Annotated in this window: 47 protein-coding genes, 4 tRNA genes, 1 pseudogene and 1 riboswitch (1 of these 53 running past the window's edge); of the genes and pseudogenes, 27 read left to right on the top strand and 25 right to left on the bottom strand. The window is 69.2% G+C overall.

Going from position 1 to position 57,671, the window contains the following annotated elements; all coding sequences use genetic code 11:
• A protein-coding gene (locus tag AB0L53_RS24475; protein WP_363997890.1) for an LLM class F420-dependent oxidoreductase crosses the window boundary here: on the top strand, window positions 1–560 show its 3' portion. 313 nt of this gene lie to the left of the window's left edge; only the last 560 of its 873 coding nucleotides appear in the window; the start codon falls outside the window, past its left edge; it ends in the stop codon at window positions 558–560.
• Window positions 561–642: 82 nt separating this feature from the next.
• Complete coding sequence (locus tag AB0L53_RS24470; protein ID WP_363997887.1) at window positions 643–996, top strand: VOC family protein; 354 nt, start codon at window positions 643–645, stop codon at window positions 994–996.
• Between the two features lie 347 nt (window positions 997–1,343).
• On the opposite strand, the gene AB0L53_RS24465 is transcribed toward AB0L53_RS24470, so the two are convergent.
• Window positions 1,344–2,159 (bottom strand): hypothetical protein, encoded by an 816-nt coding sequence (locus tag AB0L53_RS24465; protein ID WP_363997884.1) that lies wholly within the window; start codon window positions 2,157–2,159, stop codon window positions 1,344–1,346.
• A 305-nt stretch (window positions 2,160–2,464) separates the two neighbouring features.
• A complete protein-coding gene (locus tag AB0L53_RS24460) occupies window positions 2,465–3,139 on the bottom strand; it encodes a TetR/AcrR family transcriptional regulator (RefSeq protein WP_363997881.1) in 675 nt (224 codons plus the stop codon).
• A gap of 261 nt (window positions 3,140–3,400) precedes the next feature.
• Between AB0L53_RS24460 and AB0L53_RS24455 the strand changes: the two genes are divergently transcribed.
• A complete protein-coding gene (locus tag AB0L53_RS24455; protein WP_363997878.1) occupies window positions 3,401–4,474 on the top strand; it encodes a medium chain dehydrogenase/reductase family protein in 1,074 nt (357 codons plus the stop codon).
• A 304-nt stretch (window positions 4,475–4,778) separates the two neighbouring features.
• Here AB0L53_RS24455 and AB0L53_RS24450 read toward each other — a convergent pair.
• From AB0L53_RS24450 to AB0L53_RS24425, 6 genes are all read right to left on the bottom strand, one after another.
• Window positions 4,779–4,853, bottom strand: a tRNA-Val gene (locus tag AB0L53_RS24450).
• Window positions 4,854–4,875: 22 nt separating this feature from the next.
• Window positions 4,876–4,947, bottom strand: a tRNA-Gly gene (locus tag AB0L53_RS24445).
• Between the two features lie 54 nt (window positions 4,948–5,001).
• Window positions 5,002–5,072: transfer RNA gene (locus AB0L53_RS24440), tRNA-Cys, on the bottom strand.
• Window positions 5,073–5,088: 16 nt separating this feature from the next.
• Window positions 5,089–5,160, bottom strand: a tRNA-Gly gene (locus AB0L53_RS24435).
• Between the two features lie 134 nt (window positions 5,161–5,294).
• Window positions 5,295–7,871 (bottom strand): N-acetylmuramoyl-L-alanine amidase, encoded by a 2,577-nt coding sequence (locus AB0L53_RS24430; RefSeq protein ID WP_363997875.1) that lies wholly within the window; start codon window positions 7,869–7,871, stop codon window positions 5,295–5,297.
• Window positions 7,872–7,945: 74 nt separating this feature from the next.
• Window positions 7,946–8,560, bottom strand: coding sequence for a TetR/AcrR family transcriptional regulator (locus AB0L53_RS24425; RefSeq protein ID WP_363997872.1), 615 nt, complete (start codon window positions 8,558–8,560; stop codon window positions 7,946–7,948).
• A 57-nt stretch (window positions 8,561–8,617) separates the two neighbouring features.
• On the opposite strand from AB0L53_RS24425, the gene AB0L53_RS24420 reads away from it, so the two are divergent.
• The 9 genes from AB0L53_RS24420 to AB0L53_RS24380 all read left to right on the top strand — a co-directional run bounded on the left by AB0L53_RS24420 (window position 8,618) and on the right by AB0L53_RS24380 (window position 18,976).
• Window positions 8,618–9,424, top strand: a complete 807-nt coding sequence (locus tag AB0L53_RS24420) for an ABC transporter ATP-binding protein (protein ID WP_363997869.1) — start codon at window positions 8,618–8,620, stop codon at window positions 9,422–9,424.
• Window positions 9,414–10,154, top strand: coding sequence for an ABC transporter permease (locus tag AB0L53_RS24415; RefSeq protein ID WP_363997866.1), 741 nt, complete (start codon window positions 9,414–9,416; stop codon window positions 10,152–10,154). Before AB0L53_RS24420 ends, AB0L53_RS24415 begins: the two co-directional genes overlap by 11 nt.
• A 68-nt stretch (window positions 10,155–10,222) precedes the next feature.
• Entirely contained in the window at window positions 10,223–10,498 is a 276-nt protein-coding gene (locus AB0L53_RS24410) for a hypothetical protein (RefSeq protein WP_225289808.1), read from the top strand.
• A gap of 48 nt (window positions 10,499–10,546) precedes the next feature.
• On the top strand, window positions 10,547–12,367 hold the full coding sequence (gene glmS, locus AB0L53_RS24405) for a glutamine--fructose-6-phosphate transaminase (isomerizing) (protein ID WP_363997862.1): 1,821 nt from the start codon (window positions 10,547–10,549) through the stop codon (window positions 12,365–12,367).
• Window positions 12,368–12,404: 37 nt separating this feature from the next.
• Window positions 12,405–13,208 (top strand): SAM-dependent methyltransferase, encoded by an 804-nt coding sequence (locus AB0L53_RS24400; protein ID WP_363997859.1) that lies wholly within the window; start codon window positions 12,405–12,407, stop codon window positions 13,206–13,208.
• A 105-nt stretch (window positions 13,209–13,313) separates the two neighbouring features.
• Complete coding sequence (locus tag AB0L53_RS24395) at window positions 13,314–14,279, top strand: tripartite tricarboxylate transporter substrate-binding protein (RefSeq protein WP_363997856.1); 966 nt, start codon at window positions 13,314–13,316, stop codon at window positions 14,277–14,279.
• 4 nt (window positions 14,280–14,283) lie between these two features.
• Window positions 14,284–14,478, top strand: a riboswitch (cobalamin riboswitch).
• A gap of 126 nt (window positions 14,479–14,604) precedes the next feature.
• A complete protein-coding gene (locus AB0L53_RS24390; RefSeq protein ID WP_363997853.1) occupies window positions 14,605–16,842 on the top strand; it encodes a ribonucleoside-diphosphate reductase subunit alpha in 2,238 nt (745 codons plus the stop codon).
• A 40-nt stretch (window positions 16,843–16,882) separates the two neighbouring features.
• Entirely contained in the window at window positions 16,883–17,878 is a 996-nt protein-coding gene (locus tag AB0L53_RS24385) for a ribonucleotide-diphosphate reductase subunit beta (protein WP_363997851.1), read from the top strand.
• 12 nt (window positions 17,879–17,890) lie between these two features.
• On the top strand, window positions 17,891–18,976 hold the full coding sequence (locus AB0L53_RS24380; protein ID WP_363997848.1) for a mechanosensitive ion channel domain-containing protein: 1,086 nt from the start codon (window positions 17,891–17,893) through the stop codon (window positions 18,974–18,976).
• Window positions 18,977–18,998: 22 nt separating this feature from the next.
• Here the strand turns inward: AB0L53_RS24380 and AB0L53_RS24375 are convergent, their stop codons facing one another.
• Window positions 18,999–19,871, bottom strand: coding sequence for a DMT family transporter (locus AB0L53_RS24375; protein ID WP_363997845.1), 873 nt, complete (start codon window positions 19,869–19,871; stop codon window positions 18,999–19,001).
• Between the two features lie 84 nt (window positions 19,872–19,955).
• Here AB0L53_RS24375 and AB0L53_RS24370 point away from each other — a divergent pair, with 84 nt between their 5' ends.
• Complete coding sequence (locus AB0L53_RS24370; protein WP_363997842.1) at window positions 19,956–20,513, top strand: ABATE domain-containing protein; 558 nt, start codon at window positions 19,956–19,958, stop codon at window positions 20,511–20,513.
• 116 nt (window positions 20,514–20,629) lie between these two features.
• Entirely contained in the window at window positions 20,630–22,957 is a 2,328-nt protein-coding gene (locus AB0L53_RS24365; protein ID WP_363997839.1) for an FHA domain-containing protein, read from the top strand.
• Window positions 22,958–22,993: 36 nt separating this feature from the next.
• Here the strand turns inward: AB0L53_RS24365 and AB0L53_RS24360 are convergent, their stop codons facing one another.
• Genes AB0L53_RS24360 through AB0L53_RS24350 form a run of 3 tightly spaced genes read right to left on the bottom strand, consistent with a single transcriptional unit; the run spans window position 22,994 to window position 25,042 of the window.
• Window positions 22,994–23,806 (bottom strand): cytochrome c biogenesis CcdA family protein, encoded by an 813-nt coding sequence (locus tag AB0L53_RS24360; RefSeq protein ID WP_363997836.1) that lies wholly within the window; start codon window positions 23,804–23,806, stop codon window positions 22,994–22,996.
• On the bottom strand, window positions 23,803–24,624 hold the full coding sequence (locus AB0L53_RS24355; RefSeq protein WP_363997833.1) for a thioredoxin domain-containing protein: 822 nt from the start codon (window positions 24,622–24,624) through the stop codon (window positions 23,803–23,805). Before AB0L53_RS24355 ends, AB0L53_RS24360 begins: the two co-directional genes overlap by 4 nt.
• Before the next feature lie 46 nt (window positions 24,625–24,670).
• The gene (locus AB0L53_RS24350) at window positions 24,671–25,042 is read right to left on the bottom strand and encodes a YciI family protein (protein WP_363997830.1); all 372 of its coding nucleotides are present in this window, start codon (window positions 25,040–25,042) and stop codon (window positions 24,671–24,673) included.
• A 479-nt stretch (window positions 25,043–25,521) separates the two neighbouring features.
• On the opposite strand from AB0L53_RS24350, the gene AB0L53_RS24345 reads away from it, so the two are divergent.
• The 3 genes from AB0L53_RS24345 (at window position 25,522) to AB0L53_RS24335 (ending at window position 27,567) form a co-directional block, all read left to right on the top strand.
• Window positions 25,522–25,869: a hypothetical protein gene (locus AB0L53_RS24345; protein WP_363997827.1), complete on the top strand. Its 348-nt coding sequence runs from the start codon at window positions 25,522–25,524 to the stop codon at window positions 25,867–25,869.
• 973 nt (window positions 25,870–26,842) lie between these two features.
• Complete coding sequence (locus AB0L53_RS24340) at window positions 26,843–27,073, top strand: hypothetical protein (protein ID WP_363997824.1); 231 nt, start codon at window positions 26,843–26,845, stop codon at window positions 27,071–27,073.
• A complete protein-coding gene (locus AB0L53_RS24335; RefSeq protein WP_363997821.1) occupies window positions 27,070–27,567 on the top strand; it encodes a hypothetical protein in 498 nt (165 codons plus the stop codon). The genes AB0L53_RS24340 and AB0L53_RS24335 overlap by 4 nt, the downstream gene beginning before the upstream one ends.
• Here the strand turns inward: AB0L53_RS24335 and AB0L53_RS24330 are convergent.
• Window positions 27,556–28,455, bottom strand: coding sequence for a LysR family transcriptional regulator (locus tag AB0L53_RS24330; RefSeq protein ID WP_363998515.1), 900 nt, complete (start codon window positions 28,453–28,455; stop codon window positions 27,556–27,558). The genes AB0L53_RS24335 and AB0L53_RS24330 overlap by 12 nt on opposite strands.
• Window positions 28,456–28,549: 94 nt before the next feature.
• Between AB0L53_RS24330 and AB0L53_RS24325 the strand changes: the two genes are divergently transcribed.
• Entirely contained in the window at window positions 28,550–29,356 is an 807-nt protein-coding gene (locus tag AB0L53_RS24325) for a TIGR03619 family F420-dependent LLM class oxidoreductase (RefSeq protein ID WP_363997818.1), read from the top strand.
• An 841-nt stretch (window positions 29,357–30,197) separates the two neighbouring features.
• On the opposite strand, the gene AB0L53_RS24320 is transcribed toward AB0L53_RS24325, so the two are convergent.
• From AB0L53_RS24320 to AB0L53_RS24290, 7 genes are all read right to left on the bottom strand, one after another.
• Entirely contained in the window at window positions 30,198–32,936 is a 2,739-nt protein-coding gene (locus AB0L53_RS24320; protein WP_363997815.1) for a BTAD domain-containing putative transcriptional regulator, read from the bottom strand.
• Window positions 32,937–33,022: 86 nt separating this feature from the next.
• Window positions 33,023–34,543: a M4 family metallopeptidase gene (locus tag AB0L53_RS24315; protein ID WP_363997812.1), complete on the bottom strand. Its 1,521-nt coding sequence runs from the start codon at window positions 34,541–34,543 to the stop codon at window positions 33,023–33,025.
• The gene (locus AB0L53_RS24310; RefSeq protein WP_363997809.1) at window positions 34,521–36,566 is read right to left on the bottom strand and encodes a lycopene cyclase family protein; all 2,046 of its coding nucleotides are present in this window, start codon (window positions 36,564–36,566) and stop codon (window positions 34,521–34,523) included. The genes AB0L53_RS24315 and AB0L53_RS24310 overlap by 23 nt, the downstream gene beginning before the upstream one ends.
• A complete protein-coding gene (locus tag AB0L53_RS24305; RefSeq protein WP_357951359.1) occupies window positions 36,560–37,519 on the bottom strand; it encodes a polyprenyl synthetase family protein in 960 nt (319 codons plus the stop codon). Before AB0L53_RS24305 ends, AB0L53_RS24310 begins: the two co-directional genes overlap by 7 nt.
• Window positions 37,512–39,077, bottom strand: a complete 1,566-nt coding sequence (locus tag AB0L53_RS24300; protein ID WP_363997805.1) for a hypothetical protein — start codon at window positions 39,075–39,077, stop codon at window positions 37,512–37,514. The genes AB0L53_RS24305 and AB0L53_RS24300 overlap by 8 nt, the downstream gene beginning before the upstream one ends.
• On the bottom strand, window positions 39,074–39,562 hold the full coding sequence (locus tag AB0L53_RS24295) for a hypothetical protein (protein WP_357951363.1): 489 nt from the start codon (window positions 39,560–39,562) through the stop codon (window positions 39,074–39,076). Before AB0L53_RS24295 ends, AB0L53_RS24300 begins: the two co-directional genes overlap by 4 nt.
• Window positions 39,559–40,458, bottom strand: a complete 900-nt coding sequence (locus tag AB0L53_RS24290) for a cutinase family protein (RefSeq protein WP_358182890.1) — start codon at window positions 40,456–40,458, stop codon at window positions 39,559–39,561. Before AB0L53_RS24290 ends, AB0L53_RS24295 begins: the two co-directional genes overlap by 4 nt.
• A gap of 230 nt (window positions 40,459–40,688) precedes the next feature.
• Here AB0L53_RS24290 and AB0L53_RS24285 point away from each other — a divergent pair, with 230 nt between their 5' ends.
• Complete coding sequence (locus AB0L53_RS24285) at window positions 40,689–41,093, top strand: hypothetical protein (RefSeq protein ID WP_363997801.1); 405 nt, start codon at window positions 40,689–40,691, stop codon at window positions 41,091–41,093.
• 180 nt (window positions 41,094–41,273) lie between these two features.
• Here AB0L53_RS24285 and AB0L53_RS24280 read toward each other — a convergent pair whose 3' ends face one another.
• The gene (locus tag AB0L53_RS24280) at window positions 41,274–41,810 is read right to left on the bottom strand and encodes a hypothetical protein (protein WP_363997798.1); all 537 of its coding nucleotides are present in this window, start codon (window positions 41,808–41,810) and stop codon (window positions 41,274–41,276) included.
• Window positions 41,811–41,989: 179 nt separating this feature from the next.
• On the opposite strand from AB0L53_RS24280, the gene AB0L53_RS24275 reads away from it, so the two are divergent.
• On the top strand, window positions 41,990–44,239 hold the full coding sequence (locus tag AB0L53_RS24275; protein WP_363997795.1) for a carbohydrate-binding protein: 2,250 nt from the start codon (window positions 41,990–41,992) through the stop codon (window positions 44,237–44,239).
• 160 nt (window positions 44,240–44,399) lie between these two features.
• Window positions 44,400–44,807, top strand: a pseudogene (locus AB0L53_RS24270) (substrate-binding domain-containing protein); the annotation flags it as partial.
• Window positions 44,808–44,855: 48 nt separating this feature from the next.
• On the opposite strand, the gene AB0L53_RS24265 reads toward AB0L53_RS24270, so the two are convergent.
• The gene (locus tag AB0L53_RS24265) at window positions 44,856–45,875 is read right to left on the bottom strand and encodes a LacI family DNA-binding transcriptional regulator (protein WP_363997792.1); all 1,020 of its coding nucleotides are present in this window, start codon (window positions 45,873–45,875) and stop codon (window positions 44,856–44,858) included.
• 406 nt (window positions 45,876–46,281) lie between these two features.
• Between AB0L53_RS24265 and AB0L53_RS24260 the strand changes: the two genes are divergently transcribed.
• A complete protein-coding gene (locus AB0L53_RS24260; RefSeq protein WP_363997789.1) occupies window positions 46,282–46,710 on the top strand; it encodes a glycoside hydrolase family 30 beta sandwich domain-containing protein in 429 nt (142 codons plus the stop codon).
• Here the strand turns inward: AB0L53_RS24260 and AB0L53_RS24255 are convergent.
• Complete coding sequence (locus AB0L53_RS24255; protein ID WP_363997786.1) at window positions 46,667–48,280, bottom strand: PLP-dependent aminotransferase family protein; 1,614 nt, start codon at window positions 48,278–48,280, stop codon at window positions 46,667–46,669. The two genes, AB0L53_RS24260 and AB0L53_RS24255, sit on opposite strands and share 44 nt — an antisense overlap.
• Before the next feature lie 118 nt (window positions 48,281–48,398).
• Between AB0L53_RS24255 and AB0L53_RS24250 the strand changes: the two genes are divergently transcribed.
• The 3 genes from AB0L53_RS24250 (at window position 48,399) to AB0L53_RS24240 (ending at window position 51,303) form a co-directional block, all read left to right on the top strand.
• Window positions 48,399–49,382, top strand: a complete 984-nt coding sequence (locus AB0L53_RS24250) for an aldo/keto reductase (RefSeq protein WP_363997783.1) — start codon at window positions 48,399–48,401, stop codon at window positions 49,380–49,382.
• Window positions 49,383–49,787: 405 nt separating this feature from the next.
• The gene (locus AB0L53_RS24245; protein WP_363997780.1) at window positions 49,788–50,882 is read left to right on the top strand and encodes a glycoside hydrolase family 43 protein; all 1,095 of its coding nucleotides are present in this window, start codon (window positions 49,788–49,790) and stop codon (window positions 50,880–50,882) included.
• Window positions 50,883–51,156: 274 nt separating this feature from the next.
• Window positions 51,157–51,303 carry a hypothetical protein gene (locus tag AB0L53_RS24240; protein ID WP_363997777.1) on the top strand — a complete coding sequence of 49 codons (147 nt, stop codon included), beginning with the start codon at window positions 51,157–51,159 and terminating at the stop codon, window positions 51,301–51,303.
• Window positions 51,304–51,478: 175 nt separating this feature from the next.
• Here AB0L53_RS24240 and AB0L53_RS24235 read toward each other — a convergent pair whose 3' ends face one another.
• Window positions 51,479–52,681 carry an ROK family transcriptional regulator gene (locus AB0L53_RS24235; protein WP_363997774.1) on the bottom strand — a complete coding sequence of 401 codons (1,203 nt, stop codon included), beginning with the start codon at window positions 52,679–52,681 and terminating at the stop codon, window positions 51,479–51,481.
• A 158-nt stretch (window positions 52,682–52,839) separates the two neighbouring features.
• Between AB0L53_RS24235 and AB0L53_RS24230 the strand changes: the two genes are divergently transcribed.
• Both AB0L53_RS24230 and AB0L53_RS24225 read left to right on the top strand, forming a co-directional pair.
• Window positions 52,840–56,367, top strand: a complete 3,528-nt coding sequence (locus AB0L53_RS24230; protein WP_363997771.1) for an alpha-N-acetylglucosaminidase TIM-barrel domain-containing protein — start codon at window positions 52,840–52,842, stop codon at window positions 56,365–56,367.
• Between the two features lie 210 nt (window positions 56,368–56,577).
• The gene (locus AB0L53_RS24225; protein WP_363997768.1) at window positions 56,578–56,739 is read left to right on the top strand and encodes a hypothetical protein; all 162 of its coding nucleotides are present in this window, start codon (window positions 56,578–56,580) and stop codon (window positions 56,737–56,739) included.
• 46 nt (window positions 56,740–56,785) lie between these two features.
• Here the strand turns inward: AB0L53_RS24225 and AB0L53_RS24220 are convergent, their stop codons facing one another.
• Window positions 56,786–57,001, bottom strand: coding sequence for a hypothetical protein (locus AB0L53_RS24220; RefSeq protein WP_225301007.1), 216 nt, complete (start codon window positions 56,999–57,001; stop codon window positions 56,786–56,788).
• Window positions 57,002–57,671: the final 670 nt, after the last annotated feature.

The raw sequence follows: 57,671 nt of genomic DNA, 5'->3' as shown, positions 1-57,671 counted from the left end.
CCACCGGCCGGTTCCGGCTGGGCGTGGGACTGGGCTGGAACCAGGTGGAGTACGAAGCCCTCGGCCAGGACTTCAGCACCCGGGGCAAGCGCATCGACGAGCAGGTCGCGTTGTTGCGCCGGTTGTGGACCGAGTCGTCGCTCACGTTCGAGGGCACCTTCGACCGGGTGACCGGCGCGGGGCTGGCGCCCCTGCCAGTGCAGCGGCCGATCCCCGTCTGGTTCGGCGCGCAGTCACCCCCGGCGTACCGCCGCGCCGGACGCCTGGCCGACGGGTGGTTCCCGCAGATGTCCCCGGGGCCGAAACTCGATGAGGCCAAGGCCATGGTCGCGGAGGCCGCCACGCAGGCGGGCCGCGACCCCGCCACGCTCGGCATGGAAGGCCGGGTCAGCTGGACGGGCGACGCGGAGGAACTGCGCGAGGCCGCCCGGCGGTGGCAGGAGTCCGGAGCCACTCATGTCGCCATCAACACCATGCGGGCGGGACTCCGCTCGGTCGACGAGCACCTCGCCGCACTGGAGACAGCCGCTGACGCACTCGAGGTCCGGAAGGCCGACTAGAGCTCGGTAGAGCAGTTCGTCGCCACCGCTGGGTATCGGTGGTCGTAGCGCTTCGTCAGGTTAGGAGTGCGCCGGCGATCACGTGGGCCATGGCTTGTACGCCGCCGAACTGGAGCCCGAGAGCGCGTTCTGGCACCGGCTGCTGGGCGGCTCGATCGCCAAGACCGCAACTCACCACTTCCTGCGGGCCGACGGGTTCCCTATGTTCGTCATCCAACGGGCCCAGGGGCATGTCCCCCCGACGTGGCCACAGGGCAACTCGCAGCAGATACACGTCGATCTGACGACGGACGACCTCGTAACCACCGACAGGCTGGCGCTCGAGGCGGGTGCGCGCCGACTGCTGCCCACGGACGACGTCGACCCCGCATCCGAGAAAGGCGGCAGAGTCTACGCCAGCCCGGCCGGACACCCCTTTTGCCTACGGTCGGCCTGAGCTGCCGGTGACCCCCGAGCCGGTGCGGGAGCGGACTTGTCTCCGGCGCGCCCGCGGGCTGGCCGCTATGAAGAGCCTCTTCCTGATGCTCATGGGGCAGAATGGAGATCGGGGCCTTCCCGGCGGCAAGCCGCACTGGGGACCCGCAGGCCGGGCGGCACTGGATCGTGTTCTGAAGGGCGTTTGACGCACACTTCTTGAACTTGTTCTCGATCTTGGTTGACGGCCACGCGGCAGCCCACCTTCGCGAGTTTATCGATCACCACGCGTAGTGGGGATGCCAAGGCCCACGGCCGCATGCCGCCCGTGGCCCCTGAACTACGGGCTTCTGCTGGGCCCGCGCCACGTCAGCGAGGCCGTTGGCCGGCTGAGGGCTGCTCGACGCTTGGTCCGCCCGTGTGCGGCATCTGGACGTAGCCTTCGGCAGGCACGGGAAGCGCCTCGACGCATGTCGTCGAGCAGGCGTTGACCAGCAAGGGCAGAATGTCAGCGCCCGACGTCCATAGGGAGATCCAGACCTGGCGGAGGTTCACGCCTTCGATGTGCTGATCGCAAACGCTGCACGTACGGATCGCGGCGGCACCCCACACACCGGGGTCTAGGTCTTCGAGGCCAACGCCTTGGGTGCTGGCCGCTGCGGCTGACAACAGCGGAAAGGGCGGCCGCCGCTTGTAGTTGCCGTAGAGGGCGCGGGTGCTCACCGTGCTGCGCTGTAGGTTGGGGCACCGGGTGATCTCGTACGGGAACCAGTGCAGGCGGTAGGAGGTGTACGGGGTGAACTCCTCGAGGCTTCGCATAGCGCCGATCTCAGGCGGGATACGCACCAAATTGCTGCCGTAGAGCACGAGGTGCTTCACCGAGGTGAGTTCGGCGATGGTCGGCGGGAGCGTGACGACCTGGCGCCGCTGTTCCGCGGTGAGTTCGACCAGCGGCTTGAAGACCTCCCGTCTGTCGGCTGCTGCCTCTTCAATCAGTTCGAGAAGGCGGATCCATCCGGGCGCCGTGGTGTCCTGGTGTTCTCGGTGGAAGCGGGTCGTTCGCTGCGGCTTGGTGCTGGTCTGCTCGATGCACCCGCAGAGATCACGAGGCGAACCCTGGCCGCCGGAACCAACGGCGTCAGCCCAGCGATTCGAGAACACCTGCGGCGTCAACTCCTCATTCATCCGCTCACAGTAATGTCACCGCAGGCGAGTTGTATGTGCGATTTCAGTGCTCAATGATCTTTGCTCCTGGCGATCGGGCCAGTCTCGCAAACCCCTCGAGCTCGCGGACCTCGGCCATGACCGGAGCCAGGTGCTTTTGGGGGCGGGTGAGCATCCAGCCCAGGCCGGGACGGATGACATCGCCGCAGATCAGCATCAGCAGCCCGGAGCTCAGGTCAACGCGCTCATACGGCGGCGATGGCCCGCTCACCCCCAGTTCGCCGCTGCGAGACCGGTTCCAGTCCACCCCGTTGGGCCGCAGGCTCTTACGTTGGGGCCAGTTGCTGGAGGGCGCCGTCGATCTCGAGGCGGATCAGCCGCTGGGCGTCGAGGGGGTGGTTGTCGAGCATTCCGGTGAGTTCGAGGCTCACGATCCCGTGGACTCGGGTCCAGATGAGGATGGCGGCACTGGCGACGCGGGGACTGATGTCCGGCCGCCCCTGTATGCGGGCCCATGACCGTAGCTGCCCGTCCAGGGTTTGGTCGCCGCCGGCGCTCTCCGTCGGTGAGCTGCCCGACGTGGCGACCAGCAGGTCGATGAGCAGCGCCATAGCGTGATCCAGCGGGGTTCGGGTGCCGGCCTCGCCGGGCAGGTCGGCGGTCCGCTCGCCGAACAGCATCCCGTAGCGCCGTGGGTGTCGCAGCGCCCAGTCTCGGTATGCGGCGACCAGTAGCCGCACCCGCGTGTGTGGCGCCCGTCTGCCGCCGGCCACGGCCTGACTCATCGCCGCCAGCAGTTGCTCGTAGGCCAGGGTTGTCAGGTGCGCCATCAGCGCGTCGCGCGACGGGAAATAGCGGTAGACCGCAGGCGCGGACATCCCCATGCTTCGTGCCAGCGCGGCGATCGAGAGCGCGTGTATGCCGTCCGCGTCGATGATCTCGAACGAGGCGTCCCTGATCTCCTGGAGCGTCTGTGCTCGCAGTCGTTCACGCCGATTCATCGCCTGCGGCTCGTTACTCATCATCGCAGTGTAACGACCGTGCGATTACTGATGGATAGGCATGCTTGCAATGGAGAATAACGGACTTTACGCGTAGTCACGCCCGCTGCGGAGGTGCACGCGCCGGGCGGCGGCGGACGGTGGACGCGGCGGTTCGGACACGGCTACCTCAATAGTTATTGGTTGACGCAGTTCAACGCACAGGTGCATAGTTACGGTCATTAACTGTGCGATGCATGATTGCGAACCCAGGAGCCGACTATGACAGGGACGGACCCAGCCGCCGAGGCGACGGTGACCACTACCGAGGTGGTCCTGCCGGGCAAGGTCGAAGCGTCGGGTCTGCGGCTGGTTCAGCGGGCGCTGCCCCAGCCCGCCGCCGGTCAAGTCATGGTGCGCGTCGAGTCGACCGCCGTGTCGTTCGCCGAGAGCGCGATGCGCCGGGGCCGCTACTACGGCCAGCCCAAGTTCCCGTTCGTGCCCGGTTACGATCTCGTCGGCATCGTCGAATCCGCCGGGCCTGGCGTGGATCCCGCGCTGGTCGGCCGGCGGGTCGCCGCGCTGACCAAGACCGGCGCCTGGGCCACAGTTGTCCTGCTGGCGGCTGCCGAACTGGTCGAGGTGCCCGACGGTATCGCCGCCGACGAGGCCGAGACGCTGGTCGTCAACGGGATAACGGCCTACCAGATGTTGCATGGCCGGGCGAAGGTACGGGGTGGGCAGACGGTACTCGTGCTGGGTGCCAGCGGCGGTGTGGGCAGCATCCTGGTGCAACTCGCCCGGCAGGCGGGCGCTCGGGTGATCGGCACGGCCAGTCCGCGACATCACGAGGCGCTCAAGGCGCTGGGGGCGGAGCCGATCGACTATCGCGACCCCGACCTGGCGGCCAGAGTACGGAAGCTGGCCCCCGGCGGCGTGGACGCTGTGTTCGACCACCTCGGCGGCGCGAGCGTCGACCTTTCGTACCGGCTGCTCAGCCACACAGGGACGCTCGTCTCGTACAGCATCGCGAGCAAACTTGACGACAAGAGTCCCGTGTTGCTCAGCTTCCTGGTGCTGCTGAGCAAGCTCGCGTTCTGGAACTACCTGCCCACTGGCAGGCACGCGAGCTTTTACGACATCTGGGCGGGTGCCGGAAAGCCTGGCTCGGCCAAGCGCGAGGCGTTCCTGATACGCACGCGTACCGATCTCTCGCACGTCTTCGGGCTGCTGCGCGACGGCGGGCTCACCGCGAAGATCGCCGCTCGTTTCCCGCTCGCCGAGGTGGCCGCCGCCATGGAGCTGTCCGAGTCCGCCAACCGCACCGCACTCGGCAAGATCATCCTCGTTCCCTGAGCGTAGCTGGCAGCGGCGAAGGCTGCTCCGGCGGTGGTCGGCGCCGGCGGTTATCTTCTGCACGTCATCCAGCCACTGCTGCTCCGGCGATCCCCGGCGACCGGAGCAGATAGCGGCCAGTCCGAACCATCAGGGGGTCGGCGTCGATACCTGTGATCGAGTCTCACGCGTGGCCGACGGCACCCCGTCGCCGCCGGTGCTGATAGCAGCCATGGTCGCCCCGGAACGACAAGAAGCCCAAGATCCCGGCATGTGCCGTGATCTAGGGCTTTAACTCAAGTCGGGCCTGATCTGTTATGGAGCCTGGTGGACGATACTGGGATTGAACCAGTGACCTCTTCCGTGTCAGGGAAGCGCTCTCCCGCTGAGCTAATCGTCCTTATCGAGTTACTTGAACTCCGAGCGGAAGACGGGATTCGAACCCGCGACCCTCACCTTGGCAAGGTGATGCTCTACCACTGAGCCACTTCCGCGTGGTGCCACACTTAACTTTAGCGGACCCGGGAGGGTCCGCTGTCCAGCGACCGAGGTGGAGACGGGATTTGAACCCGTGTAGACGGCTTTGCAGGCCGCTGCCTCGCCTCTCGGCCACTCCACCAGGAGATTGAACTCCGAGCGGAAGACGGGATTCGAACCCGCGACCCTCACCTTGGCAAGGTGATGCTCTACCACTGAGCCACTTCCGCGTGTTTCCGGCGACGTACCGGCCACGGGAAAACCATATCGCCTTCGGGGAGTGCCCGTGTGCGGTGAGCGGGTGTGGGGGCGAGATTCAGCGGGTCACGTGACGGGTGGGGTTTGGTGGGTGAGGTCTGGTGGGTTATGTGGTGGGTGGAGGTCGGCGAGTTGCATGGGCGGGTGAGGGTCGGTGGGCTACGCGGGCGGGCGGGGGTCGGTGGGTCACGTGGATGGGTGGGGTTCGGTGGGTCACACGGACGTCCTTGGCCATGACGAACATGACGCGGTGGCCGAACTGGATCTGGTGGTAGCGGTCCTTGCCCGTGACGGTGACGTGGTTGGCCGGGTTGAAGGAGTTCGTCGCGTGGTACGAGCCGGGCAGTGTGAGGCCGAGCGAGTAGTACTGGCCGGGGTGCATGACGTAGTCGAGCGGGGTTGAGGGCTGGTAGGCGACGGTGCTGCGGTAGGCGGATTTTTCGGGGTATGCCCGGCCGTACACCCTGACGTGTTTCGTGCGGGGGGTGACGAGCGGGCCTCGCGCCGGGATGGCGGTGGGGGCGGTGGCGGGGTTGTAGAACCAGGCCTTGCTGCCCAGATACCAGATGGCCGTCCAGGCGCCCTTCCGGGCCGCCACCGCGTATCGCTGGCCGGTCGAGGCGCGGGCGCTGTGGTCGTAGACGCTGTACGTGCTGGGCTTGCCGACGCGTTTGCCGATGTCGTCCACGAGGGGGGCGTCCTCGCGCGGTTCTGTTCGCAGAAAGACCGCTGAGGCGCCGTGCGGGGGACAGGGCCCGGTGGTTTTGGCGGATTTGGTGGGCTTAGCGGACTTGACCGGCTCGGGGGGCTTGGCGGACTTGGCAGGTTCGGTGGGGTTGACAGACTTGGTGGGATTGGCGGGCTCTGCTGCCTCGTTGTTCTCGTTGTTCTCGTTGTCCTCGGTGGTTCCGGTGGGGCTGGTGGGCTTGGCGGTGCAGCCGGTGAAATGCGGTTGGTTGGTTTCGTAGGTGGGGCGGATGATGATTGATGTGCCCTTCTTGGCCTTTTTGAGTGGGCTGCCCATCAAGTCGAAATAGTGTGCCCAGTCCCAGTACGGTCCCGGGTCCTCGTGCATGGACGGGAGCGTTTCGGGGCTCGGGCCAGGGACGTTGTCGTGGCCGAGGATGTGGGCGCGGTCGAGGGGGATGTGGTGTTTGGCGGCCAGATATTTCACCAGTTTGGCTGACGAACGGTACATCGCCTCCGTGTACCAGGTGCCGCCGCTGGCCAGGTAGCCCTCGTGTTCGATGCCGATGGAGCGGGAGTTGATATCCCAGTTGCCCGCATGCCAGGCGATGTCCTTTGTACGTACGTGCTGGGCGACATGTCCGTCGCTGGAGCGGATCGTGTAGTGCCAGCTCACGTATTCCGGGTCGTTCACCATCGACGGGACGCCTTCGTAGGTGCCCTCGGTGTCGTGGATCACGATGTAGTCGATGCGTCTCGGCCCGTTCAGGGTGTCGTGGTTGCCGTAGTCGCCCTTGCCGGTGCGTTTGTAGGCGGCGGGCATCCACTCGCAGGCCAGTGAGGCGGGGCATTCGACGTTCGCCGTGTTCGGGGCTGGGAGTGCCGGATGGCTCGTGTTCGTTCCAGGTGCCGGCGGTTGGTCTCCTGGGGTCGCAGGTTGCGCCTGGTCGGCGACAGGTTGTGCCACGTTGGGCTGGGGTTGTGCCACGTCAGTCGTGGCCGGGGTCAGGGCCGGGGCCGGGAGCGGGATTGGGAATGGAGGTGGGTAGTGGGCGTCGGTGATTTCGGATGACGCCGAGGAGCCTCCAGTGGTCTTCGGTGAGGTTGAGGGGTGTCCGCCCGGCACACGTGCTGCTGCCACATGGGTTGCGCTGGGGCCGAGCGGGGTGAGACCCGATAGAGCGCTGAGGCGGGCCGCTGGGCGAAGGGGGGCTGCTGGGGTGAGTCGGGTTGCTGGGCCGAGGCGGGCTGGTGGGTGGAAGTGAGCGGCTGGGTGGAGATGAGTGGCTGGGCTGGGGCGGGTTGATGGGTGGTGCTTGGCCGCTGGGTGGAGGTCGGTTGCTGGGTGGAGGCGAGCAGTTGAGGTGAGGCGGCCCGGTGGGTGGAGATGGGTCGGTGGGCGGAGGGTGGGGATGGCTGCCAGCCGTACCGGCTGGCCGTCGTCTGTGCGGCGGGTGGCTCCGGCGCGGATCACCGCGAACATCTCGTCGGCGAAGGCGCGGGCCGCGTTCGGGTCGTGCGCGCCCGAGTAGCGGGCGACCGCGTCGTACCAGTCGGCGGGGTTCGCGCTGGGGCGTCGCTGGTAGGACGCGAGCAGGGCGGCACCGCCGCGGATGTTGGCGGCGGGATCGGCGCGCAGTCGCGCGGGCGCCAGCCCGGTGAGGCGCCCCGCGAGCCGCAGCGTCGCTTCCCGCGCGGACACCCCGTCATGCGCGCCTCCAGGTACGCCCGGCGCGTCCACGAGGTGCATGGGGCCGTAGCCGCCGGCCACGCTGGGTGCTCCGCTGTTCGCGTTCCACCTGGACTCCAGGTACGACACACCCAGTAGCACGCTCTCCGGCACCCCGAACTCCCGCGCCGCCGCCGCGAAATCGCCCTGGCGGCTCGCGTCAACCCGATGCCCCACGCCGCCCATGTCCGGCAGGTCCGGTAGTTCGGGCAGTCCGGGCATGGCGACGGTGGACGCGGTGAGACCGACGACGACCCACAGCAACATGAGGACCCCCACACGGCGGAACAGAACGCGACGGTGAAAACACCGAGCGTAACCATGTCACCGAAAGAGATGGGTCAGGCGGGGCGGATGACGCGGACGAGGTCTGCGAGGTCGGCGGCGAATTCCGCGTCCAGGTCGGCCGGCGCGTCGAGGTAGGGCATCAGTCGCTGATGCGCGGGGAAGTCGCCCCGGGCCCGGCGTGACCGGACGTCATGACCGGCCGCCGAGAAGCGCCCGTTCGCCTCGGACGTCGCGAAGCCGAGCACGAACGTGCTGACCATGCGCTCGATCCGCGGCACCTCGGCATCAGGCACTCCCGCGTCGATCAGCGCCTGGTAGATCCAGTCCACCACCCGTACCGCGTCGGGCGTGACCGACGGCCGGGCGAACAGCAGCGGGAAGACGCTGGGATGCTCCCGCGCCAGCCTCCTGGTGGCCCAGGCGAACGCGCTCAGCCGCTGGTCCCACGACTCGCCGGGCGAGCCTTCCGGGAGGGTCGTCAGCAGGCGCCCGACGAGCCCGTCCAGCAGTTCATCCTTGTTGCGGAAATATCCGTAAAGGGCCATGGGAGTCAGGCCGAGGCGTTCGGCGACCGCGCGCATGGTCAGGGCGTCGAGTCCGCGTTCGTCGGCGATCGCGAGGGCGGCGTCGAGGATCTCCGGTTGCCGCTCGGTCTTGAGTTTCCGCACCGCCTCAGTCTACAGTGTAGAGCAGTCTACAAGGTAGACCGGGGAGGGGCGGGGGACATGCTCAAGGCGATGGGACTGGTCAAGAGCTTCAATGGGGTGGCCGCGCTGGACGGCTTCTGCCTGGAGGTGGCGCCGGGAGAGATCGCGGGGCTGGTCGGGCACAACGGCGCCGGCAAGACGACCTTCTTCGAGATCGCCTCGGGCCTCATCACTCCCGAGTCGGGAAATGTGGTGATCGACGGCCGAGCGGGTGTCGCGCCGCAGCAGCTCGCGCTCTACCCGAGTGTCACCGTCCGCGAGACTCTGCGTTTCTTCGGCGGCCTGGCGGGGCTGCGCCGCCAGGCGCTCAAGCAGGCCATCGACCGGATCGCCGAGGAGATGCTGCTGACGAACGAGCTGGACCGGCGGGTGAGCGTCCTGTCCGGCGGTCAGCAGCGCCGTACCCAGGCCGCTACCGCGCTGGTCGCCGACCCCGCCGTTCTGCTGCTCGACGAGCCGACTGTGGGCGCCGACCCCGAGACGCGGGCCGCCCTTCTCGCGGCCGTCCGCAGCCGGGCCGAGAACGGCGCCACGGTCGTGTACGCCACCCACTACCTGCCCGAACTGACCGAGTTGGCCGCCACGATCGCGGTCGCGAAGAGCGGCAGGGTGATCGCCAGAGGCACCGGCGAGGAGCTGCTCAAGGGCCTGCCGGGTGAGGTACGGGTGGTTCTCGACGACGACGAGGAGCTGGCCGTCACCACGGCCGACCCGACGGCCACGCTCGCCGAGCTGCTGCGCGGCCTCGACCGGCCGGTACGCGGCATCGACATCCGCCAGCCGTCGCTCGACGACCTCTACAAGGAGTTGTCCCATGTCGCGTGACTCGCTCCATCGCATCGCGGTGCTGGTCGGGCACAACGTGCTGCTGCGCAGGCGCGACCCCGCTCACCTGGTCAGCTACCTGGTGATGCCGATGGTGCTCATGCTGGTCTTCAAGTCCATGATCGGCCAGCCGGCGCAGGTGGTGACCGGGCTGCTGGTGATGTTCTCGGTGCTGTCGATGGCCGATGTGGCGACCGCTGTGCTGACCGAGCGTGTCTGGCACACCTGGGATCGGATCAGGGCGACTCGGGCGCGCATGCCAGAGTTGATCATCGGCAAGACCCTGCCGGTCTTCGCCATCCTGGTCGTTCAGCAGGTCGTCCTGCTGGTCTATGGGGTCCTCGCGATGGGCATGCGGCCCGCAGGGCCGCTCTGGCCGCTCGGGCTGGCCGTCGCCGCTTGGTGCTTCGCCCTCCTCGGCGTGGGTACGGCGCTCGCCGCGGTGGTACGCAGCCATGGCGAGCTCAGCACGCTCTGCAACATCGGCGCCCTGTCGGTCAGCGCGCTGGGCGGGGCGCTGGTGCCGTACGCGCTGATGCCGTCATGGGCGCAGGCCATCGCGCCCGCCTCCCCGGGCTACTGGGCGACGACCATGCTGCAGGCCGCCGTGCGCGGCGACGTGGCCGCCACGATGGGCCCCGCGGCCGTCCTCATCGCCCTCGGTGCGCTGGCCGGAGCCTTCGCCTGCCGCCGTCTCGGTAAGGGATGGGGTCGGTCGACCGTGCTTTAGCTAATATCCTGCCCGATTTCGGGCAGAATATTAGCGTGTCGCATCCCAGCTGCGTAGTGTCCTCGTCTGTGTCCCTGGCACGGCATCCCTACGAAGACCTCGTCGCCCACCTCGTCAGGACCAGTGGTCTCGGTCCCGGTGAGGCGGCGCGCGTGGTGGCCGACGTGCTGTCGTACTTCTCCGAGCCGGTCGAGGAGTTCGTACGGCGGCGTCACGGGGAGCTGAAGTCTCGCGGTCTGACCAACGACGAGATCTTCCCCAGGGTCGCCGCGGAACTGCGCGGGCGCCGGGTGGCGCCGCCGGAGCTGTCGCTCCGGCAACTGCGCAGGATCGTGTACGGATAAAAGCGGACAAAAGCTGAGAAAAGCCCCAAAAGCAGAGGAGAGCGTCGTATGTGCGGAATCGTGGCCTATGTCGGGTCGAAGGATGCGGCGCCCATCCTGCTGGAGGGGCTGCAACGGCTGGAGTACCGAGGCTATGACTCGGCCGGCGTCGTCGTGTCCAACAAGGGGCTCAAGGTACGCAAGGTCAAAGGCCGGGTCGCCGACCTGGCGAAGGTCGTACCCCCCAGGTTCAAGGGCGCCCTCGGTATCGGTCACACACGGTGGGCCACGCACGGCGTGCCCAGCGACGTCAACGCGCACCCGCACCTGTCGTCCGACGAGCGGATCGCGGTCGTGCACAACGGCATCATCGAGAACGCCGACGAACTGCGCGCCAAGCTGACCGCCGACGGGGCGGAGTTCGTCTCCGAGACCGACACCGAGGTGCTCGCGCACCTGATCGCCCGTACGGTCGAGGAGACCGACACGCTGGAGGAGGCCGTACGCAAGGCGCTCAAGAGCATCGTCGGCACGTACGGCATCGCGGTCGTCGACAGTGAGCGGCCCGGCGAGGTGGTCGTGGCCCGCAACGGCAGCCCGATCGTGCTCGGCATCGGCGAGAAGGAGATGTTCGCCGCCTCCGACGTGGCCGCGCTCGTCCGCTACACCCGCCAGGTCGTGCACCTGGAGGACGGCGAGCTGGCCGTGCTCAAGGCCGACGGGTTCCACACCTTCGCCAGCGACGCGCGCGAGACCGCCAAGGAGCCGCTGACCGTAGACTGGGACGCCGGGCACTACGACACCGGTGGCTACGAGCACTACCTGCTCAAGGAGATCTCCGAGCAGCCCGACACGGTCTCGCGCACCATGAGCGGCCGCCTCGACGAGCGCTTCCACATCGCCCACCTGGGCGGCCTGAACATGGACGCCCGCGAGACCCGCTCCTTTCGCCGGGTGAAGATCATCGGCTGTGGCTCCGCCTACTACTCGGGCCAGATCGGCGCGCAGCTCATCGAGGAGCTGGCCCGTATCCCGGCCGACGCCGAGCCGGCCAGCGAGTTCCGCTACCGCAACCCGGTCGTCGACCCCGACACGCTCTACGTCGCGATCAGCCAGTCAGGCGAGACCTACGACACGCTCGCGGCGGTACAGGAGCTCAAGCGCAAGGGCGGCCGGGTCATCGGCATCGTCAACGCGGTCGGCAGCGCCATCGCCCGCGAGGTCGACGGCGGCGTCTACCTGCACGCCGGGCCCGAGGTCTCAGTCGCCTCGACCAAGGCGTTCACCTCGACGTCGCTGGCGTTCGCGCTGCTCGCGCTGCACTTCGGCCGGGTGCACGACCTCTCGCCCGCCGACGGCCGCCGCGTCTGCGAGGGCCTGCGCAGGCTGCCCGGCCAGATCGAGGAGATCCTGGCGCAGGGCGACAAGATCGCCGAGCTGGCGAAGAAGTACGCGAACTATCCGAGCATGATGTTCGTCGGCCGGGTCCGTGGTTATCCGGTGGCCCGCGAAGGCGCGCAGAAGCTCAAGGAGATCTCGTACGTCCACGCCGAGGCCTATCCGGCCAGCGAGCTCAAGCACGGGCCGCTCGCCCTCATCGGCCCCGAGATGCCGACGGTGGCGATTGTCCCCGATGACGAACTGCTCGACAAGAACCTCACCACGCTCGGCGAGATCCGCGCCCGCGGCGGCAAGGTGCTCATGGTGGGCCACCGCGAACCCGATGCCAAGCTGGCCGACGACGTCATCGTGGTGCCGAAGAACGAGATCGAGCTGGACCCGATCCTGCTCACGATCCCGCTGCAGCTGCTGGCCTACCACGCCGCCGTGGCGCTCGAGCGCGATGTGGATAAGCCACGCAATTTGGCTAAGAGCGTCACAGTCGAGTAACTGCTACGACCCGGCGGCCACAATAGGCACATAGCCCGTGATAAGTGGACCGGCAGGACTTAAGATCGAAACTGTGCCCGAGTTTCATGGCCAAACGCCAAATCTCGCACGAATGTACGATTACATGCTCGGCGGCACAGACAACTACGCCGTCGACCGCGAGGCGATCGACCGGCTTGCGGCGCTGATCCCGCAAGCCGTCCTGCTGGCGCGTGCCAACCGGGCCTTCCTCCAGCGCGCGGTCCGCCACCTGGCGGACGCGGGCGTCCGCCAGTTCCTCGATCTGGGCAGCGGGTTGCCGACCCAGGGCAACGTGCACGAGGTGGCGCCGGAGGCGAAAGTCGTCTACGTCGATCGCGACCCGGTCGTCGCCACCCACGCCAGGGCGCTGCTGGAGGAGGCGGGCCGGGCCGTCTTCGTCCAGGCCGATCTGCTCGACCCCGACGAGGTGCTGGCGCAGGCGTCCCGCTTCCTGGACATGAACGAGCCGGTGGGCGTGCTGCTGGTCTCGATCCTGCACTTCATCCCGGACGCCCGCGACCCGGGCAAGATGGTGACCAGGCTGCGCGAGGCGGTGGCGCCCGGCAGTTACCTGGTGCTCACCCACGCGACCTCGCGGGGACGGTTCGAGGAGGGCGCCACGCCGCTCCACCGGCCCACCTCGGCCGGGGCCGGCACCGACCGGACGCCGAGGGAGATTCGGGCGTTCTTCGGGGACTTCGAGCTGGTCGAGCCGGGCCTGGTGCACGCCCCTGACTGGCGTCCTGACCGGCCCAGGCTGGTCAGCGAGCCCTCGCTGCCGTCGTACCTGCTCGTCGGTGTGGGCGAGAAAACTTCATAGTTCTTCCCGACTTTTCGTGATCCCTGATAATGACAACCCAGATGTGTAACAGTGCGTTAAGTGTCAGTGACCTGGGGTAGTTATGGGGTGCGAGGGGAGGACGCCATGCGCCGACGGGGGTTCTTCGCGCTCGGCCTGGCGGTGGCGGCCTGCGCGACAGGATGTGGCACGGAGGGGAGCCTCGGCGGACGTGCCGTCAACGCGGCCGGCCTCTCGGGCCGGTTCGCGATCGTCCCCGGCGCCGGACGCTGGGCCCGCGTCGCCAAGGCGCTCGTCAAAACCGCCCGCGACGCCGGTTTCCCGATTTCCGGCACGCCGCCCGTCACCCGGATCACCGTCACCGGGCTGCCCGCGCTGGCCGCGACCGAGCTCAACAACGGGCTGTCGCTGCTCGACACCGCCACGCCGCTGGCCCGGCTCACCGGCCAGATCGAGGTGGTGGTGGTGCCCGCTCACTCCAAGTTCGCCACCTTCGACCAGTTCGGCGCGCAGCTGGTCGCCCACCCCGACCGCACGCCGCTGACGGGCGGACCGCAGGGCGAGCCCGACCACCTGCTGTTCGGGCTGATCGCCAAGGGCCTCGGCGCCGACACCCGGCAGGTCGACTACACCGGCTTTCCCGGCAGCGAGGAGGCCACGGCCGCGCTCCTCGGTGGCAAGGCCGCCGCGGCGACCGGCACGCTCGCGGACTGGCGCCGCGCCATCGGCAAGGGCCAGGTCAGGGTGCTGGCCGTCTCCAGCGCGCGCCGGGTGGACGGCGTCGAGGCGCCGAGCCTGCTGGAGTGCGGCGTGCGGGTCGACTTCGCCGACTGGTGCGCGGCCGTGGGGCCCGAGGGGATGTCCGAGGACGGCAAGGCCGTCGCCATCCGGCTCTGTGACGAGATCACGGAGTCCGCCTCCTGGCGGGCGGCCTGCCGGGCGGAGGGATGGACCTCGATCCCGCTCAGCGGCGACGACTTCGAACAGTGGCTGGCCTCGGAGATCGGCAGGACCAGGGCCGTGCTCCGCGATCTAGGCATGCTCGACACCGCTGACACAACATGCTGGGGTAGTTGCGCCCAGGGCCACTAGATGTAGGATTCTGCTCGTCGCTGGTTCGCCCCTCGGGGCGGAGCAAAAGGGAACCCGGTGCGATTCCGGGGCTGCCCCGCAGCGGTGAGCGGGAACGACCGCCGTCACGAGCACTGGACATTTCCGGGAAGCGACGGCCAGTAGGAACTATCGACCATGCCCGCGAGCCCGAAGACCTGCCGGTGACGTTGGGGGAGCCAGCCGGCTCCGCCCATCGAAGTGTCCATGGCCTCGAGGGAGGGCCGGGGGCGTCGGCGGCCGGGGAGTCCAGGGCCGCCGTGCTCTCACGCGCCCTCACGGGGATGAGCTCGCGAGGAGAGAGCACGTGACGCAGATCATTGAGGCCGATCACCAGCCGGCCACCGTCGGCCGGCAGCCGGCGACGGTCGATCGGCAGTCGGCCACCGCCAAAACCGTCGATCGGCGGCTGGCGATCGAGGAGGCCGCCGCCCGGGTGATCACCGATCCGGCCAATTCCCGGATCGCCGCCCGGCTCCTGGCCGAGGAGATCGCCGACGAGGCGGCCGGGCACGGCGTGCGGACCTTCTCCGAGTCCATCGCCGCCACCCACGCCGCCGGGCTGATCCAGGACTCGCTCGCCGCCTTCGTCGGCGCGCACGCCGCCGAGCTCGACGCGCTCGTCTCCGGCGACGCGGACGACCGCTTCGAGTATTTCGGGTTGCGTACGGTCTACGACCGCTACCTGCTGCGGCACCCGCAGTCGCGGACCGTGCTCGAACGGCCGCAGCACTTCCTGCTCCGCGTGGCCTGCGGGTTGTCGGAGACGGTCGCCGAGGCCGCCGAGCTGTACGGCCTCATGTCCACGCTGTCGTACCTGCCAAGCTCGCCGACACTGTTCAACTCCGGTTCGCGCCGGCCGCAGCTGTCGTCGTGCTTCCTGCTCGACTCGCCGCGCGACGAGCTGGAGTCGATCTACGACCGCTATGGGCAGGTGGCCAGGCTGTCGAAGTACGCCGGGGGCATCGGCATCGCGTGGACCCGGGTGCGCTCGCGCGGATCCCTCATCAAGGGCACCAACGGGCACTCCAACGGCATCGTGCCCTGGCTGCGTACGCTCGACTCCTCCGTCGCCGCCGTCAACCAGGGCGGGCGCCGCAAGGGCGCGGCCTGTGTCTACCTGGAGACCTGGCACGCCGACGTCGAGGAGTTCCTGGAGCTGCGCGACAACACGGGCGAGGACGCCCGGCGTACGCACAACCTCAACCTGGCCAACTGGGTGCCGGACGAGTTCATGCGGCGGGTGGAGGCCGACGAGGTCTGGTCGCTGTTCGACCCCAAGGAGGTCCCCGACCTCACCGACCTGTACGGCGAGGCGTTCACCCGCGCCTACCGCGCCTACGAGGCCGACGGCCGCTACACCCGGCAACTGCCCGCCCGGACCCTCTACGGCCGGATGATGCGCACCCTCGCCCAGACCGGCAACGGCTGGATGACGTTCAAGGACGCCGCCAACCGCACCTCCAACCAGACGGCCCGGCCCGAGAACGTCATCCACCTGTCCAACCTGTGCACCGAGATCCTCGAGGTCACCAGCGACGGCGAGACGGCGGTGTGCAACCTCGGCTCGATCAACCTCGCCGCCCACCTGACCGGCGAGGGCGTCGACTGGGCCCGGCTGCGCACGACCGTCCGTACGGCGGTACGTTTCCTGGACCGGACCATCGACCTGGGCTTCTACCCGACCACTGAGGCCGAGGCGGCCAACAAGCGCTGGCGGCCGATCGGGCTCGGCGTGATGGGCCTGGCCGACGTCTTCTTCGCGCTCCGGCTGCCGTTCGACTCGCCCGAGGCGCTGGGCCTGTCGACGCGCGTCGCCGAGGAGATCGCCCTGGCGGCCTACGACACCTCCGCCGACCTGGCCGTCGAGCGCGGCCGGCATCCGTCGTACGAGGAGACCAGGGCGGCGGGCGGCGTCCTGCACCCCGACCACTACGCCGCCGCCGTGTCGCCACGCTGGGACGAGCTGCGCGCGAAGATCGCCGAGACCGGGCTGCGCAACTCGCTGATGGTCGCCATCGCCCCGACCGCGACCATCGCCTCCATCGCCGGGTGCTACGAGTGCATCGAGCCGCAGGTGTCCAACGTGTTCAAGCGCGAGACACTGTCGGGGGAGTTCCTCCAGGTCAACCGCTACCTGGTGGCCGACCTGCAGGCCCGCGGGCTGTGGACGCAGCGGATGCGCGACGACCTCAAGCGGGCGGACGGCTCGGTCCAGGACATCGCGGGCATCCCCGATGACCTCAAGACCTTGTACCGGACGGCCTGGGAGCTGCCGCAGAAGGCGCTCATCGACCTGGCCGCGGCCCGTCAGCCGTACATCGACCAGTCGCAGTCGCTCAACCTGTTCATGGCCAGCCCGACGATCGGCAAGCTGTCGTCGATGTACGCCTATGCCTGGAAGCAGGGCCTGAAGACCACCTACTACCTGCGCTCGCGCCCGGCCACCCGGATCGCCCAGACGACGATCGCGCAGACGACGATCGCGCTCGACGCCGTCGCCTGCTCCTTGGAGAACCCGGAAACCTGCGAAGCCTGCCAGTAGTAGTCCACCCGAAAGTAGCCCCCTCGAACGGAGACCCCCAATGCTGCTCGACCCCGGCATGGACCTGACCCTGCGCCCCATGCGCTACCCGGACTTCTACGAGCGCTATCGCGCCGCGATCCGCAACACCTGGACCGTCGAGGAGGTGGACCTGCACTCCGACCTCGCCGACCTGGCCAGAATGACGCCGCAGGAGCGCCACCTGATCAACCGGCTGGTCGCCTTCTTCGCCACCGGCGACTCCATCGTGGCCAACAACCTCGTGCTCAACCTCTATCAGCACGTCAACGCCCCCGAAGCGCGGCTGTACCTCAGCAGGCAGCTGTTCGAGGAGGCCGTGCACGTGCAGTTCTACCTGACGCTGCTCGACACGTACCTGCCTGACCTGGAGGAACGGGTCAAGGCGTTCGCCGCCGTCGAGCACATTCCGTCCATCAGGGACAAGGCGGAGTTCTGCTTCCGGTGGATCGACTCGATCAACGGCCTACGGCAGCTGGAGAGCGCGGACGAGCGGCGGCAGTTCCTGCTCAACCTGATCTGCTTCGCCGCCTGCATCGAAGGGCTGTTCTTCTACGGAGCGTTCGCCTACGTATACTGGTTCCGGTCTCGGGGCCTGCTCGGCGGGCTGGCCACCGGCACCAACTGGGTGTTCCGTGACGAGTCCATGCACATGGAGTTCGCCTTCAGCGTCGTCGACACCGTGCGGGCCGAGGAGCCCGAGCTGTTCGACGACAAGCTGGGGGAGCAGGTCACCCGCATGATCGAGGAGGCCGTCGCCGCCGAGTTGGCCTTCGCCCGCGATCTGTGCGGCGACGGCATGCCCGGCATGAGCGTCGAGCAGATGCGTGACTACCTTCAATATGTCGCCGACCAGCGGCTGGCTCGGCTCGGGCTGCCGCAGAGATACGGCACGGCCAATCCGTTCGGGTTCATGGAGCTGCAGGACGTCCAGGAGCTGGCCAACTTCTTCGAACGGCGTGTCTCCGCATACCAAGTGGCTGTTGAGGGCAATGTGACATTTGACGAGACCTTTTAAGACATAGGGGGCATGAACGTGCAGTCGCCGACCGACTGGCTCATTCTCGCCATCTCGGTGGCGGGCGCCATTCTCGTGGTGGAGGTGGTCAGGAGGCTGCTGGTCAGGGCGGGCCGCAAATGGGCGCTCGCCCGGCACCTGGTGGAGCACTGCACCTGGGCGGCGTTCTCGGTGGGGGTCGTGGTGGCGACCAACCTGGTGTTCTCGCCGGGGATGATCGGCGAGAGCGTCCGCCAACGCGAGCTCGGCGGCACGATCGACCGCGTGCTCGGCCTGGTCACCATCGCCTGCGTCACCTGGCTGATCGTCCAGGCCAGCTATGCCCTCACCGACGTCGTCCTGGACCGGCTGGTCCTCGTCAAGGGGGAGCGCAATCGCCGGGCACGGCGCATCATGACCCAGATCGGGCTGGTCCGCCGCGTCGCCGCCGTGACCATCGTCGTCCTGGCGATCGGCACCATGCTCTTCTCCTTCCCGCAGGTTCGCGCCCTGGGCGCCGGGCTGCTCGCCTCGGCGGGCATCGCCGGCGCCATCGTCGGTATCGCCGCCCAGCCCACCATCGGCAACATGCTGGCCGGGCTCCAGCTCGCCTTCAGCGACGCGCTCCGCCTCGACGACGTGGTCGTGGTCAACGACGAGTGGGGCCGGATCGAGGAGCTCACGCTCACCTACGTGGTGGTACGCCTGTGGGACGAGCGGCGCCTGGTCCTGCCCGTGTCCTACTTCACCCAGAACCCGTTCGAGAACTGGACCAGGCACGGCAGCCAGGTCCTCGCCGTGGTGTTCCTGCGGGTCGACTGGTCGATACCGATCGGCAAGCTGCGCGAAGAGCTCTACCGGTTCATCCAGGAGAGCCCCCTGTGGGATCAGAAGGACTGGACGCTCCAGGTCACCGACGTGCTGCCGAACGGGCTGGTCGAGTTGCGGGCGCTGATGAGCGCCGCCGACTCGCCCTCCGCCTGGGACCTCAAGTGCGACGTACGCGAACACCTCGTGGGCTACATCAGGGAGAACTTCCCCGAGTCCCTGCCCCGCTTCCGCATCGAGACTCCGGAGACCCGCGCGGGGGTGCCGTGGACCGGAGTCGCGCCGGGCTGACCGATTTGGGCCTGTTTGACGCTCAGCGTCGGTTGGCCAGCAGTACTCCGATGCCGCCGACCAGCAGGCCCGCGACGGCCAGCGGATGCAGCGACTGCCCGACGAGGAGCCACGCCATCACCGCGGTGACCGACGGGGTGAGGAAGAACATCGTGCTCACCCGGCTCGCGGGCGCGTTCTTCAGCATCGTGTTGAGCAGCAGGAACGCGCCGATCGAGTTGACCAGCACCAGCCAGCCCACGGCGCCCGAGAAGGCGCCCCAGTCCGTCACCCGAGGCGTCTCGAACACCAGCGAGGCCAGCCCCACCAGTGGCGCGCCGACCAGGAACTGCGTCGCGGTGCCCGTCCGCACGTCCATGTCCGCGGCGAACCGCTTCTGGTAGATCGTGCCCAGGCTCAACCCCAGCAGCCCGACCACGCAGAACGCCACCCCGGCCAGAGAGAAGCTCAACCGGTCCGCCACCGCCAGCCCCACCCCGGCCGCGCCGAGCCCGAAGCCCACCCACTGGCGCGGGCTCACCCGCTCGCCCAGCAGCCGTCCTGCCACGAGCGCGATCACCACCGGGTTGAGACCCTGGACCAACGCCACGACCGCGGCGGGCACATGCAGGCCGATCGCGGAGTAGAACGCGCCGAACTGCACCGCCTGGACCAGGATCCCGGACACCACCACGTGCGCCAGCCGCCGGCCGCGCGGCCACGGCGCCCGCACGACCAGCGCGAACGCGCCGAGCAACAGCCCCGCCAGTGCGAACCTGGCGAACGTCAGCAGCAACGGCGGCGCCGACCCGACGCCGATCACCCCCGCGATGAAGGCGCTGCTCCACATCACCACGAACAGGGACGGCATGAGGGCCGGCGCCTTGCTCCTGGCCTCCATAACGCTGACCGCCACGGCACACCCTCCATAACCCCTTAATCCGGTTATGTCACTGTTCCGTGCCCTCGCATAACCTGTCAACATGGTTACTATGGGGGTGTGACGAGCTTCACCTTCATCAGCGGCAATCTGGGGCTCGACCTGGCGGGCACCGTGCAACACCGCCGGGCCGACCGGCGTGACCTGCTGCGCGAGCCGGCGGACCTGGCGCGGTGGACGGTCGAGGCGGGCATTCTCGACGGGCAGCCGGCGGTCGTGGACGCCGATCTCGTGGCGGGGAAGACGTTGCGGGAGGCCATCTACCGGCTGGCGGCGGGGGACGCCATCGACCGGCTCGCGGTGTGCGAGGCCGGGGCGGCGGACGATCGGCGGCTGGTCAACCGGGCCGCCGCCGGGCCGCCGGCGTCCGTGCTGCTGAACGACGCCGGGCGGGTCGAGCGGTCGGGGGATCTCGCTGCCGCCCTCGCCACTGTCGCCAGGGAGGCGGTCCAGCTGCTCGGGGGGCCGCGGGCCGTACAGATCAAGGAATGTGGGGGAGAGGTGTGCACTCGCCTGTACGTCGACACCTCGCGCGGGTCGTCGCGGCGCTGGTGCGACATGCACGAGTGCGGCAACCGCGCCAAGGCCGCGGGTTTCCGCGCCCGCCAGCGGGTGTGACCGCCGCAGGCTCGCGGCCCGACCGCTTTTCGGGGATCCTGTCTGCGGTCAACCATTTTGAGGCTCGACGGAGAGTCGCTCACGTCGCCTCTCGCTCCTGTGGGAAAGGCGGTCTCGTGACGCAGCTTGTCGTCGAAGGCCATGACACATCGGTGACCCTCGATCCGGGGCGTTCGTACCGGTTAGGCCGTGATCCGGGGTCGGATGTGGTCATCGACGCCGATCACGTCTCGCGTACGCATGCCATGCTGCGCTTCGAGGGCGGTCAGTGGATCCTGGAGGACTCGGGCAGCAGCAACGGCACGTACGTGAGCGGCCACCGCGTCCAGCGGGTCATCGTCGGTCCGGGAACCAGGATCGGCCTCGGGCACCCGTCGGAGGGCGGGCTCGTCAGCTTCCGTACCGTCTCCGAAGACGGAGGCGGCGCACCCGAGATCCAGCCGACACCTACGGTCCGCTTCCCGCACAGCGGGCAGTGGCGGGCGCCGGCCGCCGTCAGGAGTCTCGACGGCGCGCAGGTCGTACGCATCGGCCGGGCTCCCGACAACGATGTGGTGGTCAGCGATCTGCGAGTATCGCGCCAGCACGCCGAGCTCCGGATCGCCGGCGGCGTCCACGAGATCGTCGACGTGGGGAGCCGCTTCGGCACGTACGTCAACGGCCGGCTCGTTCAGCGGGCCCGCGTCTCCCCGGACGATCTCATCGGCATCGGGACGTCGACGTTCCAGCTTGTGGGCGACACCCTCATGGAGTACGCCGACACCGGCGAGGTCTGCCTCCAGGCACACGAACTCACCGTCACCGTCGCGGGCGGCAAGGTGCTCCTGGACCATGTGTCGTTTCCGGTCGGTGAGAAGTGCCTGCTGGCGATCATCGGCCCCAGCGGCTCGGGCAAGTCCACCCTGCTGCGCGCGCTCACCGGGCTGCGCCCCGCCGACCAGGGCATGGTCACGTACGACGGGCGCGATCTCTACCGCGACTACGCCGAGCTGCGCTCACGGATCGGCCTCGTGCCGCAGGACGACATCCTTCACAGCCAGCTCACCGTGCGCCGCGCCCTCATCTACGCCGCGGAGTTACGCTTCCCCGACGACACCAGGCAGCACGAGCGGAAGGCGCGTGTCGACGAGGTCCTCCAGCAGCTCGGGCTCGAAAATCGGAAGAACAACCGCATCTCCTCGCTGTCCGGCGGCCAGCGCAAGCGCGTCAGCGTCGCCCTGGAGTTGCTGACCAAGCCGTCTTTGCTGTTCCTCGACGAGCCGACCTCCGGTCTGGACCCGGGGCTGGACAAGTCGGTGATGCAGATGCTGCGGGGTCTGGCCGACGACGGCCGCACTGTCGCCGTCGTCACCCACAGCGTCGCCAATCTGGATATCTGTGACCGGCTTCTGGTGATGGCGCCGGGCGGGAAGATCGCCTACTTCGGTCCGCCCGAGGAGGCGCTGCCGTTCCTCGGCTTCACCGACTGGGCGGACGTCTTCCTGGCCTTCGACGACGCGACCAAAGACTGGGCCGGCGAGTACGCGCGGTCGTCGCCGCACCAGACCTACATCGCGGCCGACATGATCGAGCCGGTTTCGACGGGACGTCCCGTACAGCGAGAGATCCCGCCGAAACCGCAGAGCTGGCCCGAGCAGCTCAGCACGCTGGTGCGCCGCTACTGCCGTGGCATCGTGGCGGACCGGCTGTTCCTCGGCATCACCATCGCCCTGCCGATCGTGATGGGCCTGCTGGCCCGCGTCGTCCCGACCGGTGACCTGATGGGCCGGCCGAACAGCAACGGCAACGCGGCGAACCTGCTGCTGATCCTGTGCATCGGCGGCTGTCTCACCGGCGCCGCGAACTCGGTGCGCGAACTGGTCAAGGAACGCGCCATCTATCAACGAGAACGGGCGGTCGGGCTGTCCAGATCGGCCTACCTCTGCTCCAAGCTGCTCGTGCTCGGCCTGATCACTGTGGCACAGGGCGTCGTGTTGACCTATGTGGCGATGCTGAATGTCGCGACGTACGACAAGGGAGTGTTCACCGCGCCGATGATCGAGCTCTCGCTCGCCGTCGCGCTGTTGTCGTTCACCGCGATGACCGTGGGTCTGCTCATCTCCGCGCTGGCCAAGACCAGCGAGATGACCATGCCGCTGCTCGTGCTCGTCACACTGATCCAGCTGGTCTTCTGCGGGGCGCTGGTGCACCTGGACGGCAAGCCGGTGATGGAGCAGATCTCCTGGCTCGTACCGGCTCGCTGGGCGCTGGCCGCGCTGGCGGGCACGCTCGACGTGGGGCAGCTCATCCCGCACGTCCAGGATCCGCCGGACCCTCTGTGGAGCCAGGATTTCGGCACCTGGTTCCTGGACATGAGCGTCCTGGCCATCCTCGCGGTCGTCTGCGCTTTCCTGGTCGCCCGTATGCTGCGCCGCCATGAGCCGGCGGTGATGCGCGGCAAGTGATCCGTTGCCGACCGTCGCACGTTTTGAGCGTGACCGTCAGCGGCGTCTGAGACGCCACGCGGTGACGGCGGCCACGGCGAGCGCCGCGATCCCGACGACGAGCAGGTCCGGCAGTACGTCCTGGGCGGCCGCAGCGAGGTCCTCCAGCCCGGCTTCCCAGGATTCGGGGATCGGCAGGGCCAGCCCGCGGGTGCCGTCGGAGAGCAGGAACAGCACCCCGAGCCCGCCGAAGACCAGCCCGGACAGCAGCGAGGTGGTGTGCAGCCGCAGCCGTCCCAGCCGCAGTCCGCGACCGCGCAGCCAGCGCCGGCCGCCGAGGTCGTAGCGCTGCCACAGGCCCGCGAGCAGGAACAACGGGGCCGCCATGCCCGCCGCGTATATGGCCAGCAGCACCGCTCCGCGCAGCCCGTCGCCGGAGGCCGCCGCGACCGTGAGCACCGCCCCCAGCACCGGCCCCGCGCAGAACCCCGCCAACCCGGACACCGCCCCCAGAATCAGCACGGCCCCCGCCGAGTCACCTCGAAGGTGCCCCTTCAGCCGCTCCAGCGGCCCGATCGTCCAGCCCTGACCGGCCACCTGCAGCACGCCCAGCCCGATCAGCGCCCATCCGGCGACCGCGACCAGGAGCTCCTGATGGCCGTAGAACAGGCGGCTGACCTGCGCCGACCCCATCCCCAGCGGCACCAGCACGGCGCACAGCCCCACGTAGAACAGCAGGGTGCGGCCGGCCAACCGGCGGCGGCCCGGGAACGCGTAGGCGAAGAACGCCGGGATCAGCAGCGCCCCACATGGGCTGACCAGCGAGAACAGACCGCCCAGGAACGCGGCGGCATAGCCGATGCCGTTCATCCGCCGCGGCGGGCCTTCTCGATCGCCTTCTCGAACGCGGCCACCGGCTGGGCGCCGAACAGCACCTCACCGTTGATCAGGAACGCGGGCGTGCCGGGCAGGCCGAGCTCGGCCGCGAAGCCGAGGTCGCCGTCCACGACCCGGCGTACGGACTCGTCGCGGCGGTCGGCGTCGAATTTGCCGAGGTCGAGGCCGATTTTGGCGGCCACGGAGCGCAGGTCGGCGTCGGTGAGGCGGGGTCGCTCGCCCGCGTACAGGGAGTCGTGGAACTCCCAGAACCGGCCCTGCCGGGACGCGGCGCGGGCGGCGAGGGCGGCGCGTACGGAGTCGCGTCCCCTGATCGGGTAGTCGCGCCAGAACATCCGCACGATGCCGGTGTCGAGGTAGCGGCTCTTCAGCACGGGCTCTATTCGCTGGGCGAATCGGCGGCAGTTGGGACACTTGAAGTCGCCGAACTCGACAATCGTGACCGGCGCCTGCGCCGAGCCCTTGGACAGGTTCGGGTCGACGGGTGGCGGGGTCGGCCCTTCCCAGACCTGCACCGAACTCGTCGGGGTGGGCGTGGCGGTCGCTTCGGGCCCGCCGGTGGGAGCCGCTGGAGTGGGTGAACCGCCCGTGCTCGCGCTCGGGTCCGTGCCCATGCTCGCGTGCGCGCTCGCGTTTGCGGAATCACGCGAGCTCGCGGCCGCCGGAGCGGCTCGTCCGGCGGGCTCGCCCTGGTTCGTCAGCGCGGCGACCGCCAGCACGGCCACCACGGCGGCACCGGCCAGCGAGCCGAGCAGCACCCGGCGGCGCGAGACCGGGGATTCCTTGGTCACCTTCAGCATCATCCCAGCCCGCCGCCACCCACGCCGCTGGTTCCTCCTACAGCTCAAGCACCTTCATGTCGAAGATCGGCCGTACTTCCACCTCGTTGAAGGCCGCGTCGGGCACCTTCGCGGCCAGTTCCACCGCCCGCTCCATGCTGTCGCACTCGATCAGGTAGAACCCGGCCAAATGCTCCTTGACCTCGGCGAACGGCCCATCGCTCGTCATCGTCCTGCCCTCGCGTACCGCGACCCGCTTGGCCGTCGACACATCGGCCAGCCCTTCCGAAACGATCAGTTCTCCGGACGCGGCCAGCTCCTCGGTGAAGGACATGTGGCCGCGCCCGAAGTTCATGCGCTGCTCGTCGTTCAGCGTCTCCCAGACCGCCCTGCTCGTCGGGTTGCTGTAGATCAGGATGAGGTACTTCACCGGTGGCCTCCATGTGGTCGCGTCCGCGTCGATACCCAATATGTCGGTCCCCAATAGGTCGAAGCCGTCCGCGCGGCCTCGACATCCCCCGGCGGAAAATACGTGGCACCCGTCGCGATCATCCGGCTACCGTGGACAGCGTCCACCACGACAGGAAGGCAGCACAGTGACCTACGCGAAGTTGCTCGAACTGCTTCCTGAGCTCCTGGGTCCGGATTCCGGGTGATCCCTCGCAAAGAGACGACGCCGCCCGGAAGCCTTCCGAGGCGGCTTTTTTCATCTCACGGACGACGGCCCACGGAACAAGGGGCCGCGGGCATCGGTCTGGCCGACGGGAATGGCGCCCCCCGGCTGGATACAGCCCCAGTCCCGGGCTCGGCCCACGCCAGCCGAGCCCGGGGCTAACAAGCCGCTCTGGCCCAACTGGCAGAGGCGCCGCCTTCAGGAGGCGGAGGTTCAGGGTTCGAATCCCTGGCGGGATGCTGCGCGAGCGGATCGGCATGCAGCGGCTGCGGGAGATCACCTCTGATGCGTGGAAGCCGCTGCCCCGAGACCACGGTCGGCTGTCGGAGCTGGAGTCCTCCTACACCTACCTGCGCCAGTTCACCCCGAACGTGCTGGCCGCGATCGACTTCCAGGGCGGGTCGGGCACCGGCGAGCTGATGGAGGCGGTGGCCGTGTTGAAGGAGGTGAACCGGCTCGGCGGTCGGAAGGTGCCTGCGGGCGTGCCGACCGGCTTCGTGCCCGCCAAGTACGCCGACTATCTGGCCAAGGCCCGCAAGTCCGAGCAGGACACCGCCTACACCACTTCTGGGAGCTCTGCGTGATCTTGTGCCTGCGGGACGGACTGCGCAGCGGGGACGTGTTCGTGCCGGGCTCGCGCCGCTACGCCGATCCGGCCACCTATGTTGAGGGCGGTCAGAAGCCTTCTACGAAGTCAACGGCGTCCGAGTTGCCATCCCCTCCGTCGGCCTCGTCCCTCAAACGAGGAGGCATGAGGCCGACGGAAGGGATGGGTTAGTGATGGATGAGCCACCAGATGGCCAGTTGGAAGGGAACGGAAGCGGCGGCCGCGGCGGCACTGCGCACAGAGGCGAAGGCCGCGGCACGCATCAGCCGACGCCAGTCACGCCTGCTCGGGCGGATGGCGGTTTTCCGGGCCGATCCTGGCCGGCCCTCATTTCGTCGTTCAACCATGACACGAATATGGCGATCACGCTGTCCGACTTGATCCGATGCGGCATCGAGATTATCGGACACCCTCCAGCCGATCGCGGCGTACATTGTGGGCAGACGGGCCAGGAGGATCAGCGTGCCGAAGGATCGCGTACCCAGGCTTCGGACCGAGTTACGTGATCTCGTCCGGGATTGTGGCGCCCCCAGCCTGAGTGAACTGCTCGCCGCATCGAGCCGGCTCGGGGACCCCCTGCCCAGGAGCACCACCAGCGACCTGCTCAAGTCTCGAAGTATTCGAAGTCCGGCTCCTCGTCGGGTCCGGCTTCCTGCCCGAGCCGAAGCGGGCCCAGGGGATTTCCGCAGGTGACCTTGGGCGCAATGATCGTTCATGAGTCGTGCACTAGCGGGTTCGCATACTTACGCTCGTATCGGCGTCCACGGGTGACGCCGTCTTTCATGAGGGGAGGCGGCCCCGTGCGGTGTTGGCGTGCGTGGGTTGCGCGGTTGATGGCAGCCGCGGTCGTGGCGTCCGTGCTGGTGGACTTACCGGTGGCGGTCCCCGCCCAGGCGAGTTCGCCCGGTGACACACCGAGAATAGTCCAGGCGCCGGAGGAGCGGAGCGCGGTGAGTGCAGCGGTCCGGCAGCAGGCCCCCGTGATCGTCGAAGGGCTTACGACCGGGACGCGGGAGGTGAGCGCCCAGCCCGACGGCACGTTGAAGGCGGTGCTGAGTGCCAAGCCGGTCAGGGCGCTGCAGGCGGGCCATTGGGTCGGCGCGGGCCGACGGCTCGGTCGTCCCCCGGGCGGCCGAGGGAGCTGGCCTTCTTCGGAGGCGGTGACAAGACCCCACTGGTGAGGTACGGCAAGGACGGTAAGCACATCGAGCTGACCTGGCCGGGCACGCTGCCCAAGCCCGCCCTGTTGGGGGACACTGCCACCTACGCCGAGGTGCTGTCGCGGGTGGACCTGGAGATGCGGGCGCAGGTCAACGGGTACGCCCAGCGCGCCGACGCGGCGGAGAGCCTGGGGAAGACCGAGTTCAAGCTGGCCGCCGAGGGCCTAATCGTCACCGAGAAGGATGGCGCGCTGACGGCCAAGGACGACGACGGCAAGGTCTGGTTCCAGTCCCCGCCCGCCCAGATGTGGGACTCGGGTACGAAGAGCGCCGAGGTGGGCGTCAAGATCACCGATGGCACGCTGGAACTCACCCCTGACCACGACCTGATGGCGGCCGCAGACACGACGTTCCCCGTCACGATCGACCCCGACATGGTCACCCCCGGCAAGACGGGCTGGACGAAGGTGCTGTCCGGCAAGGCGGACACCGAGTGTTCTTCCTCACCGCGATGATCTGCCTGGTGGGGGCGCTGGCGGCGGTGTTCCTGCCACGGAGGTCTCCCGCAGGCAGCGGATGAACTCCCGCTGGAGCGGAGAGCCGCTCTTCCTGGTGGCGGCGTAGACGGTTCTGATGGGCTCGTCCTCCAGCGTGGCCAGGACGATGTCGGCGCGGATCGCGCCCGCCGCCAGCGAGGGCACGAGCGCGAGCCCCAGCCCGGCGGCCACGAAGCCCTGCTTGGCGGTCCATTCCCTGGCCGCGAAGTCGATGCGCGGCCGGAAGCCCGCGCGCCGGTGGACGTCGATCAGGGTCTGCGAGCCGCCGGGAAAGCCCTCGATCCACGACTCGCCCTCCAACTCGGCCAGGCATAGGCGCGTCCTGTCGGCCAGGCGGTGTCCCGCGGGCATGGCGACCAGGAGCGGGTCGTCCAGAAGGTAGTGCAGGGCGAACCGGCCCTGTTCCAGCGGCCTGCCCGGGTACGCGCTCACCACGGCCAGGTCGATGTCGCCCGCGCCGAGGCGAGCCAGCAGCGCGTCGGTCGTGCTCTCCACCAGCGACAGCGCCACCGCCGGCCGGAACTTCCTGAACGCCGCCATGGCGCGGGGCACGAGGTCGGCGTCGGCGGTGTCGAAGGCGCCGACGCGCAGCCGCCCGACGTCGTGCAGATCGTGCCGGGCCGTCGCCAGCCGGTCCAGTATGGCGACCGCGTGCTCCAGCAGGCGGCGGCCCTCCTCGGTGAGCTCGACGCCACGCGGATGCCGCTCGAACAGTGCGACGCCCAGTTCACTCTCCAGGGACGCGATCTGGCGCGACACGGCGGACTGGGTGTAACCAAGCGCCTCCCCGGCCGCCGTGAACGTCTTCCTGGCAGCCACCTCGGTGAACACCTCGAGCCACGCCACATCCAAGTCGACTCCATCCGATATGCGGACCTCGCATGGTAACCATGCCGGACATTCGTTGGTCACATTGGCGAGGGGGCCCTACGGTAGCCGCATGGACGTGGGACTGTACGGGCTGCATCGGGGCGAAAACGTTGATCCGGACCTGCTGGCCAGGCGGGCGCGGACGGCCGAGGAGGCAGGGTTCGAGTCGCTGTGGGTCGGTGATCACATCGCGATGCCCGACTCCCCCGACGAGCCGGGCCGGCTGGAGGCCGTGGTCGCGCTCGCCCATCTGGCGGCGCTGACGACCACGATCAAGCTGGGCTTCGGGGTCCTCGTGCTGCCCCAGCGACAGCCGGTCCTGCTGGCCAAGCAGCTGACCTCGCTGGACCTGCTGTCGCGGGGGCGGCTGATCGTGGGGATCGGCGCGGGGTACATAGAGCCGGAGCTGGCCGTCATGGGGGTGCGGCTGGACGAGCGTGGCGCCCGTACAGACGAGTACTTGGCGGCGATGCGGGCCGTGTGGGACGACCAGCCCTTCGCCGGAGATTTCGTGACTTATCAGGGTGTGGTGCAGCGCCCGAGGCCGCCGCAGCGCTCGCCGATCGTGATAGGCGGCCACTCCCGGGCGGCGATGCGCCGGGCGGTCCAGCACGCCGACGGCTGGTACGGCGTCTACTTGACCCCCGAGGAGGCCGCGGGCGCGCTGTCCGACCTCCGTGACGCGGCGAAGGTCTACGACAGGCCCGGGCACCTGAGCGAGCTGGAGATCACGATCACCCCGCCCCCTGGCCCCGTCGATCGGGAGACCGCGCGGCGGTACGCCGCCCTGGGTGTCCACCGGTTGACAATCCAGCCGCTGGACGCCGATATGGAGGCTACGGTGACAGCCGGTGCAGATCTCTTGGGACCGCCGTGACAATCGTGTCCCGCTCGGCAACTGTCCAGACCGCTCGATCGCTGTACCGCTCGAATATTGAGTTACACGCCTTGAACTGCGGTTACGCGGCGTGGTGATATTCGCTGATCATGCCTGCAACGACAGGTTTTCGGCGGACGGCCCGCCGATCGTTGAGGTCGGTCACGTTCCGAGCGGGCTGCGTTGCGACGTCCGGAGGTCGCTGTTGCCTGAACTGGTACGGTCGGTGCCCGTTGTAATGGATCAGATACTCCTGGAGCGCGAAGACCAGGTGGCGTTCTTTGAGGATCAGGATCCGGTCCAGGAGTTCGGGGCAGGGTGCCGATGACGCGCTCGCAGATGGCTTTCGGTCTCAGGGTCTGCGACAGGGTGGTGGTGTTCCGCGGTCCTTCGGCTGTGAAGACCTCTCCGAACGCGGAGGTGAAGAGCGGGTCGCGGTCGTGGATCACGAACCGAAGTCCGGCGATGCGGTCACCCAGATCCATGACCACGTTGCGGGCTTGCTGCACAGTCCGTGCTCCGGTTGGGAGTGCGGTTACTCCGGCCAGGTGCAGCTTTCGGGTGCCGCGCTCGATGAAGATCAGCACATACAGCCCTTTGATCATCATCGTCTCGACCACGAGGAAGTCACAGGCGATGATCGCCTGAGCGGTCAGGAACTGCCGCCGGGTCGGCCTGGCGCACCCAGGTACGGATCGACTGCGCGGAGGGCTGGAACTCCTTGGCCAGTTCCTCCGGCAGCGTGGACGTCGATGATGTGGAAGCCGTACGCGAGCCGCCCCGCGCCCTGAAGCGGCGGGCCGAGCTGGCGGGTTTCCGGCATCAGCCCGCATTTACGGCACTAGAGAGTCTCCAGGATCGTCGCGACCTCGCCCACGCGCGGGTCGTCCATGGCCTTCAGCTCGGCCAGCGCCGACAGCAGGACGCCTCTGGCCGGTTCGCGGCGCCCGGCGTCGGCCAGGGCCCGGCCCAGGTCGATCAGGCACATGGCCAGCCAGCGGCGGTTGCCCTTGCCCTGGTACAGGGCCACCGCCTCGCGGAAGCAGCGCAGCGCCCTGCGCCAGTCCCGTAGGGCCACGTACGCGCGCCCGAGGTTGCGCCAGATGTCGCCGTGCAGATCGGTGTTGCCGTTGGAGGCGGTGGCCGTGAGAGCCCGGCGGTAGTACTCGACCGCGAGCTCATGGTCGCCCGCCAGATGGCTGACGATGCCCAGATTGTCGAGAAGGTGGGCGATCCCGTACTGGCCGCCGAGGCTCTCGTACAGCGTCAGCGCGCGTTCCAGGCAGCGCCTGCCCTCGGCGGTGTCGCCGAGCTCGCCGTGGACCAGGCCGAGGTTGCCCAGCAGCATCGCCTCGCCCCTGGCATGTCCGGCCTGCCGGAAGCGGGACAGCGACTGCTTGAAGCGGGACAGGGCGATTTCATGCTCACCCATGTCGAAGTGGACGCAGCCGAGGGAGTTGAGCGTGAAGCCCTGCCCGGCGGGCTCCGCGGCGATCTCGGCCGCCCGCAGCGCCGACCGGGTGAACTCCAGGCCGTCGTGCCAGGGGATGTACCGGTCGAAGAAGGTGGTCATGCCGATCGAGATACGCCACGCGTGCCCGGCCCGGCCGTTGGCCGCAGCCCAGGCGATGACCGAGCGCAGGCAGTGGTACTCCCGCTCCAGCCAGTTGCGCGCCTGCCGGTGATCGTCGAACGTCAGTGGCAAGATCCGGCTGGTGCGGGGCTCGACGAAGTCCCGTACGCGGTGCGGCAGCATCTGCCTGTCGGCCTCCACGACGGTGTAGAGGTACCAGTCCAGCAGCCGGTCCACCGCGGCGTCGCGCTCACCGGCCGTCTCCTCCTCCACGGCACGGCCGGTGGCGTACAGGTGCACCAGGTCGTGCAGCTCGAAGCGGTCCGGCTGGACCTGCTTGACGAGATGGGCCGCGACGAGATGGTCGAGCAGCGCGCCGGCCTCCCGCGGCGCCACGTCGGCCAGCGCGGCCGCAGCCTTCAGCGAGAGATCTCCGGCCGGGTGCAGGCCGAGCAGGCGGAACATCCTGGCCACCGGCGCCGTCAGCGCCCGGTACGACCACAGCAGCGCGGTGTTGAGGTCGGCCATGGGGTCGTCCTCGCCGATCCCGAACTGCTCCAGCCTGGCCTTCTCGTCCTCCAGCGCGCTGACGATCCTGGCCAGGCCGCCGCCGCGGTGGGCCCGCTCGGCGATGACCGACAGCGCCAGCGGCAGGCCGTCGCACAGCTTCACCAGGCGTACGGCCGCGTCGCGCTCGTTGGCGACCTGCCGCGCGCCGATCACCTTCTCCAGCAGTTCGAGGGATTCGGGCGGGGTGAGCGGGTCGAGGCTGAGCCGGCGGGCGCCGTCCCTGGCGGCCAGCCCGCGTAGCTGGTTACGGCTCGTCACCAGCACCAGCGAGTTGGCCCCCGGCAGCAGAGGACGTACCTGCGCGCTGTCACGGGCGTTGTCCAGGAGCAGCAGCATGCGCCGGCCCGCCAGCGTGCTGCGCAGCATCGCCGCGCGCGCGTCCAGGTCGGCCGACAGGCTCGTGGCGGACACGCCCATCGCGCGCAGCAGCGTCTCGATCGCCACCTTCGGGTCCATGGGCGCGCCGGGGCCGAACCCGCGCAGGTTCAGGTATAACTGCCCGCCCGGGAAGCGGTCGATCACCTGATGCGCCCAGTGGACCGCCAGCGCGGACTTGCCCGCGCCGCCCGGGCCGCCGATCACCACGATCTCGCTGCGTCCCGGCGGGTCGGCCACCAGCCGGTCCAGCCGGGCCAGCTCGGCCAGGCGCCCGGTGAAGTGCGCGATGCCGGACGGTAGCTGCTGCGGCGTCATCGGCGCGTCGGCCACCTCGCACTCGTCGGCGACCAGGATCGAACGGTGGGCCCGGCGCAGCGGCTCCCCGGGGCTGACGCCCAGGTCCTCTAGGAGCCGGTGGGTGACGCTCTGGTAGGTCTCCATGGCCTCCGCCTGCCGCCCCGAGCGCTGCAGCGCGAGGATCAGGTTGGCCCACAGACGCTCCCTGTAGGGATGCCTGGCGGTGGCGGAGCGCAGCACGGCGATTCCCTGCTCCGGTCTGCCCCATTCGAGGTGCAGTTCCGACCATCGTTCCAGGGTGCGCAACTGCTCCTCGACGAGGAGAGAGACCTCCTCGCGATGCAGCGTCTCCGAGGGGACGTTGGTCAGCAGCGGCTCGCCGCACAGCGCCATCGCCTCGGTCAGCGCGGCCAGTTCCTCGGCCGGCCCGCTCCTCTGGGAGCGTCTGATGATCTCGCGGTACCGCAGCAGGTCGAGGCTGTCGGCGGTGACGCTGATGGTGTAGCCGCCGTCGAAGGTCTGGATGAGGCCGGGATCGCCCAGGGCACGGCGCAGGCGGGTCAGATGCGTCTGTAGGGCCGCGCGCGCGTTCGGCGACTCGTCGCCGTCCCACATCCGGGCGATCAGCCGGTCGGCGGAGACGCGCTCGTTGGCGTGCAGCAGCAACGTCGCGAGCGCGATGCGCTGCTTGGGCCCGGACAACGAGATCTCCGCCGCGGCGCTCCTCACCCGCAGCGGGCCCAGGACGCTGAAGTGGATCAAGTACCCCGCCTTATGCCCCTGTGCGTTCGGCTGAGCCTAAGGGCCGCAGACACCTGGTTTCAAAAATTTCAAAGAACCTGCGTCTTTCAGCAAGTGGGCTCGAGAGGGTGAGCGGGGACGCTGACGGCGTTCCACGCGTCGCGTACGGCTCGCAGCCCCTCACAGCCGAACAGCTGCAGCCCCGCCTCCATCGAGGCGCGGCGGACATCCTCGTGGCTCCAGTCGGACAGCTTGCGGTTGAGGGTCTCCATGTAGATCATGGCCGCGTTCTGGACGCCGATGCCGTGCACGACCGAGCCGTTGCAGGTGGGGCTGCCCGGCCGGGCGGCGTCGACGGGGGCGGATCCCTCGGCCAGCAGGTAGAACCAGTGGTTCTGCACACCGGCGGCGGCATGCACCTCCATGATCCGGACGGCCTCGCTGAAGCACTTGGGGTCGCCGGTCAGTGACGGGTCGTACATGTTCCGGATGGGCCCCGAGCCGACCAGGTCGACCTGCTCGCCTATCAGGTAGTCCGGCGGGTCCAGCTGCGCCGGCTCGTTCAGGTACCACTCGGTCACCGTCCCGAAGATGTCGCCGGTCGACTCGTTGAGCCCGCCCTTCTCGCGCGTGCCCCGCGGGCCGCCGGGCGTGAAGTCGAAGATGGCGTGCCCGAGCTCGTGCATGACGACGTCGGTCGACGTCGCCTGCCGCGTTCTGCTGCTGTTGCGGCCGAAAACCGTCTTGAACTGGTCGTAGTACGCGTTCGCGTCGTCGTACCCGACACGCATCGGGAAGCTGCGGCCGTAGCCGTCGAACCCGCCGGGCTTGCTCAGCCACCGTTCCAGCATGTCCCAGCCCCCCTGCGCCGCGTGCATGGCGTCCACGCAGGCGGTGACCAGGTCGGTGCCGGTGCCGTTGCCCCAGTCGTCGTCGGGGTCGGTGTAGGTGCGGCCGTCCATGCCGCCGCAGCGCACTCCCGACCGTACGGGATCGGACATCCCGTACAGGGTGGCCGATCGGGTCGTGTCGAAGGAGACCTGGCCGTGGTAGAAGCTGTTCCCCACGCCGTCGAGCACCTCGTCCCAGGAGTCGATCACCTTGCCGGTGCGGGCGTCGACGAGGACGCGCATCCGGCTCGGGCGCGTGCCCTTGACGCCGGTGATCACTGTCTCGTACGCCAGCACGCCGCCGCCGCGCGCCAGGACCGTCAGCGTGGGCGGCGTCATGTCGCTTCCCGTGCCTACCTCGCGGCGGGCCGCCGCGCCCGCGTCCTGCGCGGACACCTCCGGCCGGGTTTCCACCGACAGTGCCTGCTTCTGGTTGACCGAGGTGCTGAGGACGCGGCCGTCCGCGTCGGTGACCACGACGAAGTCTCCGCCGCGTACGGGCAGGCCCGCGTACGTACGCTCGTACGGGACATAGCGCAGCCCGTGAGCCCCGGACACCACGCGGCCCCGCACGAGCTCGTCCTGGCCGGAGCGGTGGATCAGCTCCGGCCGGTCGGCGACGAGGCGGTCGGCGGCGGAGGCGGCCAGGGCCGAGGGGTCGGGCGGCGCTGCGGCGATATAGGGCGGAACGGTCAGTAACGCCGCCATCGCCACCTTAAGGACAGTCGCACGTCTCATCGGGGGTGATCCTTTCCATGACGTCCGCGGACGGGGCATCGATCGAGGCGCTGATCGTCAGAACGTGCGCGCGCAAGATACGCGTCGCGCGCGCGACGGGGACGCGGCTGGCGGCGCGCAGGGCGAGGTCGATCTCGGCGCGGCAGGCCCGCGACGCCGCGGCCAGCGCGGTCGCCCGCCCGTGCGGCTCGTTCGCGCCGGTGAGGCCGGGCATGCCCAGGAGCTGGGGGATCATCGAGGTCCGCGCCGCGAGCATCGCCCGGGTGGTGGTGGCCAGGCGGGTCGGCCCCCCGCGCAGCGCCAGAACGTCCTCGGCCAGCAGGAACGCCCGTCCGCAGTGCGCGCCGAACTCCCTGAGCGCCTCCATGACCGCCGTGCCGGCGCCGCCGAGCTGCGCCCCGATCCGTACGGGGAACTCAAAGAGCGCGGCGAACAGGTCGCCGGCGTCGGTCGTGCCCGGGTCGGCGATCCTTTCGGCCCTGATCCTGGTGAGCTCGGCCAGCCAGTCGGCGAACGCCCAGGACGCCTCCGGAGCCGACTCCGCGACCAGGCGGGCGGCCTGCGACAGCAGGAAGTCGCAGGCCAGCACGGTGACGGCGGACTCCCAGTCGACCCCGCGCGCCCGCCCCCGCATCGTCGCGCCCGCGTCCGGTGCCCCCGCTTCCGGCGCGCCGATCAGGGACAGGGCGCCGAGCGCGGCCAGGTCCATCGCCGCGCCGGCCCCCGCCAGCTCGGCCCGGGGGTGCGCTCCGGCCGCGACGACCCCGGCCAGCAGCAGCGACGCCGGGCGAAGCCCCGACCCTGTGGTGAGCAGCCGCGCGATGAAGGGCCACTCCTCGCGTACGGCGGACACGGCCGTCTCGGCGCAGGCGGCCAGGAACGGGCCCAGGTACAGCCGGTCGTCCGGGTTCAGCTCGACCGGCTCGGCCGCCTCCCCGGCCGACAGCACCCCTCGCCGGGCGAGGGCGAAGATCGGCTGGTCGCTGTGCGCGGTGGCGGCCAGGACGCGCCAGGCCAGATGGTAGCGGCGGGCCGCGTGGCGGGCGGTCTCGAAGTGGCCGACGTACGCACGGGCCAGCCGCCGTACGTACGCCTCGCGCGCGGCGCCGGGATCGTCCGGATGTGCGGCGATGGCGTCGGCCGCCAGCAGCGCGCTCTGCACCGCGTAGCCGAGCCCTTCGCCGGTGAACGGGTTGACCAGCCCGGCGGCGTCCCCGACCAGCAGCCGGCCCTCGTACCCGGCGAGCGCGGGGGCGAATCCGGTGCTGACCGGCCCGGACACGAGCTCACCGAGGGGCCGGGCCGTCGCGAACGCGGGGTCGGCCCCGGCGAGCCGCTCGATCGCCGAGGCCAGCAGATCGGCCGCGCTCTCCTGGCGGTCTCCGATGCGGACGGCGCCGACGGTGCACCTTCCCGGTCCCGCGGGCAGGATCCAGATCCCGGCGGGGCGCTCGTGCGGATCGGCAGGGGAGGGGGGCGTCAGATGGAGCAGCATCCGGGAATCCCGCTCCGGCAGAGCGAACCGCTGGACGACGGCCATGCCCTCGCCGTGCGGCCGCCTGCCGGGCAGCGAGCCCGTCGCGAGGACGACATGCCGGGCCAGGACCGCCACCTCGTCGGCGCCTCCGGCGATCATCGCCCGGTGCCCGTCGGGGTGCGGTTCGCAGCGGGTCATGCGCCCCGGCAGCAGGGCCGCGCCGAGATCGGTGGCGAGCCCGCGCAACCGCGTACGAAGCCACTCACGGTCGCAGACGGCGGCGCCGACACCGGGGAGCGGACGGGCCGGGCCGTCGCCGAACCGGACATCGACCCTCTCCACTGGCCATACCCCGTCGAAGGCCGCGATTCCAAGGGCGCGCAGGGAGTCCATGGCGGAGGCGCTGAGCGCGACGTCGTGGGTCGCGCCCGGTTCGCCGCCGTCCACCAGCAGGGTGCGCAGCCCGTGCCGGGCCAGCGCCGCGGCCGTCGCGCCGCCCGCCGGTCCCGCCCCGACCACCAGCACGTCCGCGCGGGGGGTCAGCATGGGGCCTCCCGCCACAGCGAGGTGGCGACGCTGAGCAGCGCCTGGCGGCCCGCGCCGCCGTCGCCGAGGGCGGCGAGGGCGGCGAGCGCCTCGTCGTGGGCGGCGCGGGCCAGATCGTGGGCGGCGCTCATGCCGCCGTAGGCGATGACGAGCGTACGTACGCGCGGCAGGTCCGCGGCGGTGAGGGCCGGGTCGAGCAGGAGCGCGGCCAGCTCGCCCGACGGCGCGTCACGCAGCGCGCACAGCGTCGGGGCGCCGAAGAGCCCGAGCAGATGATCGGTTCCGGCGGGTTTGCCGGAACCGGTGGCCGGTCCGGCCAGGTCGAGGCAGTCGTCCAGGATCTGGAAGGCGACCCCCAGCTGGCGGCCGAAGGCGGCCAGCGCCTCGGCCCGGGGCGGTCCCAGCCGCGCCTCCGCCGCCCCGAGCACGCAGCACAGCCGGAACAGCGCGCCGGTCTTGCGCTCGACGAGCTCGTCGTAGTCCGCGAGTGTGTACGTGGTGTCGAAGGCGCGTTCCACGTCCAGCAGCTCGCCCTGAGCCAGGTGGGCGACGGCCGCGCTGATCAGCCGGTTCGGGCCGGTGCCCAGGTCGGCGGCCTCCGTACCGGCCAGGGCCAGGCAGGACAGCCCGGCCAGCACCGCCAGCTCCGGCCCGGCAACCAGGTGCGCGGCAGGGGCGCCGCGGCGGGTCGGCGCCCGGTCGATCACATCGTCATGCACCAGAGAGGCCAGGTGCAGCAGCTCCACCACGGCGCCGAGCCGCACGACCCGTTCCCTGTCGTGCGGGCCGCACCGCGCGGCGGCGCCGAGCAGCGTCGAGCGCAGGCGCTTGCCCGGCCGGTCGACGAACCCGGTCACCAGATCGCGGGCCGGCCGGGGGAGCCCGGCCACCAGCCCGCGCAGCCTGTCCTGGACCTGAGCCGAGTAGGCCGTGGCGGCCGTGGCCTCAGGCATCCGCCCCGACCGGGCCAAGGTACTGGACGGTCGGCACCCGGCTGAGGATGGTGTGCATCTTCTGGTAGAGGTCGTCGCCGTTCATCATCGTGAGGAGCTGCTGCCGGTTCATGCCCACGGTCTGGGCGAAGAGCGCGTGGATCTGCTTGGCGGCGTTGTACTCCTGGGCCGACAGTCGCGGGCGCAGGCCGTCCACCACCTTGCCGACGTCGCTCACGTGCTGTGAGGTGATCACCCGGTCAGGGGTGTCGGGCGTGGTCAGGACGGTCTCCAGAACCGATCGGTACGTTTCGTACAGATGCTTGGCGTAGTCCTTCTCCAGGGCGCTGGCCTCCTTGCCCTTCACGCGGTCGACGAGCGCCTGGAAGTTGACGTAGAACAGGCGGACCAGCATCCGGCCCACCCGGCTGCGCAGCAGGAAGTCGTCGCGGAACCGGTCGGCGAGCTTCTCGTCCCCCACCAGCGGCAGGTCGTACATCTCGCCGGCCCCTTCCAGGAAGGAGCAGTTCACCTGGGTCCAGTCGATCCGGGTCCTGCCGTCACCGCCCAGGCACACGGCCGCGCCGGCGTCGCCGTCGTGCAGGCAGAACCCGGTGTCGACCTGCACCATGTCGTCGAACATGTAGAAGTCGTGGTTCGTCAGGAAACCGAGGTCCACCGGGGTCACGCCGATGCCGACGACGATGCTGGAGGTGTACCAGCTACCGGCGCCCGCCTTGTCCACCTTCATGTCGAAGTCGATCACGTCGCAGGTGACGGGGAAGTCGGGGTCGCCCAGGTCCAGGTACGGCCGGACGTTCATCTCGGCCAGGATGGGCCCGATCCGTGTGCACAGCCCCGAGTAGTCGGAGGCCATGCCGACGAGCATGCCGATCAGCGGATGGCGGACGCCTATACGTGGCATCTCCTGGTTCTCGCTGGTGGTGAACTCGTCGAAGTTGTCCAGGTCGGTGATCTTGACGACCGCCGCGTCGACCAGGTTGCGGCCGTCCTTGCGCAGACTGGTGAACCGGGTCAGCTCCCCGATGGCGGGGCCGGTTCCACCCGCCCAGGTCCCCTGCACGATGACATCGCCCGGGACAGCGCCGTGCGTCGATCCGACCGCGTGCCCGGCGGTCAGGATGGAAGGGGCTCCGCCGTTGGACAGATCGCGGACGAGGCAGCCGAACGTGCCCCAGTCATCTGTCCTCTCGTTGCCGATCCCGACGCCCTGGTTCGCGGTTTTCCGCAGCGTGGCGTCCTGGGCCGCCGGGCCCCGCCGGCCGCCCGTAGGTCTGCCCGTGCGTCCGAACGAGTACGGGCCGGCCTGGATGACGTCCACACCCCATTTGCGGCCGTCCACCTCGACCGTTCTGGGCAGCAGGCGACTGCGCGCCACGTACCCCTGCGGGCGCTTCTTGGCCACCGACGCGATGACCACGGGCTCGTCGGTCAGCTCTCCACCGCGCCGACGGAACCCGTAGCCGAACGCGGTGGTGCCGGGGACGGCGGCGAACGCCCCGAGCACGGCCTCCTTCCCGCGCCTCAGCGCCTCCTCATGCTCAGGAAGAAGTCTCATGAACGTCGGTCCCCCTTCAGCCGGAGATGGCGTTGCCGCAGCCCACCGAGCCAGAACACGGCCGCGGTGTCGTCGTTGGGGCTGAAGTCCGTGGACACCGTCGCCACGGCCAGCGCTGTCAGCGCCGTCAGCGCATCGCCGCCCTTGTCGGCGGCCTTATGGGCCAGCCCGTCGAGCAGCCGGTCGCGGGAGGCGTCGGTCAGACCGGCCGCCGCGAGGTCGCGTACCGCGTCCCGTACGAGCTGGAAGCGTGTGGGGGCGAGCTCAGGCAGGCGGCCCCGCAGGCGCTCGGCGGTGGCCCGCGACACCCCGTGCTCGTCGGGGAACGGCACGGGATAGACCGCGCCTAATCGCGCGACCTGGAGGACCATCTCGATCTCCTGGCCGGTCAGCGTCTGTTTCGGGGGAGTCGCGGCCCCGGTCACCCCCGCCAGGATCGTCACGCCGGCGGCGCGCAGGACGTAGCGGCGCGTGAGGTGGTTCACGCCTGGGCCTCCTTGACGTCGGGAGCGGGCCGGCCACCGCAGCCGGCCAGGGCTGTGGGCGTGCCCGCCTTACGTACGCCGGACTGCAGCGACGGGCAGAATCCCTCGGGCAGCGGCGGCATCGGCTTGAGTACGGGCGGGGAGGAGGGCGACTGCTGCAGCCGCCTTGCGAAGGCGACCGCCATCGCCCTGTAGACGAGCAGTTCCTGGCAGCAGACCGGATAGTCCTGGGTGTGGATCTGCCACAGGAACAGACCCACCGTGACGGCCCAGTCGGGGGTCTTCTCCTCCGGCGCGTCGCAGATCGGATCGCCGACGATGCAGAAGTCGGTGGTCCTGTCCTGGATGTCGGCGGGCAGGACCTTCCTGCCCAGGATGCCGCCGCCCACGCGTGTGTTGGGCAGGCCGTTGTCGGCCCCGACGGTCGCGTCGTAGGAGGTGTCCCCGCCGCTCTGGGGGTCGGAGATCATCAGCACCGCCCGGATGGCCTTGCGCTCCTCGGCGTCCAGCATGGGGAGCGCCTGGTTGATCACCATCGCGCCCTGCGAATATCCGATCAGGCCGATGTTCATCCCCGGGCACATGCGTACCAACCGGCGTACGGCGATCGTCAGGATCCACTTCCCATCGTTCACCGACGGCAGGAACGCCTTCAGGCTGACGTTGCCCGCGGGGTAGGGCAGGGAGTACGTCTTGGTCTGGTCCGCCGGCAGGACGGTCAGCGCTTCCTGGGCGTACACCCCCGTCACCCCGGACATGCCCAGCGGATCGTTCATGGCCTGCGCGGAGCCGCGCAGCCCGATGATGAAGTACGAGGCGCACTGCAGCCCAGACCGCGCGCCCTTGGTGGCCACCGCGTTCGGCGCCGGGACCAGCGCCAAGATCAGCAAAGTCACTATCGGCAGGATCCGACGCATATGGGTCCTCCTCGTGGCGATGTTCAGGACAATGACAGAACGCGCTGTCTTATCGCTGTCATCGGACAGGCATCGCCCTCCACCGATGTCAGCGCGATGAAGTCGGGTCCTGTGGGGCTCAAGAACTCGAATCGCTTCCAGGGCAGAGGCAGGGGTGCCGAGTGGCTGGTCCGGGTTGCTTGGGATCATGTCGCGCGATCTTGTCTACGGTGTACGCCGTCACCCGTCGTCTGCTGTCTTTGCCCGCGCTGCTGGTCCGCAGGAGTGTTTCCAAGGAGGCGGAACTGCTGGTCCTGCGTCATCAGAACGCGGTCCTGTGCCATCAGAACGCGGTCCTACGCCGGCAGATCCCGCGGGTGCACTACGAAGGGGCCGACCGTCTGTGGTTGGCGGCGCTTGTGCGTCTGATCCCTCGCCATCGCTGGGCGGAGATCTTCTTGATAACCTCGGCCACCCTGCTGGCCTGGCACCGCAGTCTCGTGGCGAGTAAGTGGGACCACAGCAATCGTCGCCGTCCCGGACGGCCACCCAGCGCAGCCGCGGTCAAGACCTCACCTTGCGCATGGCCGCGGAGAACCCGAGGCGGGGCCACCGGCGCGTTCACGGTGAACTGACCCTGTACGTGCCGAAAGCCTCATCTGTGCAGCTCAGGCGGCGCTTTGGTGCTCGTGGAGGATGCCGCCGAGTCGATCGCGCCGGCGGACGTCGAGGCCGTTCAGCTGTTCCGGTGCGATGATCGGTTGGGGGAGCGGGCGCAGGGGAGTCGCGGCGCGGAGAGTCCGGTGGGGCCGGTGTTAGTTGTAGAAGGATTCGTACTCGCGGAGCGCGTGCCTCAGGTGGGTCAGGTTCACGATCAAGGCGCGGTCGAGGAACTCGGCTCTACACGAGCGCACCCAGCGTTCCATGATTGCGTTTATGCGCGGTACTCGGATGCCGGGCTTGACGATGGCGATGCCTTCGTCTTCGAAGACCGCGTCGAATGCGGCCGCGTACCTGCTGTCGCGGTCCCGGACCAGGTACTTCGTCGTGGCGCCGGCGTCGCGGAGGTCCATGACGAGGTTCCTCGCGAGTTGGGTGGTCCAGGCTGCGGTGGGGTGGGCGGTGGCGCCGAGGACGCGGACGCGGCGGGTGGCGTGCTCGATGACGGCGAAGACGTACAGCCGCACGCCGGTCAGGGTCTGGGTCTCGAAGAAGTCAGCAGCGAGAATGGCCTGCGCTTGGCTGCGCAGGAAGGTGCTCCAGGTTTGGCGGTCGCGCTGAGGTGCGGGCTCGATCCCATTGCGGTGGAGGGTCTCCCATAACGTGGAGGGGGCGACCTTGATTGCCAACATGGCCAGCTCGCCATGGATGCGTCGGTAGCCGGGTTCTCCCGGGCCAGGCCCAGGACGAGGGTTTGGATGCGGCGGCGGGTGGGCGGCTGGCCAGGCCGTTTCGGGCGGGATGCCTTGGCGTGGTGGCGGCGTAGTAGGTCGCGGTGCCAGCCTAGGGCGGTGTCGGGGGAGACGATCAGGTGGAGCTGTCGCAGCCTGAGCCGGAGGAGTTGGTGGAGCAGAGCGGCGAGGAACGCCCGGTCGGATCGGGTGAGGCGGGGTTTGTCAATCTGACGTTGCAGGACGACGAGTTGGTGGCGCAGCGCCAAGATTTCGATGTCCTTGTTGGTAAGATCATCGAGGTGCCGGCGTACCGCAACGTCGACGAGCCCGGCCACACCGGCGGCTACCTCGCGTTCGGGCCGGGCGGGAACCTGTACATCGGCCCGGGTGACGACACCAATCCCAACGGGTCCAGCGGCTACGCCCCGATCGACGAGCGGCCGGGCCGGGAGCATTACGACGCCCAGCGGTCCGCGGCCAACACCAACGACCTGCGCGGCAAGATCCTGCGCATCCACCCCGAGCCCGACGGCACCTACACGATTCCGTCCGGCAACCTGTTCACGTCCGGCACCGCCAAGACGCGGCCGGAGATCTACGCGATGGGCTTCCGCAACCCGTTCCGCTTCTCGGTCGACAAGGTGACGGGCTGGATCTCGCTGGGTGACTACGGCCCCGACGCCGGCGCCGCGAATCCCAGTCGCGGTCCCGAGGGCACCGTCGAGTGGAACCTGATCAAGCAGCCGGGCTTCTACGGCTGGCCATACTGCGTCGGCAACAACATCCCGTTCAACGACTACAACTTCGCCACCAACACCTCGGGCGCGAAGTTCAACTGCTCGGCACCGGTCAACGACTCGCCCAACAACACCGGCGTGACCAATTTGCCCGCGGCCAAGCCCGCGACGGTGTGGTACGACTACCATGCCTCGGCCGAGTTTCCCGAGATCGACTGCTGCGGCGGTGCCGCCCCGATGGGCGGCCCCTTCTACCGCTACGACCCGGCCAGTGGCTCTGACCGCAAGTTCCCCGAGTATTTCGACGGCACGCCGTTCCTCTATGAATGGAGCCGCAACGTCGTCAAGGAGTTCCGGCTGGACTCCTCGGGCAACCTCCTGAAGATCAACCCCTTTGTGGCACAGCTCGCCCCGCATGCGCCGATCGACATGAAGTTCGGTCCGGACGGCGCCCTGTACATGGCCGACTGGGGCAACGGATTCGGCCACACGAACACCGATGACAGCGTCTACCGGGTCGACTACGTTGCCGGAAACCGCGTGCCCCTGGCCAAGGCGAGCGCCAACCCCGACTCGGGCGCGGCGCCGCTAACGGTGGCGTTCTCCTCGGCCGGCTCATCCGACCCCGACGGCGACGCGATCACCTACGCGTGGGACTTCGGCGACGGCGGGACCTCCACCAGCGCCAACCCGTCCCACACCTACAGCGCCAACGGGACCTACACGGTCAAGCTGACCGTACGGGACTCCGGCGGGAAGACGGGCAGCGTCACGTTGCCCGTCGTCGTCGGCAACAGCCGTCCCAAGGTCGTCTTCTCGGCTCCGCCCGACGGCGGGTTCATCGACTTCGGCGACAAGGTGACCTACACGGTGAACGTCACCGACCCCGAGGACGGCGCCGTCGACTGCACCAAGGTCAACGTGATCACGGCGCTCGGCCATGACCAGCACGCCCACGACACCGGCCAGTACACCGGTTGCTCCGGGACGGTCACGACCACCGCGTCCGGCCATGACGAGGCCGCCAACGTCTACTACGTCCTGTCCGCCGACTACACCGACAAGGGCGGTCTGAAGGGCAGCGCCGGCATCACCCTGCAGCCCAAGCACAAGCAGGCCGAGCACTTCACCGGCTCGTCCGGAATCCGGATCGTCGACGAGCCCGGAGCCGAAGGCGGCAGGCGCATCGGCGACATCTCCAACAACGACTGGACTTCCTTCAGCCCGATCAACTTGTCCGGGATCGACACGGTGTCCTTCCGCGTCTCGGCGCCGTCCAACACCGGGGCGTCCATCGAACTGCACGCCGACTCGCCGACCGGGGCTCTCATCGCCTCCAGCCCCGTGCCGGCGACCGGGGGATGGAACACCTACGTGTCCCTGCCCGCGGTGCAGATCACCGATCCCGGTGGCACCCGCAATGTCTACGTCGTGTTCAAGGCGCCGTCCGCGAACTCGTTCGACATGGACTCGTTCACCCTCAACGGCAGGGGCGTCGGGCAGGGCGACGGCTCGCCCCCGGGCAGCACGAGCGCGCTGCGGGGTCTGGGGTCGAACCGGTGCCTCAACGGAGCCTCGCCGACGAACGGCGCGCAGGTGCAGATCTGGGCGTGCAACGGCCAGAACAACCAGAAGTGGACCCGCGTCTGAACGCCATGTGACGTCCGAACCCTGGAGCCGGCCCGCTCTCTTGCGGCGGCTCCAGCGGTTTGGACGGCGAGGGCAATTGTTCAGGGTGTTCTGTGCGTTCCCGGAGCTACACGCAGATGCCCTTCTACCGAGGACGTTTCACCGGTAGCAGCGGACCCGTGGCTGGCAGGACGCGCTGCGGGCGACCGGACGGCCCCTGCCCGAGTCCCTGCAGGCCGGCTGGACTCCCCGCTCCGGATACCTCGCGGGGCGCTCCCTGCTGGCGGACCACTCGGTGACCGCCATCCTGTGCGGCAACGACGACCTTGCCCTGGGCGTCATGCGGGCCGCGCGCGAGGCCGGACGGGATATCCCCGGCGACCTCAGCGTGGTCGGCTTCGACGACACCCCGGCGTCGGCCTACCTCCACCCCTCGCTCACCACCGTACGGCTCGACTTCGAGGGTCTCGGCCGCGCGTGTTTCGGTCTGCTGCTGCGCAGGCTGCAGCCGGAGACCGCTCTGTCCCTTCCGACCTGGAACGAGCCGGAACTGATCGCGCGGGAGAGCAGCGGCCCGTCGCCGGCCTGAGGCTCACCTGTGAGCAGGCGGCCGCCCCGCTGTCCTGGAGGCCAGGCTTCAGCTCAGGCGTGCGGGAGGGCCGGTGCTGCCGCGGACGACGAGTTCAGTGGCGAGTTCGATGCGGCTGTGTGACAGCGGCTCGCCATGGGCGAGCTTCAGCACCATCGAGGTGGCCGCGGAGGCCATCTGTCTGAGGGGCTGGCGGATGGTGGTCAGCGGCGGGATGGCCCACCGTACCGAAGGCATGTCGTCGAAGCCGATCACGCTGAGATCGTCCGGAATGCGCAGGCCGAGCTGATGAGCCGCATGGTAGACGCCGATGGCCTGACCGTCGTTCGTGGCGAAGATCGCGGTCGGCCGGTCGGGCAGGCGCAACAGATGTTGCGCTGCTGCCAGACCGCCCTCGATGAAAAAGTCCCCACGGGCGACCAACCGCTGGTCAACGGGCACGCCGGCCATGTCCAGGGCGGTGCGGTAGCCGTCGAGACGGGCCCGGCTGGACAGGGCGGAGTCCGGCCCGGTGATGATGGCGATGCGGCGATGCCCGAGCTCCAAGAGATGGCGGGTGGCCGAAAGGCCGCCGTTCCAGTTGCCCGCACCGATCGACGGGATGTTCTTGCCGGGTGCGTCGGCCGGATCCAGCAGGACCAGCGGGATCTCGCGGCGGGTGAGCTGTTCGTGCTGGGCTTCCGTCAGACCGGAGAACACGGCGATCACTCCGCTCGGACGGCGTCGCAGCACACCCTCCACCCAGGCGTCTCCAGCGGTGTGGTCGCGGCGGAGGTCCGATATTCCCACCATGAGCTCATGCTCACGAGCCACCTCCGCCACGCCGTTGGTGATCTCGACGGGATAGTCGCCCTCCAACGCGTGGAAGACCAGCTCCACCAGGGCCATCGAGGTGGATCGGCGGCGCTGCCGCCGGTAGCCGTACTGGCGGATGAGCTTTTCCACGGCGGCGCGGGTTTCAGAGGACACCGCGGATCGGCCGTTCACTACCTTGGAGACCGTCGCGGTGGAAACTCCGGCCAGCTCGGCGAGCTGGGCGATGGTGAGGGGAGACGACTCCGTGGTCATGGCGGCAGTCTAGCTACGGAGGGCCGACAGGCGGCTTGCCGCGTCTCGCAAGATCAAGGCTTCCGTGCCCTTCAGAGTCGTCTCTCCCGTGCCGCCTTCGCCGGAGGCCTCGGCGACCCTGGATGACCAGGCGTTGCCCGACCCGCGCTCCGTCACTGTGCGAGCGCCGGCATTTCCGCATGACCCGGGCGGGCTCGGCCTTGCCCGAGCCCGCCACGCCGGTTCCACCCGGAGCTGATCGCGTGCCGTGATAGCGCTCACCCGATGGGGCACGCCTTTGCGGCGAAAGTCAGGAACATCCGAGCCGGACCCGTGTCACGCCATTAGCGCTGCAGTGTCAGCAGACCCGGCCGGTAGGGCAGGAGACCGTAGTCACCGCCGGGACCTCTGGCCCCAGGCGCTCGACGTGGGGGAGCACATCCACCGCGCCATGGTGGACGCCGAGTTCCAGGCGTACATCTGGTGGTACATCCGGCGCAGCTACGGCCCCATGCGGGAGGACGGCCAGATCAGCAAGCGCGGGGCTAACATGGCGCATTTCGCCAGGTTCGTCCGCCCCGGATATGTGCGGATCGGGGCGACGGCGAATCCGGCGTCGAACGTATACGTCTCGGCGTACCGGGGCGGTGACTCCACGGTGGTCGTCGCCATCAACAAGGGGACCTCTGCGGTGAGCCAGCAGTTCACCCTGGCGAACGGCACCGCGTCCAGGGTCTCGTCCTGGCTGACCGACGCGAGCAGGAACGTCGCACCCCAGGGCACGACCGGCGTGTCGAACGGTTCTTTCACCGTCACGCTTCCCGCTCGAAGTGTGATGACCTTCGTGACCGCGTGACCGGCGCCATCGTCCAATACGACGACTGGGGGTCGCCATCCGCGCCCCGCCCGGCCCGCCGACCGCGGGCGCTCTGTGCGGATGCGGTCAGGGATGCCGCGAGGCGGTGGATTGCGGTGACGACGTGGGGCTCAGGCGTCGCCGCGTGGCCGAGGAGCAGCCCGGGGCGTCTGGCCGGTTCCTGGGCGTGCGCGGACAAGGGCTGCACGTCCACGCCATACGCCGCGGCCCGGAAGGCTGCCTCTCTGTCATCGATGTCTTCGGGCAGCCAGCCAACGACGTGCAGGCCCGCATCGGCGGGCGTCACCGACAGGACGCCGTCGAGCTCTTGACGCGCCGCCCGGACGAGGGCCGCCCCGCGTTCCGCGTACAGGGCACGCATCCGCCGGACATGCCGGGCGAAGTGCCCGTCGGCGATGAAGTCGGTGAGGGCGGCCTGCTCCAGCGCGGGGACGTGCGCGGCCGCGAAACGTTGCCCGGCCGTGAAGGCGTCCACCAGTTCGTCGGGCACGATCAGGTATCCGATGCGCAGCGCGGGGAACAGCACCTTGCTGAAGCTGCCGACGTACACCACTCGTCCGGCACCGTCCAGGCCCTGGAGTGAGGGAAGTGGATCTCCGATGTAGCGGTACTCGCTGTCGTAGTCGTCCTCCAGGACATAACTGCCGGCGGTGCGGGCCCAGTCCAGCAGCGCAAGGCGGCGGTGCAGGCTCATGGTGACGCCCAGCGGGAACTGGTGCGAAGGGGTCACATAGGCGATGCGGGCGTGGGGAGCCCGGGCGTTCCCGGCGTCGATGTCCAGGCCGTCGGCGCCGACGGGGACCGGGACCGGGGTGGCTCCCGCGGCGATGATCGCTCCGCGAGCACCGTAGTAGCCCGGGTCCTCCATCCACGCGTCGTCACCCGGGTCGAGGAGAAGCCGGGCGGCCAGGCTGAGACCGGCCTGTGCGCCGCCCACAACCAGCACCTGTTCCGGGGTGCAGCGCACCGCCCGGGCCATGCCGACATACGCGGCGATGGCCTCGCGCAACGGCTGGTAGCCGGCGGGATGCTGGTAACGCAGGAGGGAACCGGCCGACCGGCGGGCTCGTCGTGCCACCACCTTGCCCCATAGCTCGGCGGGGAACGCGTCGATCGCCGGTCGGCCGACCGGGAACGCCGGCGGGCCCGAGCCGGGGCCATCCATGGTGTGCCTCATCCGCCACCGCACGCCGGCCAGGGCGGCGCCTTGGGCCGACAAACGCGGCGGCTGCCGTACGTTCGGGGGTTCGTGGACGGGAGCCGCCGCAGGATGGGGTATCCGCAGGAGTGCCACAGTGGTGCCCGCGCCGACCCGCCCGTCCAGGTAGCCCTCGTCACGCAGCCGCTCGTACGCGGTGACCGTGGTGGTGCGCGACACACCCAGCTCCGCCGCGAGCGTACGCGAGGACGGCAGCCTGAGCCCTGGCCTGAGCTGGCCGGACAGGATGGCGTCGCGGATCCGCTCATAGAGGTGGCGCGAGAGCGCGATACCCGGAGCGGGGGCGAGCGTGATGCCGGCCGCGGCGAGGGAGGGGGATTGCTTGGGCATGATCGGCCAGAAATGGACTTGCCGGTTGACGAAGAAATGGCTCTTCAGACGGTACCAAGTGCGGGCCTACAGTGCGCAGGCGGACGAACCGCATGAAGATTCATTGAGGAGCGGTGAGATGTCCATCTTGACCAGGAAGCTCGGGCAGACGGGGCTGGAGGTCAGCGCGATCGGGCTGGGTTGCTGGGCGATCGGCGGGCCGTTCCTGCTCCGCGGCATGCAGGACGGCTGGGGGGAGGTGGACGATGACGAATCCGCTCGCGCGATCAACCGCGCCGTCGACCTGGGTGTCACCTTCTTCGACACCGCCGACGTCTATGGCACCGGCCGCAGCGAGCGGGTTCTCGGCCGCGCCCTACGGAATCGGCGCGACGCCGTCGTCATCGCCACGAAGTTCGGCTACACCTACGACGAGGTGCGGAAGGAGATCACCGGCACCGACACCTCCGCCGCGTACGTCCAGCGCGCATGCGAGGCGTCCCTGGCCCGTCTGGGCACTGACTACATCGACCTCTACCAGATGCATGTGGGAGACCTCGACGCCGCTGCCGCCGAGGACGTCTTCGCCGAGCTGGAGAGCCTGGTCGACAAGGGCATGATCCGCAGCTACGGGTGGAGCACCGACGATCAGGAGCGGGCCCGTCGACTGGCCGGTCGGCGTGGGACGGCGGCGGTGCAGTTCGCCATGAACGTCCTCAGCGACGCACCCGGAATGATCGAGGTCTGCGAGGAGAGCGGCCTGGCCGGCCTGGCTCGTTCGCCACTGGCGATGGGTCTGCTGACCGGCAAGTTCACCGCCGAGTCGCGGCTGCCCGCCGATGACGTACGCGCCAGCGGGCACTCTTGGGTGAGCTATTTCCGCGACGGACGTCCCGACCAGGACTCCCTCGACCGGCTCTCCGCCATCCGGGAGATCCTCACCAGCGCCGGCCGCACTCTCGCCCAGGGCGCCCTGGCCTGGATACTCGCACGGAGCGACCAGATGATCCCCATTCCGGGGTTCAAGTCGATCGCTCAGGCAGAGGAGAACGCGGCGGCCCTCGAGCGTGGCCCGCTGACCCCGGCTCAGCTGGGCGAGATCGACGCATTGCTGGCTCGCTGATCCGGAGGGGCCGTACTCGGCGCACCCGGCAGTTCGTACGGCTCGCCGCAGAAATAGCGGTTGAGCGCGTCAACGGCGGCCAGCAGCATGCGAGCGACAGCAGGCCCGCGGCGACGAGCACGGCGACCGTCATGCGCTTACCATTCATTGGCCTTCCTTTGGATGGAGGTCGTGGAAACGATCTCCATCCTGGTGGCGTCGGCGGCCGTCTCTCGTCAGCACTCGTGACGATCTTTCCCTGCGACCAGGGTCGCATCCCGGTAGTTCTCCAGGCTGACAAAGCCGGAGTGGCCACCGCGGCGCGGTCTCGCGTTCGGCGGGGCGGGATCTTGAATGAGCTCCGAATCTATTAGTAAACTTTGTTTAAAGATTACCTGCGGGCGGCCCGCGGGTAGAAGGAGCCTCATGAGAAGACATGCTCTCCGACCGGTGGTCCTCGCCCTCGCCCTGACCGCCGTCGGCGGCACCGCCGCCTCTCCCGCCAACGCCGCACCGGCCGCCGAGCCCGCCAAGAAGCCCGTAGCCCTCGGCCGCACCACCCTGGGTGGTGCCGACCCCAGTGTCATCCGGGTCGGCGGCCTCTACGTCGCGGCCAAGTCGGTGAACGGCGGCGTCGCCGTACGGACGGCGACCACTCTCGAGGGCATCGCCGCCGCGCCCCCGCGCCAGGTGTGGAAGGACACCGGCAACCTCGGTGAGGTGTGGGCGCCCGAGATCGTGCACCACGACGGCCAGTACCACATCTACTTCTCGGCGGGCCGCAGCGCCGCCCACCGGATGTACCACATCAGCTCCGCCACCGCCGACTCCGGCTATTCCGCCGCGACGAAGGTCGCCCTGCCCGGCGACAAGTGGGCCATCGACGGCGCGCCGTTCACCTTCAACGGTCAGCGCTGGTTCGTGTGGTCCGGCTGGGCGGGCGACACCAACGTCGAGCAGAACCTCTACATCGCCCGGATGAGCGGCCCGACCACGGCCACCGGCGGCCGTTACATCATCTCCCAGCCGCGCGAACCGTGGGAGCGGGTCGTCGGCAACCCGTTCATCAACGAGGCTCCCGAGCCGATCCTCGACCCGAATGGGCAGTTGCACATCGTGTACTCCGCGAACGGCAGTTGGAGCAGCAAGTACTGCCTCGCCGATCTGCGGCTGCGCTCCGGCGGTGACCCGACGAACGTGTGGGACTGGTACAAGAGCAACGGTTGCCTGTTCGGCTCGTACGCGGCGTACATGATGGACGGCTGGACCCCGACGCTGCACGTGGACGGCCCGGGTCACCACACATTCGTGCTGGAGCGCGGCGACATCGCCACCAGCCCGCCGTCCGGCAACCGGTTCCCGACCATATACCACGCTGTCGCCAAGGGCACGCCGTACGAGTGGTCCAACCGGTACTGGTACACCGGCACGGCCGTCTGGTGGAGCAAGACCACCTACCGGCGGGCGAACGTGCCCGGCCCCAACACTGACATCGGGTACAGCCTTAAGTTCTTCGAATGACAGTGACCGCGGGGACAACCCGTATGTCGGCTGAAACCCCGACAATGAGGCGAACGAGAACGCGAGGCTCTGCGTCTAATCCCTACATCTGACCGATCTTGAACGCCTCGCGGAGATTCATATTGATGTGCGCCTCCGTACGACGGCCCTCCTGCTCGCGGCCGCGATGCGGCCGGCTCGCCATCGGCGAACGCGACTCCTGCCGGGAGCCTCGTACGGGAAGGGCGGGTCGGCTTGTACGGCTCCAACGCGTTCAAGGTGGACGTCAAAGCGCTTGACCAACCGCGACCTCACCGTGCTCAAGATGGAGATCACGGCCACCGGCGAGGGCGGCTCCAGCAGCGGGGACTTCGGCTACGACGGGTTACCCACGCAGAGCGTGAGCTTCGGCAGGTTCCGGCTGTCATGCGACGGTTCTTGATGTGCTGGCGGCCGGCCTGGCCGCCCTCTTGACCGGGGTGTCGGCGGTTCATGCGGTGAGCGGTGGTAACCCGGTGGCCGATGGCACCTGGCGCTTCGTGACCGCGGTGAACGTCGGCGGGGGGCGCGCCTCGGTCGTCAACGTCCTCGTCGGCGTCGCCACAGAAGACCCTCGGTCAGCAGACGGTCAGGGTGTTACGCCACACCTCGTCCAGGGCCATCTGGATCGCGCCAGTGAGCACAGTGCCCTCGGCCAGCTCCGACAGTTCCACGCTGGGCGGGGTGAGGGTCAGGTCTTCGAGGTGCCGGGCGATCGCGTCCAGCAGGACCGCGCCGGCTCGGGCGATGCCACCACCGATCACGATCACATGCGGGGACAGTACGAGGACCACGGGCGCGATCGCCTCGGCGAAGACGGCGGCGACCCGGTCGACGACCTCGGCGGCGATAGGGTCGCCCCCGGCGGCGGCCGCGAAGACGGCGGCCGCGTCCGTCGCACGGGCGATCCCGGACTCCGGATGCTCGGCGGCGCGGCGGCGGGCGAGATTGACGATCGCCTCGGCGCCGATCGCGCGCTCCAACGGCCCACGACCGTCCCCAGCCGCGTCGGGAAGGTCCGAGTCGGGAAGGATATCTGCAGGACGAATGAAACCGATTTCACCGGCCTGGCCCGCGCCCCGATGCAGCCGTCCGTCGATGACGACACCGGCCCCGAGCCGCTCGCCCCACTGAACCGCGAGCAGGGTGCCCGCGCCGGTGCGCTGGTGGGCCGCCGCCAGCGCGGCCAGGTTCGCGTCGTTCTCCACCGTGACCGCGCACCTGAAACGAGCCCGCAGGCGGCCGGCGAGGTCGATCTCCGACCAGCCCGGCACACTCGGGACGAACAGCACCCGGCCGGTGGTCTCCTCGACGATGCCCGGGGTGGCCGCGCTGACCGCCGTGATCTGCTCGGCGGCCAGGCCGGCCGTCGCCAGCGCTTCATCCGTCGCCTCGTCGACCGCCTCGAGCAGGTGCCGAGCGCTGCGCCGGCCGACCGTCCGGCGAATCACCGCGAGGCGCTCACCGGCCAGGTCGGCGATCCCCGCCGTCACGGTGTGCGGGCCGACGTCCAGGCCGAGCACGGGTGCCGCCCGGCCGTTCAGGGAGAACCGCGTCGCCGGTCTGCCCACCGTGGCCGGCCGTGGTGCGTGCTGCCGTAGCCAGCCGGCGGCCAGCAGATCCTCCACGGCCTGGGCGACCGTCGGGCGGGTGAGCTCGGTCAGCCGACTGAGTTCGGCCAGCCGTACGGGCTCGGGTGCGCGCCGTCGGACCGCGTCGAGCACCGCGGCCCGGTTCATCCTCCGCAGCACGGGTGTGCCCGCCGGCCGCTCCTCCGTCATCCGCGCCCCTTGCTGTCCGGTTCGTGAATATCCGTCGTGAGATCTTGACCTCTGGTCGCCTGCGGCTGAGTATATATCGCAAAGACGTTACGAAAAGTCTTTACATAACTCTTTCTATAGTAGGCCCCTTAGTCGCCCCCCTCGGAGGTGGCCGCCCGATGACCCGTTCCGGCGAACCCCACAGCCCCTTACCGCGCCGATGGCGAACGCACCTGACGGCACTCGCCGCCGTCCTGCTCACGATGTTCACCGCGCCGTTCGTCTCCCCACCCGAGGCGGCGGCCGACACGCCTGCCCGGGTCGACAGCCCAGCCGCGCAGGCGCTGGAGCGGTTGGTCGGGACATCGCGCGCCAAGCAGGTCACTCTGCTCACCATCGCCAAGGGCACGGGCCGAGACCGGTTCCAGGTCTACGGTGCCAACGGCCGCCTCGTCGTGGCCGGCACGACGCCCGCGGTTCAGCTGACCGGCTTCGGCTACTACCTGCGCCAGGTGGCGCACGCCGACATCGCGATCAACGGCTCCCAGGTCGACCTGCCCGAGCGTCTTCCGTTGCCCGCGGCGCCCATCGCCAGAGACTCCTCGGTGGATCATCGCTTCGCCCTCAACGACACCAACCAGGGGTATGCGGGGGCGTATCTGAGCTGGCCGGAGTGGCAGCGGCGGATCGATGTCCTCGCGCTGCACGGCATCAACGAGGTGCTCGTCTACGAGGGCCAGGAGGCGGTCTACCAGCGGACTCTCATGCGGTTCGGCTACTCCGACGAGCAGACGCGCCAGTGGATCCCGCAGCCGGGCCACCAATCCTGGTGGCTGCTGCAGAACATGTGCTGCACCGACAGCCCGATCTCCCAGCAACTCATCGACCAACGGGTCCAACTCGGCCGCAAGATGGCCGACCGCCTGCGCTCGCTGGGCATGGTCCCGGTGCTGCCCGGCTATTTCGGTACGGTGCCGACCGACTTCAAGGCCCGCAATCCGGAGGCCAACACGGTCCCGCAGGGCACCTGGAACCAGCTCGAACGCCCACACTGGCTCGACCCCACCAATGCGGTCTTCGCGCGTGTCGCGGCTACGTTCTACCAGGTGCAGACCGAACTGTTCGGTGCCAGCACCATGTACAAGATGGACCTGCTGCATGAGGGCGGCAGGGCCGGAACGGTCAACGTCGCACAGGCGTCACAAGCCGTACAGCGGGCGTTGAACACCGCCCATCCCGATGCGCTGTGGACGATCCTGGGATGGCAGAGCAACCCGCTGCCGGCGACACTCCAGGCCATCGACCGGAGCAAGATGTTCATCGTCGACGGCATCAGCGAGGAACCCGGCATCACCGACCGGGACAAGGACTTCTTCGGCACCGGGTACGCGTTCGGCACCATCTGGAACTTCGGCGGTCACTTCAACCTCGGCGCCCGGCTGACGCTGTGGAACGAGAAGTTCCACGCCTGGCGTGACAAGCCCGGAACGGCGATGAACGGCATCGCGCTGATGCCGGAGGCCATCGACAACAACCCGGCCGCGGTTGCGTTCTTCGCCGACATGCCATGGCAGGACAGCCCGGTCGACATGCGGCAGTGGTTCGCCGACTACGCCACCGCGCGGTACGGCGGCGAGGATCCGCACGCCAAGGCGGCCTGGCAGATCCTCCTCGACACCGTCTACAGCTGGCCCGCCGGCGCCGACTCCCGGCACGTCACCGGCCTGTACGACGACGAGCCCGGCCTGGCGAACACCGGCTACCCGCTCCAGTACGACGTCGCCACCTTCGACAAGGCGCTCGACGAGCTCCTCCAGATCGACGGGCGCCTGCGCGGTTCCGGCGCCTACCGCTACGACCTCGTCGACGTCGCGCGGCAGGTGCTGGCCAACCACAGCCGGCTGCAGCTCCCCAAGATCCGCGCCGCCTACCGGGCCAAGGATCTCGAACGCTTCGAGCGCCTCACCGGCCAGTGGATGGACCAGATGCGGCAGATGGACCGGCTGCTCGGCACCGACGAGAACTTCCTGCTCGGGGTGTGGCAGAAGGAAGCCCGCCGGCAGGCCGCCACACCGGCCGAGGCGGCGACGCTCGACTACAACCTCAAGTCGCTGGTCACGATCTGGGCCGCCGACGCCCGTCTGCAGGACTACGCCCGCAGGGAGATGAACGGCCTCGTCGGGCAGTACTACGCGAAGCGCTGGCAGATGTTCTTCGACAGTCTGAAGGCCGCGCTGCGCTCGGGCAAGGATTACCCCGAGCCGATCGACTGGATGGCCGTCGCCCAGGACTGGGCCAAGGCCGGCACCAAGCTCATCTCCGAGCCGCGTGGCCACGCCTACGCCGAAGCGAGCAAGGTGGCCGCACAGCCGGACGGCGCGGTGACCGTCGGGGTCGATCGCAAGGGCGTCAAGCCGGGTGGGACCGTACAGGTGACCGCCGCGTTCACCAACGACAACACGCTGCGGCCCACCGGCAGGGCGACGCTCCAGCTCGCTGCCCCGGACGGATACCAGGTGCGGGCGACCTCCCCGACCCGCGCCGACCACGTCGCCCCGCGCGACAAGCTCACCGTGACGTGGATGGTGACCGTTCCCGCCGACGCGGCCCCGGGTGGAACCCCGGCGCTGGACGTCACCGCCTCCTGGCGATCTGACGAGCTCGCCCAGCAGGACGGGGCCTCGACCCGCCTGCTGATCGCCGGAGCCGCGCCCGCGTCGTACAAGACGATGAGCAACACGCCGGCCGAGTTCGCTCCCACCAGCGACGGGATCGCGATCGCGGCGAGCGGTGCGGACCTTTGGAAGGAGACCAACGAGCTGGCCACCGCCTACCGCGCGGACGCACTGGCCGACGGGCAGCAGCTCACCAGCACGGTGCTGCGACAGGACGGCGCGTCGGAGTGGACCCGGTCCGGGCTGGTGGTGAGCGACGATCTGGCCACCTCCGGGTCCACCGGCTACGCGAACATCGCCGTCACCCCCGGTCACGGCTGCGTGTTCAGCTGGGATTCCGACGGCAACGGGCAGCTCGACTCGTACACCGAAGTGGGTGGATTCACCCCGCCCGTACGCGTGCGCGTCGGAAAGTCCGGCGACCAGCTCACCGGCTCGTGCAGCAGCGACGGCAAGAACTGGTCGGTGATCGGGTCGGCCCGCGTCCCGGGCACCGGCGCCACGCTCGACGCCGGCCTGTTCGTCAGCGCGGCCAACCGAGACACCGGCCAGCAGGCGACCGCCGTGCTGACCGATCCCGCGTCGACCCCGTCGACCGCCCGCGACGGCGCGGGGGACACGCTGCAGAGCCTCCGCAAGCCGGTCACGGCGCTGAGCTGGGAGTCGAACCGAGGCCCCGAGTACGTGAACGACGGCAACCGGGCCAACTCGCCGTACTTCGCCAGCCAGATGACCTGGGACACCACCTGGTGGAAGGTCGACCTGGGGACGGTCAACGACATCTCACGCGTCAACGTACGCAACTATGTCGGAGGCGGGCGCTACTACGAGTACCGGCTGGAGGGCAGCCTCGACGGCGTCACCTGGTACACCCTCGGCGGCCGTCGTGGCCCCAAGGCCGCGACCGACGCCGGAGACACGATGACCACCGAGGCGAAGGCCCGGTACGTCCGGGTGATCGGCACCCACAACACCGCCAACCTGTCCTTCCACCTCACCGAGGTCAGCGTGTACGGCACGCCGGCGCAATAGGAGCCGTGAACGTGGGCGTTTCCCAACCTTGATCACGAGGGCGGGAACGCCCACGCGAACGGCGAAGCCGTCAGGTCGTCCGACGTTCTGCGCGCGCCTCCGTAACTTCCTGTGCGCTCCTCCGTAACTTTCTGCGAGGGAATAGGGGGCGGTACCGGGAGCCAGGGGGCGCACGGGGACGCTCCGGAAAGAGGGTGCTCAGTGCCCAGAATGACGTGGCTTCGGGGACCGCTGCTGACCGGCGTGCTGGTCGTGACCAGCCTGGTGACCGCCACACCGGCGCACGCCGACTTCATCAGCGCCAACTCGACGCGGTGGGCCATCGGACGCCGGTGGCCCACCCCGCGTGCGGAGCCGGGTCTCCCTGCCTGAGCCGTGAAGCGGCTGGATCGAGACGGCTGGGCGAATCGATCGCCCGCTAGGGGCTCTTCTGCCCTCGGTCGAATGCCCCTGTGTGGTTCATGATCGTGGTGACGAGGGTGGCTGTCGCGATGAACGTACCCCCGCTCCATCCAAGGGCTCCTACCATCGGCACCCCATTCTCTCTCGCCACGATGAAGGCGATGAGCGCGATCACCAGCGAGAGAAGCATGTCGATGGTTAAGCAGAGCGCGATGCGCAGGGTGATGCTCACTTCTTTCTCATTTCGGTCCGATGGATCGAGATCGGAGAAAGCGTGCGGCGCTCGGTCGACCTCGGCGGCGTCAATGTCCGGACAGGTAAGCCGGGAACTGTCCCTTTCGTCTGTTGATCTAGTGGCAGGCTCAGGCTGGCGTCAGGACGGATCGCCGTTTCGGCGGTGCTCGTCCATCGCCGCCCTAGATTATGGCGGTTCGCGAGCAGCCGCGCAGGTGCAGATGCATGTGCATGTATGGATTTTCCCCTGCGGGATAACAATCCTCCACCGGCGCGGCTTCTCGGGAGAAATTACCGATGCGTTTAGGTCTCATAGAAGCACATAATCCACAGAACGTTAATATGTGACTACGTAAAGTATCTGCACGTGCAGGCTGGCCGCTGGGCTGGGTCGGCGGCTGGCCACTGTACGCCGCGCCGCAGGCGGCTGTGGCCGCGCCAACAGCGGGGCGTCGGGGAAGGCACCGCAGGGTCGGATCCAGGTGGACCGGACGGCGGAGGCCGACGCGTCCAAGGGCGGCGAGGTCAACTCCGGAGTCGAGCTCGACCGACCTGGTGATCGTCACAGCGTCGGGGGCCCCCGCGCCCGCCGAACAGCACGCCGGGCCCCCGAAACACGGGGGGTGATAGGGGGGGGGTAGAAAATAAAAAAAAGAAAAGGAAGAAAA

The organism is Nonomuraea sp. NPDC052129 (assembly GCF_040680095.1).
Lineage (GTDB): Bacteria > Actinomycetota > Actinomycetes > Streptosporangiales > Streptosporangiaceae > Nonomuraea.
Note: the sequence above shows the minus strand (reverse complement) of the source record. Positions and strands in the feature narration are given on the sequence as shown.

Bases quoted from the DNA above. Each gene is read 5' to 3' on its own strand.
- AB0L53_RS24345 (WP_363997827.1), top strand. From the start codon at position 25,522: ATGCTGCGCGAGCGGATCGGCATGCAGCGGCTGCGGGAGATCACCTCT.
- AB0L53_RS24265 (WP_363997792.1), bottom strand. From the start codon at position 45,875: ATGACCACGGAGTCGTCTCCCCTCACCATCGCCCAGCTCGCCGAGCTG.
- AB0L53_RS24305 (WP_357951359.1), bottom strand. From the start codon at position 37,519: ATGCCTGAGGCCACGGCCGCCACGGCCTACTCGGCTCAGGTCCAGGAC.
- AB0L53_RS24455 (WP_363997878.1), top strand. From the start codon at position 3,401: ATGACAGGGACGGACCCAGCCGCCGAGGCGACGGTGACCACTACCGAG.
- AB0L53_RS24460 (WP_363997881.1), bottom strand. From the start codon at position 3,139: ATGAATCGGCGTGAACGACTGCGAGCACAGACGCTCCAGGAGATCAGG.
- AB0L53_RS24245 (WP_363997780.1), top strand. From the start codon at position 49,788: ATGAGAAGACATGCTCTCCGACCGGTGGTCCTCGCCCTCGCCCTGACC.
- AB0L53_RS24315 (WP_363997812.1), bottom strand. From the start codon at position 34,543: ATGAGACGTGCGACTGTCCTTAAGGTGGCGATGGCGGCGTTACTGACC.
- AB0L53_RS24310 (WP_363997809.1), bottom strand. From the start codon at position 36,566: ATGCTGACCCCCCGCGCGGACGTGCTGGTGGTCGGGGCGGGACCGGCG.
- AB0L53_RS24360 (WP_363997836.1), bottom strand. From the start codon at position 23,806: ATGAACGGCATCGGCTATGCCGCCGCGTTCCTGGGCGGTCTGTTCTCG.
- AB0L53_RS24250 (WP_363997783.1), top strand. From the start codon at position 48,399: ATGTCCATCTTGACCAGGAAGCTCGGGCAGACGGGGCTGGAGGTCAGC.
- AB0L53_RS24430 (WP_363997875.1), bottom strand. From the start codon at position 7,871: ATGTTGCTGTGGGTCGTCGTCGGTCTCACCGCGTCCACCGTCGCCATG.
- AB0L53_RS24420 (WP_363997869.1), top strand. From the start codon at position 8,618: ATGCTCAAGGCGATGGGACTGGTCAAGAGCTTCAATGGGGTGGCCGCG.
- AB0L53_RS24225 (WP_363997768.1), top strand. From the start codon at position 56,578: ATGACGTGGCTTCGGGGACCGCTGCTGACCGGCGTGCTGGTCGTGACC.
- glmS (WP_363997862.1), top strand. From the start codon at position 10,547: ATGTGCGGAATCGTGGCCTATGTCGGGTCGAAGGATGCGGCGCCCATC.
- AB0L53_RS24395 (WP_363997856.1), top strand. From the start codon at position 13,314: ATGCGCCGACGGGGGTTCTTCGCGCTCGGCCTGGCGGTGGCGGCCTGC.
- AB0L53_RS24415 (WP_363997866.1), top strand. From the start codon at position 9,414: ATGTCGCGTGACTCGCTCCATCGCATCGCGGTGCTGGTCGGGCACAAC.
- AB0L53_RS24280 (WP_363997798.1), bottom strand. From the start codon at position 41,810: ATGTTGGCAATCAAGGTCGCCCCCTCCACGTTATGGGAGACCCTCCAC.
- AB0L53_RS24380 (WP_363997848.1), top strand. From the start codon at position 17,891: ATGAACGTGCAGTCGCCGACCGACTGGCTCATTCTCGCCATCTCGGTG.
- AB0L53_RS24300 (WP_363997805.1), bottom strand. From the start codon at position 39,077: ATGAGACTTCTTCCTGAGCATGAGGAGGCGCTGAGGCGCGGGAAGGAG.
- AB0L53_RS24235 (WP_363997774.1), bottom strand. From the start codon at position 52,681: ATGACGGAGGAGCGGCCGGCGGGCACACCCGTGCTGCGGAGGATGAAC.
- AB0L53_RS24255 (WP_363997786.1), bottom strand. From the start codon at position 48,280: ATGCCCAAGCAATCCCCCTCCCTCGCCGCGGCCGGCATCACGCTCGCC.
- AB0L53_RS24325 (WP_363997818.1), top strand. From the start codon at position 28,550: ATGGACGTGGGACTGTACGGGCTGCATCGGGGCGAAAACGTTGATCCG.
- AB0L53_RS24465 (WP_363997884.1), bottom strand. From the start codon at position 2,159: ATGAATGAGGAGTTGACGCCGCAGGTGTTCTCGAATCGCTGGGCTGAC.
- AB0L53_RS24385 (WP_363997851.1), top strand. From the start codon at position 16,883: ATGCTGCTCGACCCCGGCATGGACCTGACCCTGCGCCCCATGCGCTAC.
- AB0L53_RS24230 (WP_363997771.1), top strand. From the start codon at position 52,840: ATGACCCGTTCCGGCGAACCCCACAGCCCCTTACCGCGCCGATGGCGA.